Genomic DNA, 57,671 nt, shown 5'->3' with positions numbered 1-57,671 from the left:
CGCTTCGATGCTCACCAGGCCCTTCAAACCGCGTTCGACGGCCACCGACTCTCGGGCCAGCACCATAGCCGCTCCTCCGTCGTTGATACCCGAAGCGTTGCCCGCGGTAACGGACCCGCCCTCTTGGAAGGCGGGGCGCAAGCGGGCGAGTCCCTCCAATGTTGTGCCGGGTTTCAGGTGTTCATCCACGCTGACCGTGTACGGCTTGCGTCCGGTGACGTCGAAGGCGACGATTTCCTCGGCAAATGCCGCCTGGGCGGCCGCGCCGGCGGCACGCTGCTGGGACTGAAGTGCGAACTCATCTTGTTCGGTGCGAGAGACGCCGTATTTCTTCGCCACGTTCTCCCCGGTCACGCCCATGGGAACGCCGGTGAATGGATCGGTGAGGATCGCCAAGGTGCCATCGACCAGGGATCGATCGCCAAGCTGGTATCCGTTGCGGGCGCCAAAATCGTAGAACGGCATGCGGGTCATGGATTCGTTGCCGCCGGCCAGCGCAAAATCGACACCGCCCCAACGCATTTGCATGGCTGCGGACCAGATGGCTTGGAGCCCGCTGCCACACAGACGGTTCACCGTGTAGGCGGGCACCGATTCGGGCAACCCGGCGGCAATGCCGACGCGCCTGGCGTTGTAGGCGTCGGCGCCGACTTGTCCGATGCAGCCCATTACCACTTCGTCGATGTCCGACGCCGCCACGCCTGAGCGCAGGAGCGCCTCGCGGGAGGCCGCTGCGCCAAGCTCAAAGCCCGGAACGTCCTTGAAGGCACCTCCAAAGCTGCCAATGGGAGTGCGTGCACCGTCCAGGATGACGATTTTTTCCTGCTGTTGCGTGCTCATGATTCACCTATCTTGTCGAAATCTGCGGGATGTCCCGACTCTGTCTGTTGGGAAGTTGATTCTGAATTGGAGGAGTGCGTTGGCACATGGTCCGCTGGATCCACGCTGCGCCCGTCCTTGAAAAGGTACCCAACGACGAAGACCAAGAGGGAAACGCCGAGCATGAAGAGCAGGGCAACGGTCCAACCGTCGGTCCACTGGTGCAGCAGTCCCACCAGCAGTGGACCAATACCGCCGAGCAGGTATCCGATGGTTTGGGAGTATCCGCTGGTACTCGCAGTGGTCGAGGGTGAGTTCGTGCGCTGAATCAAGAACACCTGATAGACCACGAACAAGCCGGTGCCCACGCTCATGAAAACAACCCAGACCCAGGGCGCCGTCGTTGGTACCAGGAGTAGGCCGCCCCACCCTGCAACGAGGCATGCTGCAAAGGAATAGATCAATCGGTGTTGTCTGTTGACCCTGCGAATCAACCAGGGTATGGCAAAAGCGAGCGGGACGGTAATGGTGGAGAACAAGCCAAGCATCCAGCCGGAGTCTCGCACACTCATGCCGGACCGTTCTGCCAGGAGGGTCGGAAGCCATGCAAAGACGGTGAATGTAAAGAATGTGTTGAGCGCATGCAGTAGCGCCAGCGCCCAGAAGGTGCGCGAACGCAAGACGTTGGTGAGCGGCGGCGATTGCGCCCCAAGTTCGGTGGAGGCAGTGGGTCCTTTTGCACGAGCGGGGAGTCGGGATCGGAACCACGCCACAAACCAAGGGACCAGGGCGACTGCTGCTAGCAGCGTCCAGACGTTGAGGCTTGCCCTCCAGCCCAAGGCGTTGGCGACAGGGACAGCAAGGACCGGGGGCAGAGCAGTGCTGGCGGAAATTGCGCAGAGGTAGAGCGAGCTGATCGCCACGGCACGCGGACCAAACATGAGTTTGATGTAGGGAGGCAGGAGAATTCCGCCGACGCCGGCGGCCAAGAGGATGATGATGGTTGATACAAGAAAGGTGCCGAAGTTGTTGCTCATTGATCTTGCGAAGTGGGCACCAACCATGATTGCAAGGGAAGAAAGCAGCGCTAATTCAAGCCCTGTGCGCCGCGATACCGCGGCACTGAAAAGGCCTGACACAGCAAAAGCAACGGCTGGAGCCATGCCAAGTACTCCAAGCTGAACGCTATCGAGCGAAACGTCCCTCCCAACCATCACTGCAATGGGCGATACTGATGCCAGAGCCGTGCGCAAGTTCAGGGTCAGCAGGAGTATTGCGGTCAGCGCCAGGGTATGTGTGCCGGTCCATGTCAGCGCGGTTGCGCGCAGGGGTTGCGCCATGGCCGTCCTTTCGCGGAACACCGCAGTGGTGGTTTATCTGTCACTGAAAGCCCAGCATAGCGGTCTTAAAGAGAAATTGTTAGACCAAACTCTCAGTGCCCCAACCTCCCTGTTGCGTCATGTCAGTACCTCCGGGAAGGTTGATGCATTGCCTCTTGTATACCGAACTTTTGCGTAGTATGTTTTGGTACTAGACTTAAAATGGACTGACCAAATTTGGGGTTGAGATGACGACAGAGCCTAAAGTGAGTGATCGCTATACCGAGCAGGAAGTTGAGCAGTACTACCGGGACGGCGAATGGTTGCAGGAAAGCTTTTACCAGCAATTGCTGCAGCAGGAACAGGCCCGCCCCGACAAAGTCTTTGTCTTTGATAGCACAACGTCATTGACCTTTGCCCAGTTTCGGGAGCAGGCGCTGAGACTGGCAGTAGGGTTCAAGCGACTCGGTGTTTCCGCGGGGGACAGGGTCGTGGCCCAGCTTCCGAATTGGACAGAATTCCCGTTGGTTGCTGCCGCCACCTCCCGCATCGGCGCGGTTGTCGTGCCCGGCATGCCGATATATCGTGCCGGAGATGTGGGCTACGTCCTGGAAAACTCCGGCGCAGTCGTTGCCGTGACGGCTTCGGAATTCAACGGATTCAACTACGTTGAAATGTTCCATTCATTGCGTGACCGGGCGCCGGGGCTCCGGCATATTGTGTCGGCCCGCCCGACGACAGAGCGGGACGCGGCCTTGGCCACGCCGTTTTCGGCACTCTTGGCTGAGGGGTCGCTCGAGGATCTTGAAATCGAAGCCGGACCGGACAGCTCACCGGACGACCCATTCCAGATCGTCTACACTTCCGGTACCACTTCGAGGCCCAAGGGTTGCTACCACACGTTGAACACGGTTCGCTCGAGTGCGGTGAGGATGGCCAGGGAACTCGACTACACCGAGGATGACATCCAATTTGGTCCCTCTCCGATCACACACAGCACGGGACTGGTGACCAGCGTTCTGATCCCGCTGGTCACGGGTGCCTCCTCGCATTTTATGGAGGTGTGGAACCCGGTCGAGGCAATCGAACGAATTCGTGAGCACAAGCTCACCGCAGCGGTCACAGCCACGCCGTTCCTGCAGATGCTTATGGGCGCTCTCGGGACCGATTCGGATGCAGTGTCCTCGCTTCGTATTTGGGTATGCGCAGGGGCGCCCATCCCAGCCTCAATCGTTCGCAAGTCAGCTATTCTTCTTCCCGGGTGCAAGACCCTGAGCCTGTATGGGCGATCGGAAAATCTTGCTACGACCATGTGCTCCGCGACGGACGACGCGGGGCATTCCCTGGACTCGGACGGACGGGCAGTCGGCCTGCACAGCGTGAAGATTGTTGATGCGCTGGGCGAAGAGGTACCGCGCGGTGAAGAAGGCGACATTGCTTATCACGGTCCGAGTCACATGCTCGGTTACTGGGCCAATGAAGCTGAAACCGGGGCACTGTTCACTCCGGACGGATACTCCTTGTCCGGGGACCTGGGCAGGATGGACGACCAGGGTTATGTCCGAGTGACCGGCCGGATGAAGGACATTATTATCCGAGGCGGCATGAATATCAGTGCCCGTGAAATTGAAGACGAATTGCTCGAAAATCCCGGCATTGCCAACGTTGCGGTGGTATCGATGCCAGATGAGCGGCTGGGTGAAAAAGTTTGTGCCTTCATCGTGCCCAGCGATGGGGAAATAGGGCTGGGACAGATCTCCGCGTACTTGCAGGAACGTGGATTGCCCTTGCAAAAGGTGCCGGAGCGGGTCGAGATCGTATCTGAGCTGCCAACGACTGCAACCGGAAAAATCCAGAAGCACCTGTTGCGTGCCGAAGTCGCTGCCAAGTTGGCTGCTTCCCAAGTGCGCTCGTAGCGCGCAGGCACGTTTTTGGGGGAGGGCGCCAACCGTCGCCCTCCCCCAAAAGTCGTGGACCTACTTGACGTCGACGACGACCTTGCCCAGAGCCGTCCGGTTCTCCAATGAAGTCAGTGCCTGGGCTGCTTCCTCCAAGGGAAACCGGAGTTCCACGGCAGGGCGGATCTTTCCGTGGTCCAACAGGGATTGCACGCCCTCACGTACACGTGCCAATGTGCCGGGGTGCTCGCGCTCCATGACGTCCATCGCGATCCCGGTCAACGTGAGGTTGCGCAGCAACAAGCGGTTGATTTTGATCTCGGGAATGCTGCCGCCGGCAAAGCCAACGATGACCCCGTGGCCTCCAATGGCCAAGGCGCGCACGGTGTCCAGGAATCGGTCCCCGCCGACCATGTCGATAAAGGCTTGCACGCCGCGCCCGCCGGTGATCTCCTTGGTTTCCTCGAGCCAGTTGCCATCGCTGCGCAGCACATGATCCGCGCCGCAAGAGGTTGCGAGCTCGGCCTTCTCGTCGGATGAGACCACCGCGATGCTCTTAAGCCCGAATGCCGGTGCCAGATCGAGCACGGCGGTACCCACTCCGCCGGCCGCGCCCTGGACGAGGATGGTGTCCCCGGGCTTTGCCTTCGAGCTTTCCAGCGCATACCAGGCCGTGGAATAGTTCATGCAGATGCCCGCTCCCTCGGCAAAGCCGACATGATCGGGCAGCTTGACCAGATAGTCGTCGATTGCAAGGGCGCGGTCCGCCATGGCACCCTGCCAGACGATGCCAGCAACCCGATCACCCGCGGAAATCCACGAGTCTTCCGGTGCTTCCAAGACAACGCCCGACAATTCGCTGCCGGCGATGTAGGGTGCAGCAACCCCCGATTGGTAGGCGCCACGGGTCTGCAAGGGATCAATGAATGAAAGGCCGACCGCGTGGACATCGACCAGTACCCGTCGGCCGTTGGCCCGGGGGTGCGCACCGGTGGGCTCCGGTACTTCCCGGACGCTTGCGGCATCCGGGCCCGTGAGTTCTTCTATGACAACTGCGCGCATTTAGGCTCTCCTGAGTTAATGGTGGTGACCGACCCCCAGTGAGGCGAGTGGGTCAGGTGACGGCTATGTTCTTGATCGGTTCTAGTGCTTGGTGCCCGTGGGCCAGTAATGCCAGTGTTTGTTCGAGGATTGTTGCGGAATTGCGCATGCGTCCGGGCCAATGTGGGATGGAGAATATTGTCCCCAGGGTTGACTGCGTGGCAATTGCCGCGGTGGCCGCATCCAAGTGAGGATAGCGCCGGAGAAAAAGTTCCTCCCAACGATCCGAATAGAGCTGGCGGCGATGGTAAAAAGCCCGCTTCCACGGATCAACCAAGGAACGGACCTCCCGCTGATAGATGCCCACCATCGGTCCCTGTCTCAGAGCGAAATCCACATGGTGACGGATCGCCCGCTCGAGGTCCTTGGCGGGATCGTCGTGTACGGGAATCGTCGCGCTCATTAGTTCATCCAGGGCCTCGTTGAGCAGGGTCGAGAGAATCTCATCCTTGCCCGAGAAACTTCGGTACAACGCCGGACCGCTGAGCCCTGCGCGTTTGCCCAATTCGTCCACGCTCACGCCATGGAAGCCCTTTTCGTAAAAGGTGTCCGCGGCTGCCCGCAAAATATCTCGTTCTCTACCCATCTTGCCGAGATTAGCACGAGGATAACGATCGTTACCTCGAAGTCATGGTTAAATCAACCCCATCGCCGCCTCTCGCTCGATTTGCAACATTGCGATAATGTCTAATGGTAAGACCAAAAATGCTTGATGTGAAGAGGTATCCATGAGAGCCGTTGTGATGCAGAAATATGGCGGGCCGGAGATGCTGCGACTGGAAACGATCGTTGCGCCGCCGGTGCCAGAGGGCTGGGTTGAGGTCGATCTTAAGGCGAGCGGTTTGAACTGGCACGACGTGCTGGTCCGACGCGGCACCTATGCCTCTCCGCTGCCCCATGTGCCCGGTGCGGATGGTGTCGGGACTCGCCGGGACACCGGTGAGGAGGTCATCATCCTGCCCTCCATGTTCTGGGGAACGCGTCAGGCGGCCCCGGCGCCGGGCTTCACCATCGTGGGGGATAACAACTTCGGGACATACGCAGAACGTATTGCGGTTCCTGCCGAATGTGTGGTGCCGCGACCCAGGGGATTGTCCGTGGCGGAGGCCGCAACCTTCGGCCTGGTCGGCGTGACGGTCTTCCGGGCCCTCTTCGTCCGCGGCAGGCTGCAAGCCGGAGAATCGGTACTGATTTTGGGAGCCAGCGGAGGGGTGGCCACCACTGCCATTGCCTTGGCCGCGGCCGCAGGCGCGCGTGTGATCGTGACATCAAACTCGCCCGGGAAAATCAATGCCGCCCGGGATCTAGGGGCGGTCGGAGGGGTGAACCACTCTGCGGACGGCTGGGTCGATGAGGCTCGCTCGCTGACGCCCGAGGGCAGGGGGTTTGACCTGGTGCTGGACTCGGTTGGGCGCTGGGAAGAATCCGTTCGAGCGCTCCGCCCCGGCGGGCGATGCGTTGTGCTCGGGGCCTCCGTGGCGGATCAGGCAACCTTGGCAGTGCGACCGTACTACTTCGGTCAGTACGAGCTGATCGGCACCACGCTGGGAAGCCCCGCAGACATGATGGGATTGCTTGACTTCGTGGCGGAACATCGGGTGCCACCGCCAATCATCGACAAGGTCTTCGGGCTGGAGGACGCGGCCTTGGCCCACACGCGCATGGAGTCGGGCGAGGGATTCGGAAGTATCGCACTGTTGCATTAGTGGGACAGGTTTTATGGCGCGATGCTTGGCGTGGCAACCATGGTTTGTGTCGGCAGTGACGGATCAATAGTGAGGAAGAGGAAATGGCAAGCCCCAAAGTGAAGTACACGGTGGATGGACGCGGCGTCGCTACGCTGCTGTTGGACGACCCGAGCACTCGCAACGCCCTGAGTGATGAGCTTCTTGATGAATTGCTCGAAGCCCTGGGGGGCGCCCGTGACGATGCCGGTGTGAGGGTGGTGGTTCTACGCTCCGCAGATACCAAGGTGTTTTCCAGTGGCGGTAATCTCAAGGCTTTTGCCAACGAGGCACCACTTACCGAAAAGTACGACGGTCTGGATCGGTTCCCGAGGTTGTATGAATTGCTCGGCGAGCTCGGCAAGCCCGTGGTCTGCGCGGCCGAGGGCGATGTCTTGGCCGGGGCGTTTGGACTGGCGTTGGCGTGTGACCTGATCATTGCGAAGGAGGGGGTCCGCTTTGGCTGCCCAGAGATCAATGTGGGGGTTTTCCCGTTCATGATCTCGGCGTTGATCTACCGCAGCGTCCCGCGTGCCAAGGCCAATGAATTGATGATGCTTGGAGAGCTGATTTCCGCCGACGAGGCCAAGCGGATGGACATCGTGAACTCCGTGGTGCCGGCCGAGGACTATGAACAGGAACTGCAACGCGTGGTGGATCGCCTTGCTTCACGCTCGCCGTTGTTGATGCGGCTCGGGAAGGATGCCTTGACTGCGACCCGGGATATGCCGCAGGGGGACGCGCTGGGATATCTGCGAGGGCAGCTCGCTCTGGCGTTTGCGACCAAAGACATCAAGGAAGGGGTTCTAGCATTTTCGGAGAAACGCGAGCCTCGCTGGTCGGGACAGTAAGGGACCGTGCTCGAACCATTGCATTAATGGTCCGACAAATATAATCTTATACATAAGATGCGGATCGCCTTCTGCAGCACAATGACTGAAATAGGAGAGATCATGGCGTTTGCCACGGTTCTTGATCGCTATACCCAGCGGGACATTGATGGCTTCTACCGCGATGGGTTATGGGATCGACTGACGATGTTCGGTGAGCTGGAGAAGCAGAACCGGATCCGGCCCGAAAAGGTCTTCATCAGCGATTCGACGAAGACCTTCACTTTTGCCGAGGTCCACGAAATTGCGGTGCGCCTTGCCGCTGGACTGCACCGACAGGGCATCGGCGCCGGGGACTCCGTGGCTGTGCAGATCCCGAGCTGGGCGGAGTTCGCGGCCATCAGCATGGCCATCAACCGCCTTGGCGCAATCATTGTCCCCGTCCAACCCATCTATCGCACCGGTGAGGTCTCCCATATCCTGCGTACTGCCGAAGTCAAGGCGGTATTCACGGTAGAGGAATACCGCAAATTCAACCATGTGGAGATGTTCCTGGCTCAGCGTGGCGAAAGTGAAACCCTGGAAACGGTGATCACGGTCCGGGCCGAGAAGCCCCATGCCGGGGCACTGTCGTACGACGAACTTCTGGTCCCCGGACCTTTGGCCAATCTGGAGGCCGAGATCGGCTCCGGACTGGGCCCGGACGATGCCTTTGCAATAGTTTTTAGTTCCGGAACGACTTCCAAGGCCAAGGGCTGCCTGCATAGTTTCAACACCTTGGCCTGCAGCGCCCGAATTCAGGGAGAGGAGTACAACTACAGCGATGCCGATGTGCAGTTTGGCCCAAGTCCGGTCACACATACCACCGGCTTGGTCACCAGCCTGATCCTCCCACTCATCTTTGGTGCCGCAACGCATATCATGGAGCGCTGGGACCCCGAAGAGGGACTACGTGCCATTGAGAAATACAAGTGCACCGGAACAATTAATGCCTCGACGTTCTTGCAGACCGTGCTCGGCGCCTTCGACCCCCTGCGCCACGATGCCAGCAGTATGCGCTTCTGGACTCTGGCAGGGGCTCCCATCCCCGCCCCGCTGGTTGAGGCCGCGCGGGAGGCATTCCCGCAGATGAAAATCATCAGCCTCTACGGTCGAACAGAGAACGTCACCACGACGATGTGCCACATCGATGACGATCCGCTCCGGGCAGTGACCAGCGATGGCAAGGCCCTGCGTGGCCAAGAGGTGCGCATCATCGACTTTGAGGGGCACGAGGTTCCCCTTGGCGAAGAGGGCGATATTGCGTACAACGGGTCCATGCACCTCTTCGAGTACATTGGCATGCCCGAAGAAGAGCGCGCAATGTTCACCGAAGATGGTTTCTCCCGCTCGGGGGACCTGGGGCGCATGGACGAAGATGGGTACGTCCGGGTCACGGGCCGACTCAAGGACATCGTGATCCGCGGTGGAATGAACATCAGTGTCCGCGAGGTCGAAGACCTGTTGGCGGGGCACCCGGGTGTGGACCAAGTGGCAGTGGTCGCCATGCCGGATCCCACCATGGGTGAGCGTGCCTGCTGTTACCTGACTTTGCAAGACGAAGGTAACCGCCTGAGCTTGGAAGAGATCAAGGGATATCTCTTGGACAAGGGGCTAGCCATCCAGAAGGTCCCGGAGCGCCTCGAGATTCTGGACGAGATGCCCTCGACGCCGACCGGGAAGATCCAGAAGAACGTCCTGCGTGAGCGCATTGCCGAACGGTTGCTCGCATCGGCTGAGAAATAACGACCAAGGAAAATAGTCAGTAAAGTGCGGGTGCGATGAAATCGCACCCGCACTTTACTGTTGCAATCTAGTGTTCGGTCAGTTCGATTTCCGTGCGGTCCTCGACTTCGACCACGGCCTTCGCATAGGAATGCACATGGCGGGTCATACGCCGCACTGCCGCTTCCTGGTCGCGATCACGGATTGCCTTGGTGATAGAGCGGTGGGCCCGTGCAGTCGTTTCCCTGACCGTGGAATCGATAAAGCCTTGGTTGTTGGTGGCGTCAAAAATGGAGTGGGACAGTGCCAGCATCATTCCAGACAGCAGCTCATTGTGACTCGCTGCGGCAACGGCAGTGTGCCAATCGACGTTGGCCTGAAGGAATTCAGCGAGTGAGCCGGATTCGTTGGCAATGTCATCGTTGAGTCGATCCAGAATTTCAAGATCCTCGTCGGTGCGGTGTTTCGCCGCTAATTTTGCGCAAGCAGGCTCGATAGCTTCGCGGGTCTCCAAGAGGTCAGCGAGGAGAACATGGCGACCCCGGATTAACAGGTTTACCGAGTTGGCCACCGATTCCTTGCCCGGCCGGCAAACAAAAGCGCCGCCGGAGCGGCCAGTGCGAATCTGGACGAGTCCTTGGACCTCAAGAATTCTTAGGGCTTCGCGCACCGTAGTCCGGCTCATGGCAGTTTGCGCCACAAGTTCACGCTCCGGGGGGAGCGAAGTGCCTTCGGGAAATTCGCCGCGAAGGATCCGTTCACGCATGTCGTCTGCAAGAACGTCGGATGCCTTCGGAACCTGCAGTGGAGTCAGAGTCGCTCGGACGCCGGTCGTTGTCACGGCCTTATTGGTGAGACTCATGGTTGTCCTCGTACCTTCTGATCTGGCCTCGCTGGCAGGTTGTCCGCGAGGGTACTATGCCCGGGTGGGCCGTCGGAATGCGCGTAATGGTCTGATAAATAACCTTACCCGAGAGTAGACGAAGCCGCAGGCGATGAAACTTCTTTCTATTCGGTCTGACCTTTGATACGATTAAGCCAAATAAGGGTGGCGGACGTTACCCAAGAGGACTTTCCGGATAAGCGAGGCAGACCCATGGACTTTGCATTGACTGAGGACCAGCAGACCATCAAGGAAGCGGTCGCAAAGCTGGCATCCAAATTTGATGACCAATATTGGATGGAAAAAGACCTCAACCACGAATTCCCCTCGGAGTTCTACAAAGCATTCGCGGACGGCGGCTGGTTGGGAATCACCACTCCCGAGGAATATGGTGGGCACGGCTTTGGTATCACTGAGGCCTCAATCTTGTTGGAAGAGGTTGCAGCTTCGGGCGGCGGCATGAACGCCGCAAGCTCGATGCACCTATCGATCTTCGGAATGCACCCTGTGATTGTGCACGGCTCGGAAGAGATGAAACGCGAGACCCTCCCACGCATCGTGAATGGCGACCTGCATGTGTGCTTCGGGGTTACCGAACCCGAGGCAGGGCTCGACACGACCCGCATCACTACGTTTGCCAAACGGGACGGGGATGACTACATCGTCAGCGGACGCAAGGTCTGGATCTCCAAGGCCATGGAATCCGAGAAGATCCTGCTGCTCACCCGAACCTCCAAGTTTGAGGACTCGGACAAGAAGACCGATGGGTTGACGCTTTTCCTCACTGACCTTGACCGTGACCACGTGGATATTCGCCCCATTAAGAAAATGGGACGCAACGCGATCACGTCGAATGAATTGTTCATTGACAATCTCCGGGTTCCGGCGGCACACCGCATTGGCGAGGAAGGGAAAGGCTTCAAATATATCCTCGATGGCCTGAATCCCGAACGCATGCTGGTTGCCGCCGAGGCCCTGGGCATCGGCCGTGCCTCACTGCGCGCAGGAGTGCAATACGCCAACGAACGTGAGGTCTTCGGACGACCCATTGGCAAAAACCAGGGGATCCAATTCCCGCTGGCCGATTCGCTGGCCCGGCTTGATGCTGCAGAACTCATGTTGCGCAAGGCAACCTGGCTTTACGACAACGGGCTGCCCTGTGCCAGGGAAGCCAACACCGCCAAGTACCTCTGCGCAGACGCGGGCTTCGATGCCGCTGACCGCGCACTACAGACCCACGGCGGCATGGGATACTCCGAGGAATACAATGTCGCACGCTACTTCCGCGAGGCCCGACTCACCCGTATTGCACCAATTAGCCAGGAAATGATCCTCAACTACCTCGGATCCCACGTCTTAAAGATGCCAAGGAGCTACTAAGTGTTTAGTCTCAAAGGAAGATCTGCCCTCGTGACGGGTGCCGGAAACGGGATCGGTGCCAGCGTGGCCCGCGCCCTTGCAAAGGCCGGTGCCGCGGTCGTGGTTACCGACATCGATGAAGCTTCCGCAAAGAACATTGCCGACGGAATCAACGCAGAAGGCGGATTGGCGGAGCACGCGGTCCTTGATGTACGAAACAAGCTGCAGGCGCAAGCCGCTGCCGCCCAGGCTGCCGCGCTCACCGGTGGGGTGCTTCACATTGTGGTGAACAATGCCGGTGCCATTGCTCCGGCCATGTTCCCGAAGATGACCAGCGAAAACTTCGACTTTGTGCTCAATGTCCATGTTGGTGGAACGTTCACCGTCTCACAAGCCGCGCTGGAGCATCTTGCCCAGGACGGCACGGGACGCATCATCAACGTCACCTCGGCCGCCGGTCTGGTCGGTACCATCGGCCAAGTCAACTACGGCGCAGCCAAGGCGGGTGTGATTGGCTTGACCAAGTCGCTGGCCCGTGAATTGGCACGCAAGCAGATCACGGTCAACGCCCTTGCACCTCTGGCGGCCACCAACATGACCCAGACCGTGCGCACCAACGAGAAACTAGCCGAAAAGCAACTGGCCAGGATCGCTCTTGGGCGCTGGGCCGAGGCCGATGAAATTGCGCCAAGCTTCGTGTTCTTCGCTTCCGATGCAGCCTCATACATTACCGGGCAAGTACTGCCCGTCGACGGTGGAACGGTGATTTGATGTCCAACCCATTTACCACGCACGGCCGTGAAGCCCTTATCGTGGAGGCTTTGCGCACTCCGATGGGCAAGTCGAACGCAGATCGCGGCTGGTACCGCGATACCCATCCCAACGAAATGCTCGGATCGGTCTACACTGCTCTGCTTGAACGCACCGGGCTGCCGGCATCGGCGGTCGAAGACCTCATTATTGGGTGCACGGCACCCTTCGGTGAACAATCCCGCAATATCGGACGCAACGCCTGGCTGCAGGCCGGATACCCCGTGGAAGTCCCGGCAACCGTGCTGGACCGGCGTTGCGGATCGGCACAGACCGCCGTGGAAATGGCTGCAGCCCTCATCGCCTCAGGAACGCACGATATCGCCATTGCCGGCGGAGTGGAACACATGGACCACGTGCCAATGAATTCCCCGGCCAAGATTTCCGAGCTCTATGGCGAGCCCTGGCCACCGGCCCTGCGCGAGCGTTTTGCCTTTGTCAATCAGGGCGAGAGTGCCGAGTTGATTGCCGACCAATGGGGCATCACCCGCCAACACATGGATGACTTTGCTGTTCTTTCGCACCAACGCGCAGCGGATGCTGTGGCGCAGGGACGCTTTGAACGGGAAATGATCCCGCTTCACCTGGCCGGTGAAACACGCTCCAGCGACCAGACGATCCGCCCCGGAACCACCGCCGAGACACTAGGGGGACTCAAGACCGTTTTCCGACAGGACAACGGCAGGGTCACCGCCGGAAGCGCCTCACCGATCAGTGACGGGGCAGCGGGACTCCTGCTCGCCTCCCGCGACGCCACCGAACGTCACGGATTGGTTCCACGGGCCCGGATCCTGGACCAGACCACGGTGGGAGTTGATCCCATTATGATGCTCACCGGGCCGATTCCCGCCACCCACAAGTTGCTCGAACGAAATGCGATGACCATCAACGACATCGACCTGATTGAGATTAACGAGGCCTTCAGCTCCGTGGTGCTCGCTTGGGAACAGGAACTGAAGCCGGACATGGACAGGGTCAACGTCAACGGCGGAGCCATCGCATTGGGACACCCCGTCGGTGCCACCGGGTCGCGTCTCTTTGCCACGCTGCTGGCTGAAATGGAACGCCGCGACGTAGAAATAGGTCTTGTCACCATGTGCTGTGGCGGCGGACTGGGAACCGCGACCCTTATCCAAAGGGTTTAGCGACCATGATCGACTTCTCACGCCATCTATCCCGCGGTGACGGCATCTGGTGGGGCCAAGGTCCCGCCGAACCAGAATCGCTGGTTAACGCATTGCTGGACCAGGCTGACTCGATTGGCGACCTGACCGCCTTCTGCGGGCTCACGCTCAATCCACGCCTCGGTGTGGATGTTCCCGAGTCCTTGACGGTCCAGTCCTATGGCGGCTTGGGTGAGTTGCGAAGGCTCAGCCAGCGTGGCCGCTTGGAAGTCATTCCCTGTCACTATTCAGCGCTCCCTCGACTCTTTGCCGAGGGCAGGCTGCCCAATGATGTAGGGCTTTTGCAGGTCTCGGAACCCAACGCCGCTGGCGAGGTTTCACTGGGCATCGGAGTTGAGTACATTGCCGATGCCCTGAAACACACCCGCACGTTGATTGCCGAAATCAACCCGCGCATGCCGGCCGTTTCCGGCGCGCCGCGACTTCCACTGTCCGCATTTGCGGAGGTCGTGCACGTGGACCGACCAATAAGGACGACCAGCAACCGCACCCCTGACGCCGTGGATCGTTCCATAGCCGGTCGGGTTGCGGGGATCATCCAGGACGGTGACACCATACAGATCGGCGTCGGGACCCTCCCCAGCGCCGTGCTGGCGCTCCTTGGCGGGCACTCCAACCTGGGCCTGCACAGCGGCATGGTGACCGACGGGGTAGCGGAACTCATTACCCAAGGCGTATTGACCGGCTCCCGCAAGGAAATCGACACGGGACTGGCCATCACCGGTGCAGCCATGGGCAGTGAGCCCTTCTACAACCAACTGGATACGCTGCCCGTCGAGTTCCGTCCGGCCAGCTATACGCACCATCCGGCCACACTGGCCCAACTGCGTTCACTGGTGTCGATCAACTCGGCGCTTGAAGTCGATCTCTTTGGCCAAGTGGGATCCGAACACACCGGCACCGTGCATTTGGGGGCCATTGGCGGCCAGGCGGATTTCAGCCGTGCCGCTGCATTGACCGGGGCGCAGTCGATCATTGCCCTGAGGTCGGAGAATCGGGGGGAATCCACGATCCGGCCCACGCTGCGCGGTGGATTGGTATCCACCGTTCGCGCCGATGTGGGCGTGATCGTCACCGAACACGGTGCAGCCGTATTGACCGGTTGCACCATGGAAGAACGCACACGCAAACTTATTGAGATTGCAGCGCCACAACACCGTGACGAACTTCGTCGATCATTAGGAAAGCAAGGGGTAGCCGCATGAGCCGGGACAATAGGACCGCGGGGGAAACCCGCACCGTAACCATCAGGGAAGTCGGTCCCCGAGACGGCTTCCAAAACGAGCCTGAAACCATTTCCACGGCCGATAAAATCAGCCTGATCAATGAGCTGGGTCAGGCTGGATTCAAGAGCATCGAGGTCGCAAGCTTTGTGCGCCCGGATGTGATCCCGCAACTCTCCGACGGGGTCGAGGTGCTGCGCGGCATCGACCTGCCCAACAACGTGGAACGCATGGTGCTGATTCCCAACACTCGTGGGCTGGAGAACGCCTTGAAGATCCGCGAGCTCTTTGATGCTGCCACATTGTTTGTCAGTTCCTCACAGTCTCACAACAAGGCCAACATCAACCGCACGGTCGAGGAAACCATGGAAGACGTCAAATCCATGGGTGGGAAGCTTGTTTCAGAAGGACTGAAATTCTCGGCCGTGATCGCCACTTCCTTCGGCTGCCCCTACGAGGGCCAGATCCCCATGGAGCGTGTTCTGGACCTCGCCGAGGAGTTCGCCGAGGCCGGTGCCACCGAGCTCGGCTTTGGCGATACCACGGGGATGGCGAACCCTGCCTATGTTTCGCGATTCTTCACCGCCGCAGCGCAGCGACTTCCCGGCGTGGAAATCACGGCACATTTCCACAACACCCGTGGCCAGGGTCTGGCCAATGCCTACGCCGCTTTCGAAGCAGGCTGCCGTAGCTTTGAATCCAGCTTCGGTGAACTCGGTGGCTGCCCGGTACCGGCAGGATCCACCGGAAACATCGCTACGGAGGACCTGGTGAGCATGTTCCAGGAAATGGGCGTCGACACAGGTGTGGATCTCAAGAAGGTCATAACCGCGGCTGGGCGGGTACAGAATATCCTGGGCCGTAAGCTCACCAGCCACTCTCTCGTTGCCGGGCCCATCCACTGGGCTTCCGCACTCGTATAGCCACCCCCCCCAGAAACGAATTTAGGAGCAACAAATGAGCAATCGCGTAGCACTCGTCACAGGCGGCGCCCAGGGTATCGGCCGGGGCATCGTGACCACCATGGGAGCCGCCGGATTCCGCGTTGCCATCGCGGACCTGAACCTTGAGGCGGCTGAAAAAACAGCGCAAGAGATTAAGAACAACGGCGGAGAAGCCATGGCGGTGCGCATTGACGTGACTGACACAGCTGCCGTAGCGGCAGCTGTCGCCGAGGTTGAGGCGCATTTCGGTCCGATTGAAGTTGTGGTCAACAATGCGGGCTGGGACGACTTCATGCCGTTCGTTGATACCACCGAAGACTTCTGGGAGAAGATCCTAGACTTGAATTTCAAGGGTGCGTTACGCGTGATCCAGGCAGTGGTTCCCGGAATGATAGAACGTGGCAACGGCCGCATCGTGAATATCGGTTCAGATGCGGGGCGCGTCGGTTCGTCCCTCGAGGCCGTGTATTCCGGTGCCAAGGGCGGGATCATTGCGTTCAGCAAGACCCTGGCCCGTGAGGTTGCAACCAAGGGTGTAACCGTCAATGTGGTCTGCCCGGGTCCCACCGATACCCCCGCGCTGCGCAAGTTCGCCGATGGCGCCGGCGACAACGCAGACAAGGTGATATCCGGTATGACGCGTGCTGTGCCCATGAAACGACTGGGAACCCCGGAGGACATCGGCCCGGCAGTGGCCTTCTTCGCCTCGGATGCAGCAGGATTCATTACTGGCCAGACGCTGTCCGTCAGCGGCGGCCTGACGATGGCCTAAGCGAACAAAAGAAGATGGCAAAGGAAGTGGAATCGGCATTGACAACGCATATTGAATGGCAGCAATCGGGTAGTTACGAGGACATCCGCTACGAGACAACCTCGGACGGAATCGCCAAGATCACGATCTGCCGACCCGAGGTGCATAATGCCTTCCGGCCTCAGACCCTGGTGGAGGTATCCGAAGCGCTCGTTGTCGCCCGCGAGGACGAATCGGTCGGCGTCATCATCCTCACCGGCGAGGGAGACAAGGCATTCTGTTCCGGTGGCGACCAACGCGTGCGCGGAGACAGTGGCTACAAAACAGATGCGGGCGCGACGGGACGTTTCCACGTCACCGACCTGCACGTGCAGATGCGCCGGACACCGAAGCCGATTGTGGCGATGGTGGCAGGGTATGCCATCGGCGGCGGCCACGTGCTGCAAATGGTCTGTGACCTCGCGGTCGCTGCGGACAACGCCACTTTTGGCCAGGTGGGTCCCCGCGTAGGGTCCTTCGACGGTGGTTTCGGCGCCTCGCTGCTCACCGAGCTGGTGGGGGCACGGAAGGCCAAAGAAATCTGGTTCCTTTGCCGGCAATATGGCGCCGCAGAGGCGCTGGAGATGGGGCTGGTCAACACCGTCGTCCCGTTGGCCGAGCTTGAGGCAGAAACCGTGAAGTGGTGCAGGGAAATCCTGGCACTCTCACCCTTTGCCCTGCGTCTGATGAAGGCCAGTTTTCACGCAGCGGAGGACGGTTTTGCCGGGATCCAGCAACTGGCGCACGATGCCAATTTGCTGTTCTACGGCACCGATGAAGCGGCAGAAGGTCGAGAAGCCTTTAAGGCCAAACGCGAACCGGATTTCAGCCAGTTCCCCCGTCGCGCCTAAAAGAATTTCCGTAGGCCCTTCCGGAACGATCGTTTTCATTATATGGTCATACCAAATAGCGAGAGGTTACATGCGTCATGAGTGTGCAAGAACAGAAGGTAAAGCCAGTCTCCTGGAGCATGGCTGAGAAGGGCATCATGGTCGTAACCATGGCCCACGGCCCGGCAAATCCCCTGAGCCCAGTGTTGCTTGATGGTCTGCACGCGGCCTGTGACGCCGCCGAGCAGGCCGGTGATGTCAAGGTCATGATCATTGACTCGGCGATCGAGGGCTTCTTTGCCGCTGGTGCCGACATCAAGCATCTGACCACCATTGATGCCGCGTCATTTACCGAGTATGGAAATCTGATGCGAAGCGCCAACGATCGGCTCGAAGCCTCCGGCTGGCTTTCGATTGCCGCGGTGGACGGTGTCGCCCTTGGCGGTGGGTTGGAGCTGGCCATGGCCTGCACCTTCCGCGTCTCGGGTCCAACCGCAAGATTTGGATTACCCGAGGTCAAGATCGGATTGATCCCCGGAGCGGGAGGCACGCAGCGATTGCCGCGGCTCGTGGGGCGCGGCAGAGCTCTGGACATCGTGGTGACCGGCCGGCAGGTATCGGCCACCGAAGCCCATGCCGTGGGCCTCGTGGACAGGTTGTCGGAGGGAACAGCGCTTGACGCTGCCCTGGAATTGGCACGCCAGCTGACCAAGTCCTCATTGCCGGCGCAATTGGCTGGCGTGCGTGCCGTCAATGCGGCATTTGAGCTTTCCTTCGAGGAAGGCGGCAAGTACGAGTTGGCCCAGGAGCAAACACTCTTTGAAGACGGCGAAGCCGCCGAGGGCCTGCGGGCTTTCGTGGAGAAGCGCAAACCGAACTTTGCCTAGCGGCTTGCCGGACCGGATCCACCAAGTCGCGACAGACCAAGCGATGCGCATTCCCGGATCATGATTGAAGGAGAAACGTCAAGCTATGGAACGATCGTTTACAGGACCGCTACAGGGATTGCGTGTAGTGGAAATCGGAAGCATGGGCCCCGGCCCGTTCTGTGCGATGCTACTTGCGGATCTAGGTGCCGACGTCATTCGCATCGACAGAGCCCACGGAGCTTCCTTGCCGGGCCCTAATACCGACTTTCGTCTCGAAGTAATGAACCGCGGACGCCGTTCGATCGCAGTTGACCTCAAAAACCCCGAGGGCCGCGAAGTGGTCTTGAATCTCATCGAGAAGGCTGATGCCCTCATCGAGGGATTCCGTCCCGGCGTCACCGAACGCTTGGGCATTGGGCCCGACGATTGCTTGGCTCGCAACCCGAAGTTGGTCTACGGGCGAATGACCGGGTTTGGACAGGAAGGGCCGCTGTCGCAAGATGTCGGGCACGACATCAACTATGTGGCACAAAGCGGCATGCTTTCACTGATTGGGCGGCGGGACCAACCGCCAACACCGCCGCTTAGCCTCATCGGGGACTTCGGTGGCGGTGGGATGCTGCTGGCACTCGGGATTCTGTCCGCACTCTGGGAAACGCGTGCCTCCGGCAAAGGCCAGATCATAGACGCGGCGATGGTGGACGGTGCTGCCACCTTGGGAACTGCATTCTTTGGTTTTTCCCAGACCGGACACTGGAGTCCAGAACGGGGCGCCAATCTGGTGGACAGCGGAGCGCCGTTCTACGACGCTTATGCGACTTCAGACGGCCAATATGTGGCAGTCGGAGCCATCGAACCCGATTTCTATGCAGATCTACTGGGTGTTCTTGGCTTGGATCCCGAGGGATTGCCGGACCAATACGACCGAGCACGCTGGCCCGAACTTAAAGAAATCATGGCGCGCTCCTTCGCCACCCGTACACGTGATCAATGGGTTCGCGACGCAGCCGGGACAAACGCCTGCCTCACTCCTGTGCTGAGCGTTTCAGAGACCATGACGGACAAGCATTCCATGGCTCGTGATTCCTTTGTTGAGATCAATGGACTTCGCCAGCCCGCTCCAGCCCCGCGCTTCAGCAGGACACCTGCCATGATCGATGGCCCGCCACCGGTTCCGGGCGAGCACACCAGAGAAGCCCTGACCGACTGGGGCGTATCCGAAGAACGAATCAATTATTGGCTCAGCACTGGCGCCACCGTCGTTGCTGCTGCCGACCGCATTGAAGCTATCTGAGAGTTCCATTGAGTATTCGGCCACATGGTCGCCCAACTTAGGAGAAAGACATGAAGTGCACGCGGACCACCTACGAAACCCTGTTGATTGAGGAAGCCCTCCCCGGGGTCGCATTGGTGAATTTGAATCGTCCCGATCGCTACAATGCCATGACCAACACCATGTTCAGTGAACTCGAACAACTGGCCATCGAACTCAACGACGATGACGAACTGCGCGTCGTCGTCTTGACCGGGGCAGGCAAGGCGTTCTGCGCCGGGTTCGATCTGGCCGACGCCGATGCTCTGCCAAGCCTCGGTGCGCTGGGCATGCTCGACCAGCAAGAGCTGGCGGCTCGGGCCCTACTGGCGTTGCGTTCCATTCGTGTGCCACTCATCGGCGCAATCAATGGACCGGCCGCCGGTGGTGGACTTTCGCTGGCCCTTGCCGCCGATCTGCGACTGGCAGCCGATACCGCAAAGTTCAATGCCGCTTTCGTAAAGATCGGCTTGTCCGCCGGAGACCTTGGCACGTCTTGGTTGCTGACGCGCCTGATCGGCCCGGCCGCCACCAGTGAAATCTGCTTCACCGGCCGACTTGTTGGTGCTGCGGAGGCTGCCCAGTTGGGCCTTGTTAACAGTGTGAGTGAGCCTGGTGAGTTACTCAACGACGCGCTGGCTCTGGCCCAGTCGATCACCACTAATTCCCCCGGTGGTGTGCAGTTGTCGAAGCGGGCGCTGCAAGCCAACATGGAGATTTCTTCCTATGCGGCGGCACTGGAACTCGAAAACCGTGGTCAGGCCCTGCTCACGCGCACTAGCGACATGACCGAGGCGCTTGCAGCCTTCAAGGAAAAACGCTCTCCGGTTTTCACTGGCGCCTGAGACGCCCCCTAAGCAAAGGAATTAGCTCATGAAAATTGATATCCCCGTTATGGAAACCCTGACTCTGGAAGTGCTTCCGGGCGATATTGCGGTACTGCGCATGAACCGGCCAGACCGCATGAATTCACAGACCGTGAAGATGTTCACCGAATACAACACTGCGGCAATGGCGCTGCGCGACAGCGGCGCGCGGGCGTTGATCCTTACGGCCTCCGGAAAACGAGCCTTCTGCGCTGGTTTCGATCTGGACGAAATCGACGTGATTACCACCCTGAGCGTGCGTGAATTCCTCAAGTTCCAGGAGACTGCCACCGGTGGAATTCAGGCGTTGCGTCATCTGCCCTTCCCGGTTATCGCAGCGATTCATGGCCCAGCAACCGGTGGGGGACTGGCCCTGGCGTTATCGGCCGATATCAGGTTGGCCGCACCAACAGCCAAGTTCAGCGCAGCCTTCATCAAGGTGGGACTATCGGTCGGTGAACTCGGCACTTCCTACAACCTGACCCGCATTATCGGTCCGGCTATGGCGGCCGAGATTGGATACACCGGACGAATCGTCGAAGCCGAGGAAGCCGCCCGGATCGGATTGGTCAATCTCGTGGTGCCCACCGAGGATCTGTTCGAGGAGGCCCTCGCCATGGCCAAAACCATTGCTTCGAATTCCCCCGGTGGGGTGCGGATGTCAAAGCGGGCGATCCAGCGTAACCAGGAAGTCACCTCCTATGCCGCGGCCCTAGAGCTGGAAAACCGGGGGCAGGCCTTGATGTCGCGAACCGAAGACATGCCCGAAGCCTTGGCGGCTTTCAAGGAAAAGCGCGCACCGCAGTTCGTGGGACGGTGAATCGGCCATGGCATGGGATTGGACCACTGAAACACTCGCCTCCCTGGGCGAATTCCTCGAAGTCCGAGGTGTCATGGGGCGCACCGTTACGGCACGGCGCATTGGTGACGGGCACTCGAACCTGACTTATCTGGTCACCGACGGTCAAGAGCATGCAGTGGTGCGCCGGCCGCCGCCACCGCCCACCCCTCCTGGCGCGAACGACATGTTGCGCGAGGCACGCATACTTTCGGCGCTGGCAAACACCGGTGTTCCAGTTCCTCCGGTGCTCGCGACGGCGGATGCCGGGGAAGTGCTGGACGTGGCTTTCTACGTGATGGGGTTCGCCTCTGGACATGTCATCACCAGTTCCACGCCGGAACCGCTTGACACCCCTCAAGGCCGTCGTGAAATTGCCGAGTCAATGCTCGATACGCTCGTGAAACTCCATGCGATCGATCCGGCAGGTATCGGCCTCGATGATATTGGCAGGTCTGAGGGATTCAACGCCCGACACCTGCGCCGCATGGGCCAGTTGGTGGCGGACCCCGAGGGCAACCCGCCACCGCAATTCGCCGTCATCTATCAGTGGCTTGCCGCGAATGTTCCCGCCGAATCGGGAGCCGCCCTGATCCACAACGACTTTCGGATTGGCAACGTTGTGGTGGCCCAGAATGCTCCGGGCCGTATCGAAGCTGTCCTTGACTGGGAATTGGCCACGCTGGGGGACCCGCTTTTCGACCTAGGCTACTTCCTCTCTTCCATTCCGGAGCAGGGACAACAGCACACGCCTACGGAGGAACTGGGTGTTGCAATGCTCGAGGAAGGCTACCCCAGCAGGGCTGAGCTTGCCGAGAGATACGCACAAAAAACCGGCCAGGACCTTTCGGCGCTGCCTTGGTACACCGCCATGGCGTTGTGGAAGCTCGCGGTTCTCTACGAGTACTCACGACGCCGGGTAATTGAAGGTATCGGAGACCCCTATTATGCCGACCCCGCGCTGGTAACTGCCTTTCTTGAAGAAGCACACCGCACCGCGGGCTTGTCGGCCCCCAACTTCATCTAGACCCAACACGAGTAAGGGAGACGAAACAGTGCCACAGGAAAATGCCGTCCGCCAGGAATTCCATGATGAATTGGTAGCTCCGGATATCACCGGTGTACCCGATCGCTTCTTTGACCGTTTCATGTTCAATGGACATCCCACCGACGCAACTGCACCTTCGTTCATCTTGGGTTTGGGCATTTACCCGCCCAAGGACGTGGTGGATGGATTCTTTGTCTTCGTCGACGGCACCGAACAACGGAACCTGCGCTTCTCCACCGAGCTCAGCGACACGGATGGAAGCAATGCCGGGCCGTTGGCCTGGCAGACCATTGAACCGAACAAAACCTGGCGTCTGGTTTTGGGCGAGAATCCCAGCGGGGTGGAATGCGATCTCACATGGAACGCACGCACTCCCGCGTGGTTTGGTGATGTGGGAGTCAAAGAGGGGGATGTCGTCACTGCCTCCTTCGAGCATCTCTTCCAATCGGGGTACTACGAGGGCCATCTGACCGTTGACGGGGTGCGCCACTCGGTTGACGGCTGGTACGGCCAGCGCGACAGATCCCGAGGCGTGCGCACCATGAAGGGCGGGCAGGGGTTGCACATTTGGTATCAGGCACAGTTCCCGGACCGTTCGGTGGGTTTCCTGCTGGTGGAGGACCGCCAAGGAGGACGCATCCTGCTTGAAGGTGCGGTAATGCATGAGGACGGGACACTCGACACCGTGACAGATGTTCAGCACGATTTGGTATTCAACGAGGATCTGGACCTGGTCTCCGGAAAGGTAAAGGTGGATACCGAGAACGGTGCAAGCTACCTGATCGACGCCGATGCCACGGCCGGTGGAGGTTTTATGGCAGGTGCCGGTTATGGAGACCACCATGGCAAGAATCTTGGCCGTAACCATATGGAATCCGATGTCTTTCCTTTGGACGGTTCGGTCACACCAAAGACCGTGGACTCGGCCCTGACCGACCGCGTGGCGGCCTTCAACTGGAACGGCGTGGCAGGCACAGGCGTCTTCGAGTTCGCCCACACCCGTAGCAGTACCTATACCTACCGTCCCAGCCTGAAAGCCTGATTCATGGGGACAGGGGAAGGCCCCCCGCGCCTTGAAGCTCGGGAGGCCCGGAATTTCGAGACCCTTGATGAATTCCGGGCGGCCGTTGGTCAGTGTCTCGGAACGAGCTCATGGCACCACATTTCCCAGTCAATTATTAACGGGTTCGCGGCGGCAACAGATGATGACGAAAGGATTCACTTGGATCCCTTGGTTGCCGCCGCGACCCCGCTGGGTACCACAGTTGCGCACGGACTCTACACTTTGTCGCTTGGCCCCAAATTTCTGCACGAAGTCTATTCAGTGCGTGGTTATTCGCTGGCCCTCAATTACGGTTTCGACAAAGTTCGCTTTCTTGCCCCGGTTCCCGAGGGATCTCGTGTGCGCATGCACGCAGAGCTGACCGCTGTATCGCCACTTCGCGGCGGAAGCAGATTTTCGATTCTCCAGACATTCGAAGTCGACGGCTTCTCGGAACCGGTATGCGTTGCAGAGGGCATCGTCGCCTACTTCGACTAGAGGCAAAGGTAACGAAAAGGTCTTACCATTGCATTAGGTACAACCTAATGCTAGTTTTATGTGACTCGGATCATACTCGCGACTAGTTCGCCTCAGCTTTAGGCAGGAACCTTGAAGAACAAAGCGATCTACTCAGTATTTGCCCTGGCCATGGCAGTCTCACTTGCGGCCTGCGGAGGCGACTCGGGGGCTGCCGCTGGCGAAGACGGTCCTATCAGGGTGGCTATCGTCCCACCGGCCAGTGGTGCTCTTGCAGAGTTTGGAACTGGAGCCAAAGATGGCTGGCGCTATGCGGTGGAGGAAGTAAACGCTAACGGCGGAATCGACGGACGCCAGGTTGAACTGGTCATCAAGGACACGGACGGTACGGCTGCAAACACCTTGCAATCCGTACGTGAAGCAGTGACGCAGGACGGCATCAATTTCATTGGTGGCATCATGACATCCACCGAGCACGGCGCGGTCAATCAGCAGCTCGAGGGCCTCAACGCGTTGTCATTCAACTCGAACGGCAAGGATGATGCCTTGACCGCGGCAGACTGCAAGCCGAATGCTTTCCGTACGCTGGCGTCCAACGCCATGGACATCCGAGCCTTGGGTGACGCACTCACGGAACTTCCGGGCGAAAAGTGGGCCATTCAGGCGGTGGACTATTCTACTGGCCACGATGCCGCGAAAATCTTCCGCGAAGCAGCGAAAGCCGCGGGCAAGGAAGTAGTCCTTGAACAGTTCGCACCGTTGAACACCACGGAGTTCGGCACCTACATCACCAAATTGAAGGACAGCGGCGCCGACGCGCTCTTCTCCGTGGAATACGGTGCCGACGGAGTCGCCTTCATTAATCAAGCAGACCAGTTCAAGCTCATGGACCAATTCAAGACGGTCCTTGGGTTCAATATGGTCAGCGAGCCGCTCTTCGAGACTTTGGGCAATCGCGTACTGGGCTTCTACAACAACGTCGGGTACGACGTCAAGAGCGACAATCCCTTGAATCAGGAGTTCGTCAAGGGCTTCGAAGAGTTCCTCGGATCCAAGCCATACTATGTTCAGGCTGATGCGTACATCGCTGCGCAGACGCTGTTTGCTGGCATTGATGCCGCGAACAGCACTGAAACGGAAGCCGTGCGCGATGCCCTAAATGATCACAGCTTCGAGACGATCGTCGGGAACGTCACCATGCGTGGAGCGGATCATCAGCTACTGCGTCCGTCGTACCTGGGCAAGGTTGTCGAAGGTACGGATGGTCTGGAATTTGAAATTGCACGTTCCGCTGAAGGGTCTGTAACGTCGCCGGCACCGAGCGACTCATGCAAGATGTAAACGCGTTTCCCCCGCGCACGTTAGGAGCGGAATCATACCGATGATTGCACAACTGCTAAACGGCCTTGCATTAGGGTCCCTATACATGGTCCTGAGTTCCGGTCTTGCCATGATTTACGGACTGCGAGGTGTTACCAACTTTGCCCATGGTGCCTTGTATATGGCAGGGGCCTACATAGCCTTCAGTGTCAGCGCCAATGTGTCATTCTGGGCAGCTCTCATCGTGGCACCACTTTGTCTGGCGGTTATTGGCGTCGTCCTTGAGCTGGTCTTCTTCCGCAGGTTGCAGAAGCGAAACCATATCGAAGTTGGTCTCGTGACATTTGGCTTGGCGATGATTATTGAACGTGTAGTCGTTATCATCTGGGGCGAACAGACACATACCGTTGCGGCTCCAGATACCCTATCGGGATCGGTATCCGTGTTGGGCGTTGACTATCCCGCTTATCGGATTTTCGTGATCCTGGCGGCGATGGCATTGGCCGCAGCTTTGGTATTCTGGATTCGCTTCACGAAAACCGGCCTCTATATCCGGGCCGCAAGTCATGACGTTGAGACGGCTGCCGTTTTGGGGATCAACGTTGATCGCGTGAGCCTGATCGTGGTCAGTGTCGGGGCTGCACTGGCAGGACTCGCGGGGGCGCTGGCTGCCCCCTATGTGTCGGTGAACCCCGTCATGGGCGGAGGCATTCTCATTATTGTCCTGATTGTCGTCGTCATCGGCGGTGCCGGATCGATTGCCGGGGCGATGATCGCCGGACTGTCTCTTGGAATCCTGCAGACGCTCGGTGCCTCATGGCTGCCCGCAGTTGCAGTTCTCGTCCCATATGCGGCGCTAGTCGCAGTCCTACTGTGGAGGCCTGCTGGGCTGGCTGGAAAGAGGGTCTGACATGACCACCGAACAGACAACAAAACCTGGGAAGAACTCCGATGGAGTGAAAAAAGAGGTGTCCGCTCTGGGACTGACACGCCGCTCGGCTAGCAGAGCCGGGGTGATCGCGATAGCCGTTCTCTTGGTTGGACTCGCGGTTCCGCTGGTGCTGGTCAACCGCTATTACATGAGTCTGCTTCTCTCAGCGGTCATCTTGGCCCTGTTGGCGATCAGTATAGGCTTCCTTGCCCGACACCTCGGATTGGTCAGCCTAGGGCACACCGCGTTCTTCGGCGGGGCCGCCTACGCCACGGGAATCGCTGCAAGTCACTGGGGCTGGTCCCCACTCGTCGCGGCGGGGTTTGGTTTCATTTGCGGAGTCGCCATCGCCGTACTTATGGGTTCCCTCGTGGTCAGGGCCACCGGCATGGGATTTCTGATGTTGACTCTGGCACTGGCCCAAGCGCTCTATCAGTTCTCCATTCAGCCCGTGGCTCGTGATGTTACCGGAGCCTATGACGGGCTCCAGCTGCAGTTCGACCGAGAAGCCAACTTTTTGGGGATCACTACTTCACAACTCATGGTCCCAGGAGCCTTCTGGCCCATAGCATGGATTGTCCTTGTACTTGTTGTATACGGGTTGTGGGCGATTTCGAAGTCAAGGTTTGGTTCGTTGCTGGAGGGGATCAGGGAAAATGAGGAGCGGATGCGTTTCTCCGGCTTCTCCACCTACTTGCCACGACTCATGGCATTCACGATTTCCGGGACCGTCGCTTCGCTAAGTGGTGTGCTTTTCGTCCTCAATTCGCAGTACGTTTCACCAGAAAGCCTGGGATTCCTTCAAGCTGGCGATGCCTTGGTCGCCGCGATCATCGGTGGACTAGGCACTCTCCTTGGGCCAGTCATTGGTGCGCTGCTCTTCACCTTTGGAGAATCGTTCCTAAACACCGGCGGAAACCTACAACTCTACATGGGGGCGGTGCTTGTATTGGTGTTGGTTTTCATGCCTGGAGGCATTACTGGGTTGGTTAAGTCCTTGCGTGGACGCTTCGGACGAACGGGATCAAAGAAGGGAAAAGACCATGAAACTCTTTGAGGCAAAGGACGTGACTGTCCGCTACGGGGCTGTACGGGCGCTTGAAGAGGTGGCAATCGAAATCGAGCCAGGGGTCGTGCATGGTGTTATCGGGCCTAATGGGGCAGGAAAATCAACTTTCATCGATGCGCTCTCGGGTCGCCGTAAACTGACGCATGGAAAAGTACTCTATCGCGGTGATGATATTAGTACCCGACCAGTCGTGTGGCGTCGACGCCACGGAATCTCCAGATCATTCCAAAAGACCAGCGTATTTCCTTCGATGACCGTTCGAGAGCAACTCGACATGGTCGCTTGGCGGAATGACGAGGACAATCTGGATGAAATTGTTGAAGTACTGGGCCTTGGCAGCATTCTGGACATGGTCTGTTCCGAAATCGCGTATGGCACCCAGAGGTCCGTTGATTTGGCGATGGCGCTGATTGGCCGGCCCAGCGTGGTCCTATTGGATGAACCCTGCGCCGGCCTCGTAGCGGCGGAATCGATTCAGACGCTCAACCACATTCGGCATCTTTGCAAGATTCGTGACGTCGGTGCCATCGTTGTCGACCACAACGTCGAGGGAATTTTTGGTACCTGTGATGTTGTCACGGTGCTCAATCTCGGACAGGTCTTGACTACCGGGGATCCAGTATCTGTTCGGAAGAATCCTGACGTTGTCAGGGCATACTTGGGGAGCGCAGCATGAGCGCATTATTGGAATTTGAGAACGTGTATGCCTCTTATGCCGGTGCAATGGTCCTGCAGGACGTCTCCTTTCATATCGACGAAGGCGAATTTGTTGGTCTGGTTGGACGGAACGGAGCTGGAAAAAGCACCGCGCTGCAGTCGGTCTACGGCATCCCCCAAGTGAGGGGCACTATCCGTATCGATGGAAAGCCGGTGACCCGTAAACGGTATGCCCCCGCTGGGCTCGGGGTGAGTTTGGTGCCGCAGGACAAGGGGATCTTCCCAAATCTCTCGGTTGAAGAGAATCTTCTGTTGGGCCGGGCCGCAGGTCGAAGAAATGACTGGACTTTGGAGGGGGTTTACGAGCTTTTCCCAAACTTGGGGCGAGGTTCGAAACGACCAGGCACCGCGCTCAGCGGAGGAGAGCAGCAAATGCTTGCAATTGGCCGCGCGCTGATGGCTGGACCGCGCATGCTCCTGCTTGATGAGCCGACCGAAGGCTTAGCTCCCGTCATCGTGGACCAGCTGACGGATGCATTACGCGAAATTCATGGCCGTGGTGTGGCGATCCTGCTTGTGGAGCAGCATATTGGGATGATCCAGAAATTGACCAGTCGGTTTCTGGCGCTCCGCACAGGTGAATTGGCCGCAGAGGGAACTGTAGACATGCTGCATGATCGTGAAGTCCAGGAGATCATCGCGCTATAGGACGGAAAATGGGCTTGCCAGCCAATTGCGTGAATTGAAGGCAAATAGCGTGGACTTCGTGCAAAGTTGACCAGAACCGTGATCCACAGTCGGCTGGGAAGCTGATGAAAACTGTGCGGACATGGATTCCACTGTTTTGAATCCGAATTAGCTCACTTTGATCAGAGCTTCCAGTACATGCAGTCGAAATCTCATTGAGGTTATTCCTCAAAACAGATTTTTTATTGGAGCTTCGATAACCGATCGAGAATTAAAGGTCGAATAAAAATAACCAGATTTATAGACAGGTCTTTGTTGGTTCCCGAATTAACTTTAACTTATCTAAAATTGATTCTATTGAGATGTAACGCGCCGGTCGGATTGTCTTAGATGAGGGTTCCGCTAGCACGAACCGCTATTCGGCAACTGGCCAGAGGACCAGCTTCTGTGCGAATGCGAAGCCCTGAACGCAACCTTATGGAGGATTGATGAGCTGGACAACAATTGATAGGCAAATTGAAGTAATCTCGACTTGGATGGCAAGAGCTTCTGGTTTCTTTACTCTAGTTTTAATGGCCATAATGCTCGTCGATGTTGCAACGCGGCTCAGCACAGGAAGTTCACTGGCCGGAGCATTTGAGCTCTCAGAAACACTCGTGGTTCTAATCGTTTTCTTCGGTATCGCGTTCGTAGAACGCAGTGGTAACAACGTGCGTGTCACGGTTGTGACGGAACGACTTCCTGCTCGTGTCGCGAACCTGTTGCGAGCCGTCGGGACATTGGTAACCATGCTCGTAATTGTCTGGTTCGCCTATGCCACTTTCACCGAAGCAATCTCCTCTTACCAAATTCGAGAGTTTCATGTAGGCCTAGTGAACTTCCCTCTATGGCCGGCACGTGTGGTTGTCGTCTTGGGCTTCATTGCTCTGTTCTTCGAGTTCTTGGCGACGCTTGTCCGTCAAATTAGGGAGCTTTCACCAGACAAATATAAAAAAGTTAAGAAAATGGATTTGGAATCGAAAATTAAAATTGAGGTGGCGCAGTGAGTGCGGACGCGATTCTGATCATTGTTGGCATAGTGTTCTTGGTTTTGATGCTTATTGAGACACCTATCGCCTATACCCTCGCCGGCTCCGGTGCACTTGGTATCGTGCTGTTGAAAACTACCGGGGTTGCGACGGGAGCCATGGCTACAGTGCCATTCTCTGCCGTCAACAACTACAGCCTCTCAGTTATTCCGATGTACGTCCTCTTGGGCATGTTGGCTCTACATGGCCATCTGGCAACGCGGTTGTATGCCTTGGCGAGTCGCATGCTCGGCTGGCTGCCGGGCGGTTTGGGTGTAGCAACCGTAGCTGCCTGCGCTGGCTTTGCCGCAATCTCCGGTTCGAGCATCGCCACGGCTGCAACGATTGGTAAGTTGGCTACCGCAGAAATGCACAAGTATGGATACCCTAAGGCACTTGCGGGTGGCATTGTCGCTGCAGCCGGGACATTGGGTGTCTTGATTCCGCCGAGTGTGATCTTGGTCATGTATTCGATCATGGCCCAAGAGTCCATTGGACAGATGCTTGTCGCTGGAATTGTGCCTGGTGTTATCCTCGCCGTGGCATTTGCAGTGTACGTAGTGGTGCGCTTCCGGAGTGGAGCGCTCACTGAACAGCGTCCATTGATCGATGAATTGGCTGTGCTGGCGCATTCCGCAGGATCTGTAGCCACGCTGGAGTATCCGAACAATGTAAAACGTATCAACGTCGAGTCCGGACGTGTGCCGATCGGGAGTGTCGGCGGTGGGGTGAATACGACGCCTGATGACAGGCAGACAGCCAGTCCGGACACAACGTCTTGGCAGCAGGTGCGTGCTGTTCTGTGGATCGTTGTTATTTTTTCCGTAATCCTGGGTGGGATATTTACCGGTCTCTTTACAGTCATCGAATCTGCTGCGATTGGTGCTGCAGTGGCCATGGTCATGGTGTTTCTGGAAATCGGAATCCGGCGTGGTAGCGGGGTGTTCGAGAAAATCCAGCAAGCTTCTCTCGAATCAGTTGCTGTTGTCGGAATGGCATTCGCAATGCTTATCGGGGCCACGCTCTTGACCCGCTTCCTCGTGATGGCTCAGGTACCCGTTAGGTTAACCAACTGGATTTCCGATCTACCGGTTTCGCCACTACTTGTGGTCGCTTTGATTCTCCTGAGCTTGATTCCACTGGGGATGTTCCTTGAATCGCTGTCCATCATTCTTGTAGTCGTTCCATTGGTTGCACCGATTGTTGTATCACTCGGGTTCGATCCCATCTGGTTCGGAATTCTCTTTGTCATGATGGTCGAACTCGGACTTATCACGCCTCCTGTCGGCATGAATGTATTCGTTACTTCAACGACGTCAAAAATCCCGATCGAAACAGTTTTCCGTGGCACGATCCCATTCTTCTTTGTCGCTCTCCTTGTCGTAGCATTCTTCTTCTTTGTGCCCGATGTTGTCCTCTGGCTACCAGAACTACTCACTGAGTAGCAACGTTCAATTCCAAGACCCAACCAATTTAGTTTGATCAATTCTCACGAAAGGTACGATGATGAATCATTCGGGAAAAATGGCAGGTTTAGCCGTCGCGGCAGTCGCTCTGACCCTGACGGGATGCTCAGCCGATGCGAATGTGACAAAGACCGTTCAACTTAGCTACGCGAGCTTTGTCGATGAGCGGAACCCACACAGCCGAGCATTCCAAGCTTGGGCCGATGAGGTGACCGCCAGAACCAGTGGCGCAGTAAGCTTCGAAGCGCACTACAGCGGCGCACTTTGTGCAGCAGGAGAGATCGTCAGTTGCGTGGCGAACGGCACCGCTGATATGGGATTCAGCCCTGCCGGCTACGAACCTGCGCTCCTCCCGATCAGCACGTTCACATCCATCGGCTTTGTTACTCGTGATCTCCAGGCCCAGGCGGATGCTGCCACCGTCCTTTTTGAAGAATCTACGGATCTGAATGAAGAATGGGAAAGGGCAGGAATCCAACCAATTTTCCACACTCCCAGCAACCCATACGTCGTTGCAACTTCGAAGGAATTGTCTTCGCTGAGTGAGTTTTCAGACCTTAGCCTGCGTGCTTCCGGTGATGGTGCCATTGCACTCAATGAACTCGGGGCTAATCCAGTTGCAATGAGTATTGCTGAATCCTATGAATCGATTGAGCGTGGTGTTATATCCGGTATCAATACATCGATTGACGGTCTCGCGACGAGCCGAATTTATGAGGTCGCACCAAAAATTTATGACGTGGGTGAATTCTGGGGCAACGGAATGATCTTGCACACCATGATCAACAAGTCTGTATGGGACGGACTCGATCCAGAGACACAGGAAATCATGGAGGAGACCGCAAAATCAGTTAGCGGCCAGTTTGTACAGGATTTTTCTGTTCCGGGTGCGGAAGCTGACTGCCAGGTACTAATCGATGCAGGCGCGCGAGTCTACTCGATTGGTCCGGAAGATAAGGGAGCTTCTTGGGCAGCGAGTGCCCAAGAAGCCCAAATTGGAGACTGGATGAAGAACGGTGGGAGTGCGCTGCAAGACGCTGGCTCCCTGATCAACGAATTTAAGAAACTTGTCGCTGAACGTGCAAATGAGACTGAATCATTTTCGCCTGCAGGCACTTGCAAGAAGTTGCAGGACCAGTAGTTAAATCTCAACAAAAATTCTTCATTGAAGGGAACGAAACAGATGGAACACGATGTTAGGACCTTGCGCGGACGCAGAGCAGATCAGCGCTGGAACAGGGTGTCCGTGGGAGATCTCTTGGAGCGTGTCACGTGGAGCACCCCCGATAAAGTTGCCCTAGTTGGTTGCGAAGGAGCCTATTCCGATGCCCGCTTCCATCGTGTCACTTATAGCGAAGGAGATCAGATCGCGAATCAGATTGCGCACGCACTTTTAGCCGAAGGGCTAGAACCTGGTTCGCGAATCTTGCTCTATTGCGATAATTCGGTCGAGGCCATGTTGACAATGATTGGCATTGCCAAGGCCGGCATGGTTGCGGTGCCAGTCAACCCGCTACTGGCCCCCGATGTATTGAAGTGGGCCATGGGTCACGCAGAGATCTCGCTGGCCATCGTGGATGCAGGACTTTTCCCTAGGGTCGCTGAAACGTTTAGGGAATTTGGCCTGCATCCGCGGGTGTCGATTGCCCTCGACGCCGGACCCGTCAAAGATACTTCTTCATTTGGCGACTGGATTGACGGACAGCCCAAGACTGAGGTTGGAGTATCTGTGCATGGTGATGATGTTTGGGCTTTGGTCTTTACGTCAGGAACGACCTCCATGCCGAAAGCATCAATGATGACCCACACGTATTCCTATATGTCATCATTTGCCTATGCAATGTCACTGACTCGGGGCCTAAAGCACGAGACTGATTTGGTGGCCTGTACCTTCATGCCAATCATTTATCACTGTGGACATAACTCCACGCCGCTGCCGGCATTCATCTCCGGTGGAACCATCGTCTTGGGGCGGCGACCGGACGCCGTCAAGCTTGCGGCCGCGGTGACACAAGAACGAGTGACCGCAGCGTGGCTGGGTTCTCCGATGTGGGTTGAAAAATTGATCGAGGTGGCGGAACAAGACTCCAGGGGGGTCGACCTCTCCAGCCTTTGTGTCGCGATGTTTGCTTGGGGTGCCATGCGCCCCGATATTTCTGAGAGACTCGATAGAATCTGTGGCGAACAGGTTCAAATGCTTGAGGTTTTCGGACAAACTGAAGCAATGTCTTGCTTCAGATTCTGGCCTGGACGGTCACCTGAGAAACACCAAGAGTCCATTCGAGGGGTTAACCACGTTGGCGTCCCAAACCCACTTCTTGCCGCAGATATTCACGATGCAGAAGGAAATAGTCTTCGGGGAAAACCAGGAATCCCCGGAGAAGCTGTTTATCGAAGCCCGGTAATCACTGCAGGTTACTACAAAGATGAGCAGGCTACAGCAGAAGCCTTCCGCGATGGTTGGTTTCACTCCGGTGATAGCTGCGTCTTCACGGAAGACGGGACGCAGATTATGGTTGATCGCTTCAAAGACATCGTGAAGTCAGGGGGTGAAAACGTCTCGAGTATGCGCGTTGAGGGCGTCTTGTCAGGACATCCCGCCGTTGAGCGGGTGGCTGTTATCGGCCTTGAAGATGAAAAATGGGGCGAAGTTGTCACTGCTGTTGTTGTTGCGCGAAAGAACACGAAAGTGGACGAGTCCGAACTTATTGCCTACTCGCGCGAACATCTGGCTGGGTTCGAAGCTCCGAAACGTGTGATTGTAATCGACGATATGCCGGCCACCGTAGGCGGAAAGATTATGAAGTTTCGCTTGCGAGAAATGATTAATGCAGCAGTGAATCCAACCTGAGGCAACGAGGCGACTCCAAAATAATGACGCATCATGGTTCTCGGTCCCAGTAACTGGTGAATCCAAGAACCATGATGCGTTGGAATTTTCCTGACTGGACAGCCCCAGAAATCATCTTGGTGCCCTCATGTTCTTAAACTGAAGTCATGTTAGAGAATTGCCCCGGTTTCGATTCGGATGGTGTCGTGGATGATCCGGCCCATGATAGGGTCTGCCTGGACGCCAGACCCGAGCCGCAGGTGCCAGTTCTTCTGCGGACACTACGTGCAGATAACCTTCGAGGTCGAGCCGTAACAGAGTTCCTTGGGCTCGAGCCGCTTGGGGAGACGCTTCCCGGTGGTGCGCTCCGACGACAGCTCGTCGGTCGTCGGCAAGATTGAGTCCGCCGTGCTCTTACAGAGTTTTGCGGTGCCCAGTAGCCCATCCGGAGCAGTCAGAGCTATCTATCTAGGTTGGGCCGGCTCACGTCGTGGGTCGGCCACCCCAGCGGCGGCAAAGTGGCTCCCAGCAATGCCACCGGTGGCTCCCATAGAGAGTATTCGCGTTTTCCGGGGATGGTCCCCACGCGCAATATTGCTGGTACCCAAAGTAGCAATACCCAATCCGCCTTGCTAATGTCAATATGCTCGCTGCTAAATAGCGTCTCTTGGTATGTGATCTCTCAGAACATCGTTTACAACATCACTCAGGACATCGCTTACAGGATCTCTCAAGACATCGCTGACAGGTAGCAACTGCATGGCAGACCCGGATCTGACCTCAGGTTATTCGATAATAATGGGTGTCAAATACATTATCGGCGTCGGTACGCCGTCAAATCATTGAGTTCGATCCGGGTCTGCCAGACTCCCTCAGTATCTCGCAATTATGCGATCAACTGGGCATCAGCCGACCGTCCTATTACAAAGTCAAGAAACGCTATATCGCCGAAGGCAACAAGGCGCTGAACCCGCATTCCAGGGCTCCGAAGAGCCCGGCGAGGACTTACGGGGAGCCAACCAAGGAATTGGTGTTGCGGATCCGTCAACGCATGGCCAAAGCCGGTTGGGACCACGGCCCGCAATCAATCTGGTTCGAAGGTGTGGACTCCGGAGAATTTGGGGACCAGGTCCCGTCGGTGGCAACCATTGGACGAATCCTCGCCGAATCGGGCGTCACCAAAACCAACCCCCGAAAGCGACCGCGCAGTGCGTGGATGAGGTTCTCTCGGTCATATCCGATGGAGATGTGGCAGCTCGATGGGTTGGAATATCGGCTCTTCGACCAAGACGGCACCAAGGCAACGATCTACCAGCTCTTGGATGATGGAACCCGTTTTGATGTTGGGTCACTTTGCTTTGAACGACCCGAAAACAGCGAAGACGCGATCTCCACGTTGCGTGCAGCCTTCGACGAATACGGGGTTCCGCAGGAGCTTTTGACTGACAACGGACTCTCTTTCAACCAGGCCCGTCGTGGAAAGATTAGTAGCACAGAGATCTTCCTAGCCGAGCGTGGTTGTCGGGGCATCACGGGCCGTATTTGGCATCCAGAAACCCAAGGATTATCCCGGGCATTTCGTTATCCCGAGCTTGCCGCGAAATCCCCTTGCTGCATTGGATTTCTTGAGGCCTTCCTCGGGATAACACAGCGGGACTACGCTGACTCACCCTGTTCACATTCACAAGAGGTGAGGAAGAAATGATTACCCCCATTGCCGAGCTGGTCTCGAAGGCCGATACCGAGATCCTCAGGCTCAATCATGCAGCTTCGACGCTGATGCAGTACCGGTGGGCTTGGCACAGGTTTGAGGTGTTCTGCTCCGAGAATGGAATCAGCGAGCTCACTGACGAAGCCCTGGTGTCGTACCTGCGGTTCCTGACAACCGAACGAGCCGAGGGCCGGTTCAAGGAATGGAAATACAAGCTCCTGCGCAAGACTGCCCTGGTGTTGGCGGAGGTCAATCAAACCGGAACCTACCGGTGGAAGATCTCCAAGCACGCCACCCCGAACGATCGGCTCAACAACGTGTTTCGCCCGGTCCAGGAGCACTTCGAAGCGTGGCTGACCCACCAGTCCCTGGCCCAAGCCACCCAAGACCTGCATGCAACGGTTGCTCGCCGAACGCTGGCATCGTGGCAAGGCCAGGGAACCACGGACCTGGGCGCGTTGGCCGGTGCCGACGTGGCCTCGGCTTTGGTTTCACTGGCGGAAAGTTACCAGCTTGGCAGCATGAGGACGGTGCTCTCCGCGATGCGGGTGCTGTGTCGCTTTCTTGAAGAATCCGCGGGATGCTCAGGGCTCGTACGGGCAGTGCCGAGGAGTGGTGCACGGCGCGTGAGACATGTGTCTGCGCTTCCCGCCGAGAAAATTGGGTTGATCGCAAACTCTCCTGATCCAGGCACTGTCAGCGGAAGACGCGACCGGGCCATGCTGCTGCTGGGCGCCCGCACCGGGTTACGCCCCGTCGACATCGTCGCCCTGCGCCTGCAGGACATCGACTGGAGACACGGACACATCACCTTGGCGCAACACAAGACGGGGACGCTGCTGATCCTGCCGCTGCTGGCCGACGTCGGGGAGGCCATCGCCGACTACCTGCTCCACAACAGGCCCACCGGGGTCAACGATGAGCACGTGTTCCTGAGGACCCAGGCCCCTTACGTTGCCTTGGCGCCTTCGAATGGCCTGCACCACATGGCTGCCGGTGCCTTTTCCCGGACGGGCCTCGATTCCCAGCCCGAGATGGGGCACGGTTTCCGTGTGCTGCGGGCATCCCTTGCCACCAGGATGCTCGAAGCCGGCACGCCGCTGCCGGTGATCTCCGGGGCGCTGGGCCACCGGGGCATTTCCTCGGCGAAGCACTACTTGGCCGCCGACGAGGAACGCATGCGCGAATGCTGCCTGGACTTCGTGGGGATCGAGCCGAAAGAGGCACGGCCATGAATGGGTTTGCCAGCGGCTTGGCCCCCCAGATCCAGGGATTGCTGGAGCTCAAGCACGCGATGGGGTTGCCGTATGACACCTCGGAACGGCATTTGTTGGCCTTCGACACCATGTGTTCCCAGCGCTATCCAACCCAAGCCACCCTCTCGAAGGACATGGCCATGGAATGGGTGGTGAAACGTCCCGATGAGCACGTCAACGGCCAGATGCGACGGATCAGCCCGGTCAGGCAGCTCGCCAAATACATGGCCTCGGTGGGAGCCGAAGCCTATGTCATCCCGAAAGGCATTCCCGGGCGGCAAGTCCATTACCGCCCGCACATCTTCTCCCACCGGGAGCTGCGGGCACTTTTCGATGCCGCCGACACGATTCAGCCGACGCCGTATGGCGGCCGGCGCGAGCTGATCATTCCGGTGATGTTCCGGATGCTTTACTGCCTGGGCCTACGCCCGGGCGAAGCAAGGAAACTCCACCGCAACGATGTCGACCTGGCCCACGGCTCGGTGATGATCCGCGAGTCCAAGGGACACAAGGACCGGATGGTGTTCCTGTCACCGGACCTGCAGGAGTATTGCCGCCAATACGACGCAGCAATCAGCTCCCACCACCCGGACCGGATCCCTTTCTTCCCCAACCACCAGGGAAACTTCTACAGCAATGCAACCCCGGAATGCTGGTTCCACGAGCTGCTGTCCGCCGCCGACCCGCTCATCACGGCGAGCCCCGGTTCCCCTCCGCGCCCCTACGACCTGCGCCACGCGCACGTCATCGAAGTGATCAACAGGGGCGTGCTCGCCGGGAAGAGCCCGGAGGCGTTGGTCGCCTATCTGAGCCTACATTTGGGGCATAGCAACACGGAAGATACCTGGTATTACTTCCATCTGGCCGCCGACTTCCACCCCGAACTGCGCGGCATCGCCAACACCAGCATCGAATCCATGTTCCCGGAGGCACACCATGAAATCCGATGATTTCTTCACCCTGGTCCGAAGCTGGTTGACGATCTATCTGCCCCGGTCGCGCCGGCTCAGCCCACACACCATCCGCTCCTACAAAACGGCACTGAACACCCTCCTGGAGTTTCTTGGCGAAACCCGGTCCCTGAAGCTGGAACAGGTCGGCTTCGACGCGATCACCTACAGCAGCATGTCCGAGTTCATCGCGTGGATCACGGATGCCCGGCACCTGAGTGCCGCCTCGGCGAACCAACGGCTGGCCGCTATCAAGTCCTTCCTGTCGTACTGCGCCGGAGAAGAACCGGCACTCGTAGCGACCTGGTTGGACGTCAAAAGGGTCCGCCCCGCACGGGCACCGGAGCGGGCACCGGATGCACTGGGTATGGAAGCGGTGGAGGCGTTGATCCGGGCGCCGGGGCAACAAACCGCCCACGGGCTGCGGGACACCCTGCTGATCTTGCTGATGTTCGACGCCGCGGCACGCATCCAGGAAGTTCTGGACCTCACCCCTGCCGACATCGTCACCACGGCGGGACACGGCGCGGTGACACTGACCGGCAAGGGGTGCAAGACACGAACGGTGCCGATCATGGACAAGACTGGGCGCCACCTGGAGCAATACCTGAAGATGTTCCACCCGGCCCCGGTCGGCCCGGGTGCGTGGTTGTTCTATACGGTTTGGGCCGCAGAGCGGCATCAGATGAGCCAGGACAACGTCGCCTACATGCTCAACAAGTATGCGACCATCGCCCGGGAGCAATGCCCCGAGGTCCCCAAGCAGGTCCATGCCCACCAGCTGAGGCACGCGCGTGCCATGCAGATGCTGCGTGCCGGGGTGCCCCTGCCGCATATCAAGGAATTCCTGGGCCACGCAAATATTTCCACCACCGAAATCTATGCCTCGGCAGATAACCAGATGGTGCGCGAGGCCATCCAAAGGGCTGCCGGCACAGCTCCCGACCTCGCCCCGATCTGGAAAGGACCCGATGATTTGATTCTCCGGCTCGCTGGACTCAAGTAGTTATCCCGAGGAAGGCCTCAAGAAATCCAATGCAGCAAGGGGATTTCGCGGCAAGCTCGGGATAACGGAATGCCCGGGATAATCACGGGGCCGATTCGATCTGGCCGGCACGATCGCCGTTTGGTAATGCTCAGCGAGCTGGCGGTAGGACTTGGTCACCACCACCTCGTTGTCCGCCCGGGTGCGCTTATGGGTCGCGGTGCGAGCATTATCCGGGACGATCAGCTGCGGAACCCCGCCGATGAACGCCAGCGCGTTCACGTGCGCCTGATTCCAGGCTTCCTGCTTCATGTTGCTGAACGCCTGGCAAAACACCAACCCGGAATACGGCAGCGAAGCGACGAAGAAGTACGCCTTGCTGACTTCCCCGGTCACGGCGTCCACGACCGGCAGGGTCGGACCGACCCAGTCCACAAACATTGCCTTGCCCGGTTCATGTTGCAGTGTGGCCACGACGTCGGTGACGGCGGCGAACCGGTTGAATAGTTCGCAGTATTGCGAGTAACTGTATTTCTTCCGCTCGCTGGTTGAGCCGAGGTATTTCACCCAACCCTGCTGCAAGGTGAAAAACCGGTTGTGCTTCATCTCTTCGACGATCGATGCGAAATGCGGGTCCGCATAGTCCTGGGAAACGGTCTTGCGCCCGTCTGGGAAGAGCTGCCCAATATCCGCTGCTGTCATTGACGCAAAACGGTCGGCAGTAATGCCGGCAGCCTTGATGGCTTTATTTACGGTCGAGACATCACGATGCGAGCAACCTGCCGACGCGGTGATTTCTTGATAGGTCCGGCCCTTGAAAACCAAGGACATGATGGCTTGATAATCCACCAAGGTATTTCTCCTCTGATCTGGTCGCCGCACCGTGTTGTGTGGCGACCAGTTCAGACGATCACGAAAACCCCCAAGGCACTACCATGTATCCGGAACGAAACTACCAAGTCGCCAGAACAGCATACCCTCTGGCGCTATTCAGCACTCGCGAAATAATCCTGCATACGTCAACTAATTTGCTCGGCACGGCAAATAAGGCATCCTCGGGCTTGCACGCATCTTGGCCCGGTTGATGAGCTGGTTCTGGTTGGCATTGATGCGGCGGGTGAAGACCGTCGGATTCAACCCCTGGACGTCCGCGAGGGCCTCGGCATGCTCCGGGTCCATGGCCTCCAGATCCACGATGTGTTGGTCCGCGGTCCGCGGCTTGTCGTAGGTGCGTTTCCTGCGACCTGAACGCGCCGCGCCGTAGCCACTGGCCTTGACCATCGGCAGCAGGTGGTTCTTGCGCAGGTTCACCAGCTCCCACAACTCGTTCTGCAGGGCCATTTTCCCGGGCCCCTCGTAGCGGAACCTGAAGACGTGGCGGCGGACCCAGTCCCGGTTGCGCTGCTCGACATGCACATTGTCTTTAACTTATATGCTCGTGCCCTAGTCAGGTCAATGTTTCGATCCTGCGCCCACTCGATGAGCTGGGTATTGATGAACTCACCACCATTGTCTACACTGAGCCGAATCGGATTTGCTTCGATTATTCAGGAAGCTTTTCGGCGGCAGTGGACCGCTATGGGAGTTGTACCTTGCGAATTTCGACTTGTTTGGAAGCCGCTCTTCGGCACTGCACGTCTTTGTTAGGAGATCCGGGCTGGCTAGGTCAGCGCAAGATTTCTCGGCGTCGATATGTTGCGGTGGAGACCGCACAGCTACGTCTAGTGGCATCAGCAATGGCTACCTCGAGCACACTCAATGTTCGACCTCGGTGAGTGTCGCGCACTTCCACAGTTAGTTCGCCGTGGGCTGGACGCAGAAAGGTCGTGTTGAGGGCGGACAAATGCATGCCTTCGGTATCCTGATGCCTGGTAGCGGCGTGCTCTGCCACGGCCACAACGACCCCGCCATGTAGCGTTCCGTGCGCATTGAGGAGATTAGGATTCGCTGGAACTCTCAGTCCTGGATGGTCTGTTCTGGCGGTTGCGCCGAGTAGCTCCTGCATGGACCACGGAAGCAGTCGTAGCGCGGGAGGAGTTCGTCGCTCCCGTTCAGCGTCCGGCATCCGAGGGGTGAACTGGATCCACGTGGTTCCCTGCACCAGAAGATTTCCGTCGGCATCGTTTGCGATACCAGTAGCCATGCCACCCATGTCATCGGCGTTCACGCACGAAGCCGATGCATCCACGACTGAACCATCCGATGGCAGGTCTCTGACAAAGTTCAGGTCCAAACGTGTGGTGACCGCCCACGAACCCGTTGGTCGGTACCGCATGGCGGCACCGCCCAACACCACGTCCATCAACACTCCAATGGCACCGGAGCTGGACGCCCCCGTTGCCCCTTCAACCCAAGCCCCGGTTCGCATGCTGCCATGCACTGAACCGTTCTCGGCGACGATATTTTCGATCCTGAAAAGTTGATCGACAGTACCGCCTGGCACCGGGAGCAACGGATTATTAGGTCGGTCAATTCCGCGATGGGTCGCTTGGATGGAAGTTTCTGGCATTGCTGTCCCTTTGGATATGAATGTCGCAACCGCGCCTGCGAGCTGCGCAACGGTGCGGAAGGCGGGCGACAATGCGCAATTGCCGCACTGTCCGAGGTTTCTATTTCATTGTTGCGTGAGCAGCAGTATCAGGGTCCTTCGTCGACACGTCCTTAACCGGATAACTGAACCTTAGTGGCTGATGGTTGCGCGTTCCTCGAGTTTGTCGTACTTGATCGAGTATTTGTAGGGACCCATTGCCAGTATGGAGAAAATTGCGATAACCACCATACCGAGGATTAGCCATGTCGCGGACTCATACGTCCCGGTGCTGGCATAGCTGTTACCGAGGACAAAGATTCCAAAGGCTCCTCCCTGTGCGTACAAGAAGTAGACGAACCCTAGAACTCGACCGTATGAGTGCTTTGGAAAGTAGCGGCTAGTCATGTAGGCGGCGATGTCTCCCTCTGCGCCGAGGCCCAGCCCCATAAATACTGCACCAACGAAAATGAATGGCACAGAATCCGACTGGATCATGAGGTAAACGCCCACGCCGCAGAGGGCAAAGATGACCGCTGCAATCAAGGGTGCATAAATTCGGTCCAGCAAGAAGCCGACCAAGAAACGTGTTGCGACCGAACTGAGACTAAAGACCGAGAGCACGGTGACAGCCACGGAGGATGCGATGCCCTTGTCCGTGGTGATCGGAACGACTTGGGAAAGCATCCCGAAGGTGGCTGAAGAGATCAAGAAGATGGCCGCGGCCAGCAACCAAAATTGACGTGAGGATTTCGCGATTTTCCAAAGACCAGAACCGGCCGAGGAACCTTCGGCACGGGCCTCCAACCGTTCGCGTTCGTGCTCGGGTGGCATACGGGTGACAAAGAAATACACAGAGGCCGGGATGAGCGTGCAAAGCAGCCCTATGCCTAGGAAAGCCCCGCGCCAGCCAAACCAGTTGAGGAAGGCCATCCCGAGGTAGGGCATCATCACACCACAGGCCCCAAGTCCGGTCATCAGGATGCCCAGTGCCAGGCCGCGGCGTTTGGTAAACCAAGCGGTGATGACGGTGGAGTGAGCCACGGGGTTCACCGCACCTGCTCCGGCACCGATCAGTACACAGATCAGGTAGAACACTATTTCGCTTGACGGCATGGTTGCAAGCAACATCAGACCGAGACCGAATATGAGGGCCATGGGCACGGCCGGGCGCTTGGGTCCATATCGATCTACAAGAAAACCCAGGACAAGGATACTCACACCCGTCAGGATGGTCACGATGGACAGGCCGTTACTGAGAATTCGGCGCTCCCAACCGAGTTCGGTGGTCACAGATTCGCCGAGGACGTTGAACAAGACGTTCACCGTACTGGTACCAAAAAGGAAGGTCAGGAATCCGGTGACAACGAACCACCACGGGTTTAGCTGTCGTCCGGGTGTTGTACTGGATGTAGTTCTTTGCTCCGACATAGCGCTCACGATTGCCTCCATGGTTTATGAATACTTCGGCTGATCGCAGACATGGGTCACGTCAGTTTGAAGGGAATAAAAGTCAAATACGCCGTCGACGAGTGTAAACGGCGAGGTCAGATTGCAGGACTTGTGGCGGAAGCAAATCTCGTAACCAATCTACGAGGAAGATCGGTTTTTACCGGGACGTGACTGAGCACTTGAGCACGGACGCGATTGCCACCGGTAGCTTGAAAGAAACTCACTCGCGGAGTTAAACCGCCCGGACGGGCAAGGGCGCGCACCTCATTTTCAGAATGCTCGCGAAACGTCTGGGTGCGGCTCTACGTCGCCTGTGCAACTGTGAAATCACGAAATCCTAGGACTACGTACCTGCGATAAAGGGTAAGTGGCCATTTCTCTGGGCAACTGCCCATGAGGGACCGGAAGATCTTGAATCAACCGCCGCGGCGGAAAGGGAGGACACGGCGGTTTGCGCAGTACCCTCCCTCAACGATACCTAAACCGAGCGTTGAGCCTTGGTGACCGCGGTGGCGGCCTTGCTCTTTTCCCGGGCCTCAGTCCAGTCTGTGTCCGTCATCGAGTTCAATCCGGCAAAGGTACCGGGCCCCGCGAGCATCTGGCCGCCATCCATGGCGATTGTCTGCCCTGTCAGGTAGTCGCATGCATCCGACATCATGAAGATTGTCAGGTGGGCAAGTTCCTCGATGGTGCCCATGCGTCCAGCGGGCACCTGGTCCTGCTGCGTCGCACCTGCCGCGCTGTTTTCTGTTGGATTCAACATTTCCCAGGCATAGTCGGTGGGGATGGGGCCGGGGGCTAGCGCATTGAGCCTGATCCCGTATTTGGCCCATTCGACAGCCAATGACATGGTCATGGAATGTACTGCGGCCTTGGCCATCGCGGAGGGGACCACATAGGCGGAACCAGTCCAGATCCAGGTGGTCAGCGTTGAAAGTACGCTGCCCGGCAACCCCCCGTCGATCCAACGTTTACCTGCAGCATGTGTGGTGTTGAATGAACCGTTCATGACCGTTCCAGCAACGGCGTCGAATGCGCGTGGGCTCAAATCCTTGGTTTGGGCAATGAAGTTGGCTGCCGCATTGTTGATGACCCCTGTGAGCGGACCATAGTTTGCCCATATCTCTTCCATTGCGGCGTCAACCTGCTCGTAATCCTTGACGTCCACCGTCTGGTAATAGGCACGGCCCGGATTGTCGGTCGAGGCCTCGTTTGCGGCCTCCTGCAAAACGGCTTCGCGACGGCCCCATAGATGGACCTCCGCGCCGTGATTAATGAGGTGGCGGGCCACGCCACGGCCTAGTCCGGTGCCGCCGCCGGTGATAAGAATGCGCTTGCCGGCAAGGGCATTCGGGGAGAATGGGGTGGGAGCTGGTAGTGACATGATTCCCTCTATTCAGGATGGTAGTGGTGACCCGTTGAGTTAGATCAGGGCCTTGGCAATGATTTCTCGTTGGATTTCGTTGCTTCCCCCGTAGATGGGCGGGGCAATGGCTGCCCGTAGCTGGGCCTCCATCCCGTACTCGACGGTGAAGCCATTGCCTCCCAGGATCTGGATGCCTTCAAGGGCTGCACGCTTGGCCAGTTCGGTGCAGCGCATTTTGGCCATGGCGCTTTCTTTGCCAAGTCCGTCTTCCAGACCGTCGTCGATCTTTGACGCAATGTCATAGACAAATGAGCGGGCCATTTCAATGTCGGTGGCTAAATCGGCGATGCGATGGCGCAGGACTTGGAAGGTGGAGATCTTGACGCCAAATGCCTCACGCTCGCGCATGTAGGAAACCGCATCGTCCAGCGAGCGCTGGGCCGCGCCTAGGCTCATGGCGGCGATGATGACACGCTCGACACTCAGTCCACGCATCAACTGCTTCCAACCGTTTTTGGCCTCGCCGACCACTGCACTGACCGGAACCCGAACGTCGGTGAGAAATACGTCGTTGACCGTGTGTGGTTCCATGGTCCGGATCTCACGAAGTTCAATGCCAGGGGTGCTGGTGGGAACCATTAACAAGGTCATGCCCGAGTGGCGCCCCCCGGTGTTGTCTTCGCGGACCAGCAGCAGCAGGTGCTCGGCGAGATGGGCGGCGGTGCACCAGGTCTTCTGTCCGTTGATGACATACTCGTCGCCGTCGCGAACACCCTTGCAGATGATGCCGGCCAGGTCCGAACCTGTTCCCGGCTCGGAGAGTGAGATGGCTTCCAACTTGCCTGCGGCAAGGTTGGAGCAAATCGTCTTCTTCTGCAGATCATTGCCCCATTTGAGGTAAGTCTGGGCGGCGGTGAGCCCGGTTGAATATGCATGGGCTGGTGCCAGTCCTCGCGAAGCAGCCTCAAGGAAAACCACCTCATCGGTAAACGACCCGCCCTGACCACCATATTCCTCAGGTAGAGAGATGCCAAGCCAACCGTATTCGGCAAAATCTGCCAAAGTCTGCCGGCTGGTGGTTTCGGTTCCGTCGTTGGTGAGTTCGAAGCGCTGGGCTACGGTCGCGGTGTTCTGCGAGCAGTAGTCTCGAACTGCTTCCGCGAACGTGGTTTGTTCTTCGGAGAGTCGCATGGTTAGTTGCCCCGGTATGAGGAGAAGTCGGGCTGGCGCTTTTCGTTGAAGGCCACAATGCCTTCCTGCGCTTCGTCGGACTCGCCAAACATTTTCAACGTCGAGTATGCCATCTGCCCGATGCCTGCAAAGTGCTCGGTGTCGGAGTTGAAGGACTGTTTCAGCACCTTCAGGGAGGTGGGGGAGAGGTGCAGGATCTCGTCGGCCCAGGCGCGCACCTCGGCATGCAGCTGCTCGGACGGCACCACCTTGTTTGCCAAGCCCCATTCGACTGCCTGTTGGGCGCTGTACCGGCGACACAGGAACCAGATCTCACGGGCGCGCTTCTCGCCGATGGCTCGGGCCATCAGCCCCGTGCCGAAGCCTGCATCGAAAGAGCCGACGCGCGGCCCGTTTTGGCCGAAGATGGCGTTCTCCGAAGCGATGGTCAGGTCCGCCAGCAGGTGCAGGACGTGACCGCCGCCGATTGCGAAACCGTTGACTGCGGCAATGACAGGCTTCGGTGTGTCGCGGATGACGCGGTGCAGCGAGTCGACCTCGAAGAGGCCGCTCTCGGACGGGCCGTAATCGCCGGTCTCCATGCGCTGCTTCTGGTCTCCGCCTGTGCAGAATGCCTTGTCGCCGGCGCCGGTGAGCGCAATGACCCCTACCTCGTCGCTGCCCCATGCCTTCTTGAAGGCGAGGACCAACTCGTCAACGGTGCGCGCCCGGAACGAATTGTATCGTTCCGGACGGTTGATGGTGATCCAGGCAAGTCCATTGTCAACGGTGTAGGTGATGTCGGTGAAGTCTTCGACAGATACCACGAGGTTCCTCCTGTTGTATGGGTACTGGTGGACCACTGCAAGGGAAATTTTTCCACCCCCGCTAAATGGTCCTACTATTGACAAACAGTACTGTTGTAAACGATCGTTATCAATACCTTGGTGCAAAGTCTTAAGAAAACTTGCGGAAACGGGCCACTACGGAACTCGCGGAAGCACGGAAGCTAGTCATCGGCATGGCCGGACCACGGACCAGACTATTGGGTCCGCAGTCCCGTCGTACAGGATCCACACTTCTCCTTCCTTATTCGGAGGTCCATAGAAATGCTCGAAAATCAAACGCTTTGTTCGCTCTTCCTACGCAGTGTTGACGCGGGTGGGGAACAAATTGCACTCCGGGACAAGGACTCGGAGTGCAGTTGGAAAGATTATGGGGAACGGGTGCGGAGACTGGCCCGAGGCTGGCAAACCGTCGGGGTAAAGCCACATGAACCAGTCGCACTGATGATGAAAAATGCCCCGGAATTCAACGTCGTGGATACATCCCTGCTGCACGCCGGAGCCGTTCCCTTCTCGGTGGCAGTCACCGATCCCGCCGAGCGCATAGCAAATCTGATGGAAGTATCGGGAAGCCGTTTTATCGTAGTGGATGCGGCTGCCATCGAGCGGGCGATTGCAGTGGCGAAGACGAGTAATTTTGACGTAAGCATCGTTATAGCGGGTGAAAATGATACTTACCAAGGCCTATCCTTGGAAACCGTTGCCGCCGCCGGCGCAAACCTGTCCCAGGAACCATGGCGACACGTCAACCCAGAAGATGACGCAACTCTGATCTTTACCTCTGGGAGCACCGGAACGCCGAAAGCAGTGAAACTCTCACATCGGGCCATCGTACTGAGCCTGCGTAATACAAATCGAATCGCTCCCGTCAGCTCGGGTGGACACGTCCTCTCATATCTACCCTTAAGCCATATTGCCGAGCGGTTCATGAGCCATTACCTTTCGCTGGCATTCGGAGTTACTGTCACGTCGGTGCCCACCCCCGGCGAACTCTACGACACGTTGAGAGCTGTAGAACCAAGCCGGTTCTTTAGCGTCCCACGGGTCTACGAAAAGCTTGTGGCCCAAATTCGGGCAACGGCCGCAGGGAACCAGCTCCTTGCTGATGCGCTGGCTCGTTCCGGCCGGTGGGTGCGCGCCGAACAAGAAGGCAAAACGCTCACCTCCGATGAACAAGTCCAATGGAATTCCGACCTGGAAACGTTGGCTCCCATACGGGTAGCGTTAGGACTTCATCGGACCGAATACCGCGGTGTTGCCACTGCGCCCTCTTCGCCGGACATCCTTGAATCCATGTCAGCTGTGGGATTGCCGGTCGGCAATATTTGGGGGATGTCGGAAGCCATCATGTGCACCATGAATCCGCCCGAGCGCCTCAAATTGAACACGGTCGGGGTTTTTCTTGATGACGTGGAGCATCGTGTGGCCGAAGACGGTGAGCTGTTAATCCGTGGCGTCAATCTCTTCTCCGGATATATGGGTGACACCCAAGGGCTCGCGGGTGCACTTGATGGAGAAGGCTGGTTCCATACTGGTGACCTTGGTTCAATTGATTCCGACGGCTACCTCAGTATTGTCGGCCGCAAGAAGGAAATCATGATTACTGCAACCGGAAAGAATGTTGCCCCTGCGGCAATTGAGGCCGCGCTGCGTGAGGCTTCCCCGTTGGTTAGCTATGCCATGGTGGTCGCCGAGGGGCGCCGCTATGTGACTGCGCTGATAGCCCTTGACGAAGATGCTGTGAGTGAATTTGCCATAGCACAGGGTTTGGCCGGACCGTTCTCCAGCCTGATACGCAGCCCCGAGGTGGTCCAAGAAGTTGAGAAGACCGTTGAAAGGGTGAACAGAACACTCCAAAAGGCAGAAAGCGTACGCAATTGGCACCTTCCCGACACGCCATGGATTCCGGGAAGCGACGAAATTACCCCGACGATGAAATTGCGGAGAAATTCCATCATGTCCTCTTACGAAGACGTCATCGACGCCTTGTATGCCTAACAACGAAGAGCTGAGAGAAAACACCATGACGCCGAACCTCGCAACTGTATCCGTTGGCCCGACCCCGACCCCGACCCGCGCCAAAGGCCTTGACCTGGGAGCGTTGCGCGTCCCGGTGATGGTGGCACCAATGTTCCTCGTTTCCGGCCCCGAATTGGTCATCGAGTCCTGTCGGGCGGGTCTGGCCGGATCGTTTCCCACCCAAAATGCACGAACCTATGAGGATCTAGTGACTTGGTTGGACACTATTCGCGAGGGCATCAGCGAATTGGAGAAGCCCCAATGGGCGGTAAGCCAGATCGCGCACCGGACCTATGACCGGTTTGCTGCCGAGCTGGAGCTGATGACTGAATATCAGCCCGATGTGGTGATCACGGCGCTCGGTTCCCCATCTCGCGTGCTTGATCAGATCCACGGCTATGGCGGACAGGTGTTTGCCGATGTCATGTCCGTGGAACATGCCCGCAAGGCCGCCGACGCAGGTGCGGACGGTCTGGTGTTGGTCTGCCACGGCGCCGGAGGGCACACCGGACGACTTTCGCCCTTTGCCTTTGTCGATGAGGTCCGTGAATTCTTTGACGGCACGCTGGTGGTCGGTGGCGCCATTTCCACCGGGCGGGGTGTTCGCGCCGTCCAGGCACTGGGCGCCGACATGGCCTACATGGGTACGCGCTTCATTGGGGCCGAGGAATCGCTGGCCAATGAGAAATACCGCAATATGCTGGTGAACGCGGGAATCTCCGGTGTGACCGCGACGGCCGCGGTCACGGGCGTGCTGTGCAGCTGGCTGAACGAAAGCCTTGACGAGGTGGGCTTTGCCCCCGAACAACTTGCCGAGAGGGGCAAGATCGATTTCTCGAATCCGCACGGTGAAAACAAGCCATGGAAGAACATCTTCGGGGCGGGTCAGGGCGTCGGCCAGATAGACCGGATCGCACCAGTGGCAGAGATCGCGGCAAGCATAGCGGCCGAATATCAGGCGACTGGATGATATGAACTACCGGGCTTGTGGAACCCGCCAGAAGGCTGGTGGAAACCCGATGCCCTAAGGAGCGCAAGCGGGCAGACTGACCCTCACTTCGACTGTGCAGCATTGGTTGGCTGCGTCCCCTGGAATGGTGGCGTTTCCTCAACACCGTGCGGGCCAGTTGTTTGATTATGCAGCGGTGAGTTCGGGTAGCAAAGTCTTTTCTCCAATTATGTCATTGACCTGCTGGTCCATGCTCCTCAGCTCGGTTATGGAGCCCTCCGAGAGGTCGCGGCGGTCCCCGGCCCCCCATTCGTCATGCTGCTCCATCAGCACGGCGCCGGTCAGCCGGAGCAGGGCCTCGGGGTTCGGGAAGATGCCCACGATATCGGTTCGTCTTTTGATTTCTTTGTTGGCCGGCTCCGTGGAATTTGTGGACCAAATTTTGCGCCAATGGCGGCCTGGAACCCGGCAAAGGCCAAGACGTCCTCGCGGGCGTCCCGGAGCATCGCCACGACTTTGGGATGCGAGGAGGCGAGCATCTTGATGATCTCCGAGTACTGACCATCGCACGATGGCGCCTTACTTTGTATAATTAATGCAAATGGTAAGACCGAATCGTCCGAATTTGGTTAAAATCGGGTCGCTGGGAGCGTTGTAGGGGATAGGACTATCATGTGACCATCGTCGTGACTACACTCCTAGCGAGGTCACGTCGAACAGGCGACATTCTGGCCGAGACCTTGAAAGCCTGGAAATCGCATCAGTGACCTTGGAGACGATGCCGGTACAAGGGATATTTTCTATCTTACGGATGTGAATAAGGAGCCGCGGATGTCGGAATCGGGCGAGGAAATGCTGTCACAGGCCCATGCCATTCTTGATGTTGTTGCAGGACTTGAAAACCGGAGGCATTCACCGGCAGGACTTGGGCGAGGTTGGGAAAGTGTCAACCGGGCATTGGAGCATGCCGACTCCACATTGCGCCGGTTGGTTGCGCGCGGTCAGCCCGAGCCACATCCTGATGGTTGGGTGGAGAATCTGAAATTGCTTACCGGTGAAGTTGCGTTGCTCCGCAATCGAATCCTGACACACAACTTGGCCATGCGCGGCGACATGATGCATAAGGCGGACCGGGCCCTTCAGCTGCTTCGCGCGGCGGAAAGCGAACGGGAGTTTTCCGAGCTGCTCCCAACTGAGCTCGTCAAGCTGGGCTTCGTCCGGGCAATGTATTCAACCGTCAACGACATGCGGTGGGTCACGAGATCCGTCCATACTGTCAACGGCGAGAACGAAAGAGAGCTCCTCTTGCGGGCTGGTCAGCAGCCTCCGTTTCGGGAATTGCGCGGGCTTTTTGAGTACGAGATGATCCAGCAGGGCAAGGCGATGCTCCAACAAGGCATCAGGAAAAGCCCTAGGGTGCATCCCGAGCTTATCGAAATCACGGAATCGGAGTCTTATGTTTCAGCCCCGTTGCTGGCGGGCCAAATTGTGACGGGATTCGTCAGCTTGGACGTCAATGCCGCAACCGGGAGCGTTGATGCGTTCGACCGCGACCTTGTTGGGTTGATCTGCGGCGGCGCGGGTATTGCCTTGGAGCGCATTCGTGCGCTGGAAGGGATCACGCAGCTCCACGCGGGGATCGAGCAAAGTATGGAATCCATGCGGGCGATAATGCGCGGAAACGGAGTGGACACTTTGACAGTGAAAGGAACCGACAGGGTCCGCGACGCGGACTTCGATGGCGTCGATGATTCGGAAGTGCTGACTCGTCGCGAAAACCAGGTTCTGAGACTGCTTGCGCGAGGGCAGACCAACAGTGAGATCGGTCAACGGCTTTTCGTCAGCGAGGGAACGGCCAAGACCCATGTGCGTAATATCCTAAGAAAATTGGGCGCATCAAATCGAACCCAAGCCGCGGAAATATTTCGGCAGCAACCTTGACCTCGGTCAAATCCCTCGTGAATTGCGGTGTGCCTGGGACCTGCTGTTGTGGAAGCAGTGGGTTGAGGTAGAAAGATACCCACTTCGGCAGATGTGATCGTCATCACTTATTCCTAGGCTGGGGGCACACCCATCACAAGGAGTCACAATGACCGTTGATCAGCAAGAGGCGACAACCACTGTTCCTGACAAGGTTGCGCGCCAAGTAGTCCTACCCGAAGGACACCGCGACGACGAAGCCCTCTTCGCTGCCTACCAGTGGTTACGCGAAAACGCGCCGTTGGCAAAAGTAAAGGTCGAAGGATACGATCCAATCTGGCTGGTGACAAAACACGCAGACATCATGGAAATCGAGCGCCAACCTCAAATCTTTTCCAGCGGCGGAGCCACCCCGGGTGAGCACAACCCCATTCTTGCTACCCAAGCCGATGACGAATTCACCAAGAGCCTCACCGGGGGCAGCCTCCGGATCCTGGAAACACTGACATACCTTGATCCGCCGGAGCACACGATGGTCCGGGATATTGCCACCGAATGGTTCCGCCCAGCCTCGCTGAAGCAGTGGGAAGGACGCATCCGCGAACTCGCGCGGGAGGCCATCGATCTCAGGCTCAAGCCCGGAACAAATGAACTGGACGCCGTCCAGGACTTCACCGTGTACTACCCGCTGCACGTCATCATGACGTTGTTCGGGGTGCCGGCCGAGGACGAGCCGCGCATGATGGCCCTGACCCAGGACTTCTTCGGTACAGCGGATCCCGACGCGCAGCGCGAGAACGTCGAACCAACCTCGCCAGATGCGGCTGCCCAGCAGTGGGCCGCAACAATTCAGGACTTCTACAATTACTTTGACGCCTTGGTCGAAGCTCGTCGGGCGGAGCCCACGGACGACTTGGCCTCGATTGTGGCCAACGCGCGTAACGATGATGGAGAATATTTCGCCAAGGAAGTCGCCTATGGCTGGTTCATCGCCATTGCCACCGCAGGCCACGACACCACCTCCTCCACGATGGCCAGTTGCTTTGAGGCATTGGCTCAGCACCCGGACCAGCTTGCTGCGGTGCAATCAAATCCGGCGGGCATTCCCGATCTGATCAACGAGGCCTTGCGGTGGGGCTCGCCGGTTAAGCAATTCACTCGCCAAGCGCTGACGAGCTACGAACTTCGCGGCCAACGGATCGAACCCGGGGACCGCTTCATGCTGCTGTACCAGTCGGGAAACCGCGATGCGGACGTTTTCGTTGCTCCCGACGAATTCCGCTATGACCGCAAGCCAAACCGACACATCTCCTTCGGTTACGGACCGCACATGTGTATCGGCCAGCACCTCGCCAAGATGGAACTCCGCATCATGCTCGAAGAGCTGCTGCCGAAGATCAAGTCAATGGAGCTGACCGGCGTACGCAAGGTGGTTCAAACCAACTTCGTGGGAGGTCTCAAGAACCGGCCGATGAAGATTGAAATCCAATGACCGGCAAGCACGTCGTCGTTGTAGGGGCGGGACACGCCGGCGGAACGCTCGCGGCGCTATTGCGCCGGGACGGCTTCGACGGTCCGATCACCGTTATCGGGGCGGAGATCGACCCCCCGTACCACCGTCCTCCATTGTCCAAGTCCTTCGCGGACGACTCCGTGAAGTGGCTGTACGGTGCTAACTTCTACGCCGAACAAGACATCACGTTGCAGCTTGGGCAAATGGTGCTGGATGTGGACGCGGCAGCCAAGCAGGTTCAACTAGGCACGGGCGCGGTCATCGACTACGACATCCTTGTGTTGGCGACCGGCGCTGAACCCCGCCGGCTACCGCTTCCCGGAGACACCTTGGCGGGAATCCATACGCTGCGTGAACGGGGAGACGCTTCCGTCTTACGGGAGGCCTTCAACATCGGAAGGCCATTGGTCATCATCGGTGGCGGCTACATCGGACTTGAAGTTGCAGCGGCGGCTCGCGCACTGGGAGTTGAGGTGACGATTCTTGAGCGTGAAGAACGGATTCTTGGTCGGGTCGCAAGTCCAGCTCTTTCGGAACTGCTATCCGCCTACCACCGTGAGCAGGGCACAGAGATTCGCACCGGTGTGGAGATTGCCGGCTTCCGGTGCGATCGTGGCTTCGCTGGTGGGGTTGAGCTTGCCAACGGACAATCCATTGAGTGCGGAACGGTCCTTGTGGGGGCCGGCGCCACGCCGCGTGTCGATCTGGCCAAGCGGATCGGTCTGGAGTTGCAGAACGGAATCACCGTCGATGACTCGGGGAGGACCAATGATCCTTCCATTTACGCCATCGGCGATGTCTCAAACCGCCCGGTCGACACGCAGTTCTCAATCGTCGGACGCATGCGCCTGGAAAGCATTCCCTCTGCTGTCGAGCAGGCACGACATGTCGCTGAGGCCATCATGGGGAAACCGCGGACCCCCGACGATGTGCCATGGTTCTGGTCTGATCAATTCGATCTGAAACTCAAGATCGCAGGGATCGTTTACGGAGAGTACGAGACGGCTGTGCGCGGGGATCCGGGCAGCGGCAGCTACTCCCTCTTTCACCACGCCAATGGCCGGCTCGTGGCCGCTGAAACAGTCAACGCTTCCCGTGAATTCATGGTGGCAAAGCGAATTCTTGCAACCCGGGGATCGGATGGCTCACCAGCGAACTTCGATCCGACCGCGGATCTGCTTCAACTAGTGCGCAACTGATCCGCTACGTCTTTAATTATCCAAGTCAGGAGCAAAAATGACGAATATTATTTACATCCTTCCCGATGGGTCCGAACGCGTCATCGACGTCGACAACGGCCGATCGGTCATGGAGGGATCGGTGCGCAACAACCTGCCGGGAATCGTCGCGGAGTGCGGCGGGAGTTGCTCTTGCGCGACCTGTCACGTCTACCTCGATGAAGCGGCGCGGGAGCATTTCGAAGAATCAACCAGGGATGAAGACGACTTGATTGAGTTTCTCGACGACGCGCAACCCACCTCACGGCTCTCGTGCCAACTCATCGTTTCTGAGGCTGCCTGCGGCGCCCGGATCCGGGTCGCCTGCTCCAACTAGCTGGCAGACGGCCATGTAGGACGGTTCCAGAGGTCATTCCCTGAAGGGGCTGGCCCCCGGAACTGGACCAAGAAAGTTCTTGACGAGACGAACCAGAAGCACACCCGAGTGCATGTGTCAACCACCAGCGGGGCCCCCGCGGGCCCGCTGGTGGTCCGACGTATTGCTTCGAAAGTCCAACGAGATATCTAGGGGAAAAATGAAGATTTCAGCAGCAACACTTGAAGGCGTCAACCAGAAATTCGCGATCAAGGAAATGGATATTTCCGATCCGGTGGCTGACGAGGTATTGGTCGAGATTGCCGGTGTTGGCCTGTGCCACACCGATCTGGCCGTACAGCACGGACAGCTGCCGTTTGCATTCCCGGGCGTAGTGGGCCACGAGGGATCGGGCACCGTTGTTGCCGTCGGTCCGGACGTTACCGGTATTGCTGTGGGCGACCGGGTCGGGGCAACCTTTAACAGCTGTGGCGAGTGCACGCAATGCAACTTGGGCATGCCGTCGTACTGCGTGGAATTCATGGCCCGAAATTTCACCGGCAGCCGCCCCGATGGGTCTAGCCCGTTGAGTCTTGATGGCGGACCGGTAGGAAGCTACTTCTTTGGGCAGTCTTCTTTTGCCACCCATGCCATTGCCCGGGAACGAAATGTTGTAAAACTTGTGGAGGGGATTGCGCTTGAGCTGGCCGGGCCGCTGGGCTGCGGCGTCCAGACCGGTGCCGGCGCCGTCCTGCGTTCGCTGCCGTGTGCGAAGGGCGAATCCCTGTTGGTCGTCGGTGGCGGTTCGGTTGGACTTTCGGCGGTACTTGGTGCGGTGGTGCGCGAGATGGGCACGATCATCGTTGCCGAGCCGGTCGCCGCACGTCGAGAGCTCGCCCTGAGCCTGGGCGCGACGCACGTTATCGACCCAAACGACGGACTGGTCTCTGAGCAGGTACGTGCCGTCTTGCCGGAGGGAGTTAACTACGCGATTGATACGACCGCCTCAGTTAAGGTGCTTACCGACGTCATTGCCGCAATGTCCCAGCGGGGCACCGTGGGCATGCTCGGCGTGCCGTCGGATCCGACGGCGGAACTGGCCCTTGGCCTGCTGGAGATCCAGGCCCGTGGCCTCTCGTTCAAGGGAATTGTGGAGGGGGACAGTGATCCGGAGGCCTTCATCCCGGAATTGGTGCAGTACCACCTCGAAGGACGTTTTCCCTTCGACAAATTGATCACCAAGATGCCGCTGTCGCAGATCAATGAGGCCATCGAGGCCCAAGGCCGCGGTGAAGTCCTCAAAGTTGTCCTCATTCCATAAGCATCTTCGTGCCGGGCATGGGTCCGCGGCACCGGTTCCAACACACTCAGGGAAAGGCTTGAATCATGACCATCACCAATGTGCAGGACCAGATCACCTACGATTCCTTCTATGTGGGAGGAGAGTGGCGCAAACCATCGAATCCCGAGATCCATTCGGTTTTTTCGGCGAGCACCGAGCAACAAATCGGCGCCGTCCCGGTCGGTAGTAAAGGTGATATCGATGCGGCAGTGGCCGCTGCCCGTCGAGCCTTCGACGATCCGCAGGGTTGGTCGAATTGGACGGCGGAACAGCGTGGCGAGGTGTTGCAACGTTTCGCCCAGGAACTTGACGCCCGCGGTGAGGAAATTGCCCGTCGGGTAACTGGCCAAAATGGCATGCCGTGGGCTACGTCGTCGTCGATTGAGGCCGTCTTCCCCGGTCTGCTGGTGCGCTACTACTCCGAACTGGCCCTGACGGGGACGGAAGAGTATCGCCCGGGAATGCTCGGTGGCGTCACCTTGATTCGCCGCGACCCGGTGGGCGTGGTCGGCGCAATTGTGCCGTGGAACGTGCCGATGGCCCTGACATTCATGAAGCTTGCCCCGTCACTGGCCGCCGGGTGTACTGTGGTCCTCAAGCCGGCTCCGGAAACCGTGTTGGAGCAATACCTGGTGGCCGAGGCCGCGATCGCAGCCGGGTTGCCGGCAGGCGTCCTGAACATCGTCCATGGCGATCGCGAGGTTGGCGCACACTTGGTCTCTCACCCGGACGTGAATAAGATCGCCTTTACCGGGTCAACGGCCGCAGGTCGGATCATTGCTGCCGAATGCGGCCGCCTGCTTCGTCCAGTCTCATTGGAACTCGGGGGCAAGTCCGCGGCGATTGTCCTGGATGATGCCAAGCTCGAAGATAACTTGGAGCAATTGTTCGGGGCGACGATGTTCAACAGCGGACAAACATGCTGGCTGAACAGCAGGATCCTCGCTCCGCGATCGCGCTACGATGAGGTTCTTGAAATCTTCGAATCCTTTGTCGGCAACCTGGTAGTGGGCGATCCTTTCGATCCCGCAACCCAGATTGGTCCCATGACCAGCGAACGCCAGCGGGAACGGGTTGAGGGCTACATCGCGAAGGGGCGCAGCGAAGGCGCAAAATTGGTGGCAGGCGGCGGGCGCCCCTCGGGTTTTGAGCGGGGCTTCTACGTCCAACCGACGGTGTTTGGCCATGTCGACCCGCACTCCACGATTGCGCGTGAAGAGATCTTCGGCCCAGTGCTCTCGGTGATTCCCTACGGGGATGTGGAAGAGGCCATCGCGATCTCCAACTCAAGCGAGTTTGGACTCGGGGGGTCGGTTTGGACCACTGACCAGGAACGCGGCAAGGCTGTTGCCCGTCGCATCGAAAGTGGAACCATCGGCATCAACCACTACGTGAACGAACCCAACGCCCCTTTCGGTGGAATCAAGGCCAGCGGGTTGGGTCGTGAACTCGGTCCCGAGGCCATGGCCAGCTATCAGCAGGTGAAATCCATCTACCTGGATCCAAAGATGCTCTAGCCAGACAAAAAGTCTTAAGCATCCCGCGTACGCCGGGTGGGCATGGAACCACGATCAGGAGTCCATCCCACCCGGCACAGGGGGTCCAAGGACAGGCTGTACTACCGGGATTACGGAACCCTGATGGGGAATCGTTACTGTGGAGCCTCGAGAACGAGCGCCGTGACCACTGAGCGCTCTAAACACCAGGGGGGTGTCATCGCGGTTTACGCGATGACACCCCCCTGGTTCGGGGCGATTGTCTGCCATGTCAGGTAGTCGCAGGCGTCGGACATCATGAGGATTTTCAGGTGTGCAAGTTCATAGTTTGCCCATAGAGCCCGGGCTCAACTGTTACACCAGCTCTTGTCGCCCCGCCGACGTTGAAGTCATAGCTCGACCTGTTCGTTCCCCGAGGAACGCGCCCGCTGCACCATCGCGGCCGGTTGCGCACATGCCACCAGATGCTACTTCGCGGAGGGTTTCATCCGGTGAATTACCAATTTGGCTAGCGGCGGATCCCAATGGCACCAGAAGTCGGTGCCTCCCAGCCCAGGAAATTCGAAGCGGCAATCTGCTTATCAAAAAGCGCTGCCACGTCGTCGGGGAACGGCGTAGGGCGGCGGGTGGCCATGTCCATGTGGACTAGGAGCGTTTCGAAGATGTTTGAGATCTTGTTC

Annotated in this window: 51 protein-coding genes and 2 pseudogenes (2 of these 53 running past the window's edge); 39 read left to right on the top strand and 14 right to left on the bottom strand. The window is 58.2% G+C overall.

Annotated features, from left to right (window positions below; genetic code table 11):
- Positions 1 to 840, bottom strand: the 5' portion of a protein-coding gene (locus BLJ79_RS08640; protein WP_071214294.1) for a thiolase family protein. It extends 348 nt beyond the left edge of the window; 840 of the gene's 1,188 nt are visible here — the first part of the coding sequence; the start codon lies at positions 838 to 840; its stop codon lies off the left edge, out of view.
- Positions 837 to 2,159 (bottom strand): MFS transporter, encoded by a 1,323-nt coding sequence (locus BLJ79_RS08635; RefSeq protein WP_071214293.1) that lies wholly within the window; start codon positions 2,157 to 2,159, stop codon positions 837 to 839. Before BLJ79_RS08635 ends, BLJ79_RS08640 begins: the two co-directional genes overlap by 4 nt.
- A 227-nt stretch (positions 2,160 to 2,386) precedes the next feature.
- Between BLJ79_RS08635 and BLJ79_RS08630 the strand changes: the two genes are divergently transcribed.
- Entirely contained in the window at positions 2,387 to 4,054 is a 1,668-nt protein-coding gene (locus BLJ79_RS08630; RefSeq protein ID WP_071214292.1) for an AMP-binding protein, read from the top strand.
- Between the two features lie 60 nt (positions 4,055 to 4,114).
- On the opposite strand, the gene BLJ79_RS08625 is transcribed toward BLJ79_RS08630, so the two are convergent.
- Positions 4,115 to 5,098: an NADPH:quinone oxidoreductase family protein gene (locus BLJ79_RS08625; protein ID WP_071214291.1), complete on the bottom strand. Its 984-nt coding sequence runs from the start codon at positions 5,096 to 5,098 to the stop codon at positions 4,115 to 4,117.
- 52 nt (positions 5,099 to 5,150) lie between these two features.
- Positions 5,151 to 5,723: a TetR/AcrR family transcriptional regulator gene (locus BLJ79_RS08620; RefSeq protein ID WP_071214290.1), complete on the bottom strand. Its 573-nt coding sequence runs from the start codon at positions 5,721 to 5,723 to the stop codon at positions 5,151 to 5,153.
- Between the two features lie 142 nt (positions 5,724 to 5,865).
- Here BLJ79_RS08620 and BLJ79_RS08615 point away from each other — a divergent pair, with 142 nt between their 5' ends.
- The 3 genes from BLJ79_RS08615 (at position 5,866) to BLJ79_RS08605 (ending at position 9,476) form a co-directional block, all read left to right on the top strand.
- Complete coding sequence (locus BLJ79_RS08615; RefSeq protein ID WP_071214289.1) at positions 5,866 to 6,843, top strand: quinone oxidoreductase family protein; 978 nt, start codon at positions 5,866 to 5,868, stop codon at positions 6,841 to 6,843.
- Between the two features lie 83 nt (positions 6,844 to 6,926).
- The gene (locus BLJ79_RS08610; RefSeq protein WP_071214288.1) at positions 6,927 to 7,712 is read left to right on the top strand and encodes an enoyl-CoA hydratase/isomerase family protein; all 786 of its coding nucleotides are present in this window, start codon (positions 6,927 to 6,929) and stop codon (positions 7,710 to 7,712) included.
- 102 nt (positions 7,713 to 7,814) lie between these two features.
- Positions 7,815 to 9,476: an AMP-binding protein gene (locus BLJ79_RS08605; RefSeq protein WP_071214522.1), complete on the top strand. Its 1,662-nt coding sequence runs from the start codon at positions 7,815 to 7,817 to the stop codon at positions 9,474 to 9,476.
- Between the two features lie 67 nt (positions 9,477 to 9,543).
- Here the strand turns inward: BLJ79_RS08605 and BLJ79_RS08600 are convergent, their stop codons facing one another.
- Positions 9,544 to 10,317: a FadR/GntR family transcriptional regulator gene (locus BLJ79_RS08600; protein WP_071214287.1), complete on the bottom strand. Its 774-nt coding sequence runs from the start codon at positions 10,315 to 10,317 to the stop codon at positions 9,544 to 9,546.
- Between the two features lie 234 nt (positions 10,318 to 10,551).
- Between BLJ79_RS08600 and BLJ79_RS08595 the strand changes: the two genes are divergently transcribed.
- From BLJ79_RS08595 to BLJ79_RS08465, 27 genes and pseudogenes are all read left to right on the top strand, one after another.
- On the top strand, positions 10,552 to 11,718 hold the full coding sequence (locus tag BLJ79_RS08595) for an acyl-CoA dehydrogenase family protein (RefSeq protein ID WP_071214286.1): 1,167 nt from the start codon (positions 10,552 to 10,554) through the stop codon (positions 11,716 to 11,718).
- Entirely contained in the window at positions 11,719 to 12,468 is a 750-nt protein-coding gene (locus BLJ79_RS08590) for an SDR family NAD(P)-dependent oxidoreductase (protein WP_071214285.1), read from the top strand.
- Positions 12,468 to 13,652, top strand: a complete 1,185-nt coding sequence (locus BLJ79_RS08585) for a thiolase family protein (protein WP_071214284.1) — start codon at positions 12,468 to 12,470, stop codon at positions 13,650 to 13,652. The genes BLJ79_RS08590 and BLJ79_RS08585 overlap by 1 nt, the downstream gene beginning before the upstream one ends.
- A 5-nt stretch (positions 13,653 to 13,657) precedes the next feature.
- A complete protein-coding gene (locus tag BLJ79_RS08580) occupies positions 13,658 to 14,896 on the top strand; it encodes an acetyl-CoA hydrolase/transferase family protein (RefSeq protein ID WP_071214283.1) in 1,239 nt (412 codons plus the stop codon).
- On the top strand, positions 14,893 to 15,837 hold the full coding sequence (locus BLJ79_RS08575) for a hydroxymethylglutaryl-CoA lyase (protein WP_071214282.1): 945 nt from the start codon (positions 14,893 to 14,895) through the stop codon (positions 15,835 to 15,837). The genes BLJ79_RS08580 and BLJ79_RS08575 overlap by 4 nt, the downstream gene beginning before the upstream one ends.
- Before the next feature lie 34 nt (positions 15,838 to 15,871).
- Positions 15,872 to 16,630 carry an SDR family NAD(P)-dependent oxidoreductase gene (locus tag BLJ79_RS08570; RefSeq protein ID WP_071214281.1) on the top strand — a complete coding sequence of 253 codons (759 nt, stop codon included), beginning with the start codon at positions 15,872 to 15,874 and terminating at the stop codon, positions 16,628 to 16,630.
- 14 nt (positions 16,631 to 16,644) lie between these two features.
- Positions 16,645 to 17,499 (top strand): 1,4-dihydroxy-2-naphthoyl-CoA synthase, encoded by an 855-nt coding sequence (gene menB, locus BLJ79_RS08565; RefSeq protein WP_071214280.1) that lies wholly within the window; start codon positions 16,645 to 16,647, stop codon positions 17,497 to 17,499.
- A 77-nt stretch (positions 17,500 to 17,576) separates the two neighbouring features.
- Positions 17,577 to 18,365, top strand: a complete 789-nt coding sequence (locus BLJ79_RS08560) for an enoyl-CoA hydratase/isomerase family protein (RefSeq protein ID WP_071214279.1) — start codon at positions 17,577 to 17,579, stop codon at positions 18,363 to 18,365.
- An 85-nt stretch (positions 18,366 to 18,450) separates the two neighbouring features.
- Positions 18,451 to 19,641 (top strand): CaiB/BaiF CoA transferase family protein, encoded by a 1,191-nt coding sequence (locus tag BLJ79_RS08555; RefSeq protein WP_071214278.1) that lies wholly within the window; start codon positions 18,451 to 18,453, stop codon positions 19,639 to 19,641.
- Positions 19,642 to 19,691: 50 nt separating this feature from the next.
- Complete coding sequence (locus BLJ79_RS08550) at positions 19,692 to 20,504, top strand: enoyl-CoA hydratase/isomerase family protein (RefSeq protein ID WP_071214277.1); 813 nt, start codon at positions 19,692 to 19,694, stop codon at positions 20,502 to 20,504.
- Between the two features lie 28 nt (positions 20,505 to 20,532).
- The gene (locus BLJ79_RS08545; RefSeq protein WP_071214276.1) at positions 20,533 to 21,345 is read left to right on the top strand and encodes an enoyl-CoA hydratase/isomerase family protein; all 813 of its coding nucleotides are present in this window, start codon (positions 20,533 to 20,535) and stop codon (positions 21,343 to 21,345) included.
- Positions 21,346 to 21,352: 7 nt separating this feature from the next.
- Complete coding sequence (locus BLJ79_RS08540; protein ID WP_071214275.1) at positions 21,353 to 22,390, top strand: phosphotransferase family protein; 1,038 nt, start codon at positions 21,353 to 21,355, stop codon at positions 22,388 to 22,390.
- Between the two features lie 28 nt (positions 22,391 to 22,418).
- A complete protein-coding gene (locus tag BLJ79_RS08535; protein ID WP_071214274.1) occupies positions 22,419 to 23,453 on the top strand; it encodes an Rv3169 family protein in 1,035 nt (344 codons plus the stop codon).
- Between the two features lie 3 nt (positions 23,454 to 23,456).
- Entirely contained in the window at positions 23,457 to 23,951 is a 495-nt protein-coding gene (locus tag BLJ79_RS08530) for a MaoC family dehydratase (RefSeq protein WP_071214273.1), read from the top strand.
- A 111-nt stretch (positions 23,952 to 24,062) separates the two neighbouring features.
- Positions 24,063 to 25,271, top strand: a complete 1,209-nt coding sequence (locus tag BLJ79_RS08525; protein ID WP_083411124.1) for an ABC transporter substrate-binding protein — start codon at positions 24,063 to 24,065, stop codon at positions 25,269 to 25,271.
- Between the two features lie 40 nt (positions 25,272 to 25,311).
- Entirely contained in the window at positions 25,312 to 26,160 is an 849-nt protein-coding gene (locus tag BLJ79_RS08520; RefSeq protein ID WP_071214271.1) for a branched-chain amino acid ABC transporter permease, read from the top strand.
- Between the two features lies 1 nt (position 26,161).
- Positions 26,162 to 27,238 (top strand): branched-chain amino acid ABC transporter permease, encoded by a 1,077-nt coding sequence (locus tag BLJ79_RS08515; protein WP_071214270.1) that lies wholly within the window; start codon positions 26,162 to 26,164, stop codon positions 27,236 to 27,238.
- Positions 27,225 to 27,926 (top strand): ABC transporter ATP-binding protein, encoded by a 702-nt coding sequence (locus BLJ79_RS08510; RefSeq protein WP_071214269.1) that lies wholly within the window; start codon positions 27,225 to 27,227, stop codon positions 27,924 to 27,926. Before BLJ79_RS08515 ends, BLJ79_RS08510 begins: the two co-directional genes overlap by 14 nt.
- Positions 27,923 to 28,615: an ABC transporter ATP-binding protein gene (locus tag BLJ79_RS08505; RefSeq protein ID WP_071214268.1), complete on the top strand. Its 693-nt coding sequence runs from the start codon at positions 27,923 to 27,925 to the stop codon at positions 28,613 to 28,615. The genes BLJ79_RS08510 and BLJ79_RS08505 overlap by 4 nt, the downstream gene beginning before the upstream one ends.
- A gap of 467 nt (positions 28,616 to 29,082) precedes the next feature.
- Complete coding sequence (locus tag BLJ79_RS08500) at positions 29,083 to 29,640, top strand: TRAP transporter small permease subunit (protein WP_083411123.1); 558 nt, start codon at positions 29,083 to 29,085, stop codon at positions 29,638 to 29,640.
- A complete protein-coding gene (locus BLJ79_RS08495) occupies positions 29,637 to 31,106 on the top strand; it encodes a TRAP transporter large permease (protein ID WP_083411122.1) in 1,470 nt (489 codons plus the stop codon). Before BLJ79_RS08500 ends, BLJ79_RS08495 begins: the two co-directional genes overlap by 4 nt.
- A gap of 58 nt (positions 31,107 to 31,164) precedes the next feature.
- Entirely contained in the window at positions 31,165 to 32,268 is a 1,104-nt protein-coding gene (dctP, locus tag BLJ79_RS22350) for a TRAP transporter substrate-binding protein DctP (protein WP_083411121.1), read from the top strand.
- Positions 32,269 to 32,310: 42 nt separating this feature from the next.
- The gene (locus tag BLJ79_RS08485; protein WP_071214265.1) at positions 32,311 to 33,978 is read left to right on the top strand and encodes an AMP-binding protein; all 1,668 of its coding nucleotides are present in this window, start codon (positions 32,311 to 32,313) and stop codon (positions 33,976 to 33,978) included.
- A gap of 781 nt (positions 33,979 to 34,759) precedes the next feature.
- A pseudogene (locus tag BLJ79_RS08480) lies at positions 34,760 to 35,521 on the top strand (helix-turn-helix domain-containing protein); the annotation flags it as partial.
- A gap of 137 nt (positions 35,522 to 35,658) precedes the next feature.
- A complete protein-coding gene (locus tag BLJ79_RS08475; protein WP_071214263.1) occupies positions 35,659 to 36,903 on the top strand; it encodes a tyrosine-type recombinase/integrase in 1,245 nt (414 codons plus the stop codon).
- Positions 36,900 to 37,874 carry a tyrosine-type recombinase/integrase gene (locus tag BLJ79_RS08470; protein ID WP_071214262.1) on the top strand — a complete coding sequence of 325 codons (975 nt, stop codon included), beginning with the start codon at positions 36,900 to 36,902 and terminating at the stop codon, positions 37,872 to 37,874. Before BLJ79_RS08475 ends, BLJ79_RS08470 begins: the two co-directional genes overlap by 4 nt.
- Complete coding sequence (locus BLJ79_RS08465) at positions 37,861 to 38,880, top strand: tyrosine-type recombinase/integrase (RefSeq protein ID WP_071214261.1); 1,020 nt, start codon at positions 37,861 to 37,863, stop codon at positions 38,878 to 38,880. Before BLJ79_RS08470 ends, BLJ79_RS08465 begins: the two co-directional genes overlap by 14 nt.
- On the opposite strand, the gene BLJ79_RS08460 is transcribed toward BLJ79_RS08465, so the two are convergent.
- From BLJ79_RS08460 to BLJ79_RS08435, 7 genes are all read right to left on the bottom strand, one after another.
- On the bottom strand, positions 38,881 to 39,708 hold the full coding sequence (locus tag BLJ79_RS08460) for a DDE-type integrase/transposase/recombinase (protein ID WP_139194781.1): 828 nt from the start codon (positions 39,706 to 39,708) through the stop codon (positions 38,881 to 38,883).
- Between the two features lie 174 nt (positions 39,709 to 39,882).
- Entirely contained in the window at positions 39,883 to 40,275 is a 393-nt protein-coding gene (locus tag BLJ79_RS08455) for a hypothetical protein (RefSeq protein WP_071214259.1), read from the bottom strand.
- Between the two features lie 250 nt (positions 40,276 to 40,525).
- Positions 40,526 to 40,864, bottom strand: coding sequence for a PaaI family thioesterase (locus BLJ79_RS23915; RefSeq protein ID WP_353615470.1), 339 nt, complete (start codon positions 40,862 to 40,864; stop codon positions 40,526 to 40,528).
- A gap of 675 nt (positions 40,865 to 41,539) precedes the next feature.
- Positions 41,540 to 42,817: an MFS transporter gene (locus BLJ79_RS08450; protein ID WP_071214258.1), complete on the bottom strand. Its 1,278-nt coding sequence runs from the start codon at positions 42,815 to 42,817 to the stop codon at positions 41,540 to 41,542.
- A gap of 499 nt (positions 42,818 to 43,316) precedes the next feature.
- Positions 43,317 to 44,222: an SDR family oxidoreductase gene (locus tag BLJ79_RS08445; RefSeq protein WP_071214257.1), complete on the bottom strand. Its 906-nt coding sequence runs from the start codon at positions 44,220 to 44,222 to the stop codon at positions 43,317 to 43,319.
- A 39-nt stretch (positions 44,223 to 44,261) separates the two neighbouring features.
- On the bottom strand, positions 44,262 to 45,395 hold the full coding sequence (locus BLJ79_RS08440) for an acyl-CoA dehydrogenase family protein (RefSeq protein ID WP_071214256.1): 1,134 nt from the start codon (positions 45,393 to 45,395) through the stop codon (positions 44,262 to 44,264).
- A 2-nt stretch (positions 45,396 to 45,397) separates the two neighbouring features.
- Complete coding sequence (locus BLJ79_RS08435) at positions 45,398 to 46,201, bottom strand: enoyl-CoA hydratase-related protein (RefSeq protein WP_071214255.1); 804 nt, start codon at positions 46,199 to 46,201, stop codon at positions 45,398 to 45,400.
- Between the two features lie 282 nt (positions 46,202 to 46,483).
- On the opposite strand from BLJ79_RS08435, the gene BLJ79_RS22335 reads away from it, so the two are divergent.
- Both BLJ79_RS22335 and BLJ79_RS08420 read left to right on the top strand, forming a co-directional pair.
- The gene (locus BLJ79_RS22335) at positions 46,484 to 48,217 is read left to right on the top strand and encodes an AMP-dependent synthetase/ligase (RefSeq protein ID WP_083411118.1); all 1,734 of its coding nucleotides are present in this window, start codon (positions 46,484 to 46,486) and stop codon (positions 48,215 to 48,217) included.
- Positions 48,210 to 49,208, top strand: a complete 999-nt coding sequence (locus BLJ79_RS08420) for an NAD(P)H-dependent flavin oxidoreductase (protein WP_217641843.1) — start codon at positions 48,210 to 48,212, stop codon at positions 49,206 to 49,208. The genes BLJ79_RS22335 and BLJ79_RS08420 overlap by 8 nt, the downstream gene beginning before the upstream one ends.
- Before the next feature lie 165 nt (positions 49,209 to 49,373).
- Here the strand turns inward: BLJ79_RS08420 and BLJ79_RS22330 are convergent.
- Positions 49,374 to 49,735: pseudogene (locus BLJ79_RS22330) on the bottom strand (transposase); the annotation flags it as partial.
- Between the two features lie 283 nt (positions 49,736 to 50,018).
- Here BLJ79_RS22330 and BLJ79_RS23700 point away from each other — a divergent pair.
- From BLJ79_RS23700 to BLJ79_RS08385, 6 genes are all read left to right on the top strand, one after another.
- Positions 50,019 to 51,128, top strand: coding sequence for a helix-turn-helix transcriptional regulator (locus BLJ79_RS23700; protein WP_083411116.1), 1,110 nt, complete (start codon positions 50,019 to 50,021; stop codon positions 51,126 to 51,128).
- A 148-nt stretch (positions 51,129 to 51,276) separates the two neighbouring features.
- Complete coding sequence (locus BLJ79_RS08405) at positions 51,277 to 52,599, top strand: cytochrome P450 (RefSeq protein WP_071214249.1); 1,323 nt, start codon at positions 51,277 to 51,279, stop codon at positions 52,597 to 52,599.
- The gene (locus tag BLJ79_RS08400) at positions 52,596 to 53,819 is read left to right on the top strand and encodes an NAD(P)/FAD-dependent oxidoreductase (RefSeq protein ID WP_071214248.1); all 1,224 of its coding nucleotides are present in this window, start codon (positions 52,596 to 52,598) and stop codon (positions 53,817 to 53,819) included. The genes BLJ79_RS08405 and BLJ79_RS08400 overlap by 4 nt, the downstream gene beginning before the upstream one ends.
- Positions 53,820 to 53,856: 37 nt before the next feature.
- Entirely contained in the window at positions 53,857 to 54,174 is a 318-nt protein-coding gene (locus BLJ79_RS08395; RefSeq protein ID WP_071214247.1) for a 2Fe-2S iron-sulfur cluster-binding protein, read from the top strand.
- Between the two features lie 199 nt (positions 54,175 to 54,373).
- Positions 54,374 to 55,474, top strand: a complete 1,101-nt coding sequence (locus BLJ79_RS08390; RefSeq protein WP_071214246.1) for an NAD(P)-dependent alcohol dehydrogenase — start codon at positions 54,374 to 54,376, stop codon at positions 55,472 to 55,474.
- 65 nt (positions 55,475 to 55,539) lie between these two features.
- The gene (locus tag BLJ79_RS08385; RefSeq protein WP_071214245.1) at positions 55,540 to 57,012 is read left to right on the top strand and encodes an aldehyde dehydrogenase; all 1,473 of its coding nucleotides are present in this window, start codon (positions 55,540 to 55,542) and stop codon (positions 57,010 to 57,012) included.
- 487 nt (positions 57,013 to 57,499) lie between these two features.
- On the opposite strand, the gene BLJ79_RS08380 is transcribed toward BLJ79_RS08385, so the two are convergent.
- Positions 57,500 to 57,671: the 3' portion of a thioesterase family protein gene (locus tag BLJ79_RS08380; RefSeq protein ID WP_071214244.1), read on the bottom strand. Its footprint extends 329 nt past the window's final position; the window shows 172 of its 501 coding nt (coding positions 330–501); its start codon lies off the right edge, out of view; the stop codon is at positions 57,500 to 57,502.

The organism is Arthrobacter sp. UCD-GKA, assembly GCF_001863355.1.
Lineage (GTDB): Bacteria > Actinomycetota > Actinomycetes > Actinomycetales > Micrococcaceae > Paeniglutamicibacter.
Note: the sequence above shows the minus strand (reverse complement) of the source record. Positions and strands in the feature narration are given on the sequence as shown.

Excerpts from the sequence above, each read along its gene's own strand:
- BLJ79_RS08635 (WP_071214293.1), bottom strand. The coding sequence starts at position 2,159 with ATGGCGCAACCCCTGCGCGCAACCGCGCTGACATGGACCGGCACACAT.
- BLJ79_RS08630 (WP_071214292.1), top strand. The coding sequence starts at position 2,387 with ATGACGACAGAGCCTAAAGTGAGTGATCGCTATACCGAGCAGGAAGTT.
- BLJ79_RS08625 (WP_071214291.1), bottom strand. The coding sequence starts at position 5,098 with ATGCGCGCAGTTGTCATAGAAGAACTCACGGGCCCGGATGCCGCAAGC.
- BLJ79_RS08620 (WP_071214290.1), bottom strand. The coding sequence starts at position 5,723 with ATGGGTAGAGAACGAGATATTTTGCGGGCAGCCGCGGACACCTTTTAC.
- BLJ79_RS08615 (WP_071214289.1), top strand. The coding sequence starts at position 5,866 with ATGAGAGCCGTTGTGATGCAGAAATATGGCGGGCCGGAGATGCTGCGA.
- BLJ79_RS08610 (WP_071214288.1), top strand. The coding sequence starts at position 6,927 with ATGGCAAGCCCCAAAGTGAAGTACACGGTGGATGGACGCGGCGTCGCT.
- BLJ79_RS08605 (WP_071214522.1), top strand. The coding sequence starts at position 7,815 with ATGGCGTTTGCCACGGTTCTTGATCGCTATACCCAGCGGGACATTGAT.
- BLJ79_RS08600 (WP_071214287.1), bottom strand. The coding sequence starts at position 10,317 with ATGAGTCTCACCAATAAGGCCGTGACAACGACCGGCGTCCGAGCGACT.
- BLJ79_RS08595 (WP_071214286.1), top strand. The coding sequence starts at position 10,552 with ATGGACTTTGCATTGACTGAGGACCAGCAGACCATCAAGGAAGCGGTC.
- BLJ79_RS08585 (WP_071214284.1), top strand. The coding sequence starts at position 12,468 with ATGTCCAACCCATTTACCACGCACGGCCGTGAAGCCCTTATCGTGGAG.
- BLJ79_RS08580 (WP_071214283.1), top strand. The coding sequence starts at position 13,658 with ATGATCGACTTCTCACGCCATCTATCCCGCGGTGACGGCATCTGGTGG.
- BLJ79_RS08575 (WP_071214282.1), top strand. The coding sequence starts at position 14,893 with ATGAGCCGGGACAATAGGACCGCGGGGGAAACCCGCACCGTAACCATC.
- BLJ79_RS08570 (WP_071214281.1), top strand. The coding sequence starts at position 15,872 with ATGAGCAATCGCGTAGCACTCGTCACAGGCGGCGCCCAGGGTATCGGC.
- menB (WP_071214280.1), top strand. The coding sequence starts at position 16,645 with ATGGCAAAGGAAGTGGAATCGGCATTGACAACGCATATTGAATGGCAG.
- BLJ79_RS08560 (WP_071214279.1), top strand. The coding sequence starts at position 17,577 with ATGAGTGTGCAAGAACAGAAGGTAAAGCCAGTCTCCTGGAGCATGGCT.
- BLJ79_RS08555 (WP_071214278.1), top strand. The coding sequence starts at position 18,451 with ATGGAACGATCGTTTACAGGACCGCTACAGGGATTGCGTGTAGTGGAA.
- BLJ79_RS08550 (WP_071214277.1), top strand. The coding sequence starts at position 19,692 with ATGAAGTGCACGCGGACCACCTACGAAACCCTGTTGATTGAGGAAGCC.
- BLJ79_RS08545 (WP_071214276.1), top strand. The coding sequence starts at position 20,533 with ATGAAAATTGATATCCCCGTTATGGAAACCCTGACTCTGGAAGTGCTT.
- BLJ79_RS08540 (WP_071214275.1), top strand. The coding sequence starts at position 21,353 with ATGGCATGGGATTGGACCACTGAAACACTCGCCTCCCTGGGCGAATTC.
- BLJ79_RS08530 (WP_071214273.1), top strand. The coding sequence starts at position 23,457 with ATGGGGACAGGGGAAGGCCCCCCGCGCCTTGAAGCTCGGGAGGCCCGG.
- BLJ79_RS08520 (WP_071214271.1), top strand. The coding sequence starts at position 25,312 with ATGATTGCACAACTGCTAAACGGCCTTGCATTAGGGTCCCTATACATG.
- BLJ79_RS08515 (WP_071214270.1), top strand. The coding sequence starts at position 26,162 with ATGACCACCGAACAGACAACAAAACCTGGGAAGAACTCCGATGGAGTG.
- BLJ79_RS08510 (WP_071214269.1), top strand. The coding sequence starts at position 27,225 with ATGAAACTCTTTGAGGCAAAGGACGTGACTGTCCGCTACGGGGCTGTA.
- BLJ79_RS08505 (WP_071214268.1), top strand. The coding sequence starts at position 27,923 with ATGAGCGCATTATTGGAATTTGAGAACGTGTATGCCTCTTATGCCGGT.
- BLJ79_RS08500 (WP_083411123.1), top strand. The coding sequence starts at position 29,083 with ATGAGCTGGACAACAATTGATAGGCAAATTGAAGTAATCTCGACTTGG.
- dctP (WP_083411121.1), top strand. The coding sequence starts at position 31,165 with ATGATGAATCATTCGGGAAAAATGGCAGGTTTAGCCGTCGCGGCAGTC.
- BLJ79_RS08485 (WP_071214265.1), top strand. The coding sequence starts at position 32,311 with ATGGAACACGATGTTAGGACCTTGCGCGGACGCAGAGCAGATCAGCGC.
- BLJ79_RS08475 (WP_071214263.1), top strand. The coding sequence starts at position 35,659 with ATGATTACCCCCATTGCCGAGCTGGTCTCGAAGGCCGATACCGAGATC.
- BLJ79_RS08470 (WP_071214262.1), top strand. The coding sequence starts at position 36,900 with ATGAATGGGTTTGCCAGCGGCTTGGCCCCCCAGATCCAGGGATTGCTG.
- BLJ79_RS08465 (WP_071214261.1), top strand. The coding sequence starts at position 37,861 with ATGAAATCCGATGATTTCTTCACCCTGGTCCGAAGCTGGTTGACGATC.
- BLJ79_RS23915 (WP_353615470.1), bottom strand. The coding sequence starts at position 40,864 with ATGCAGGAGCTACTCGGCGCAACCGCCAGAACAGACCATCCAGGACTG.
- BLJ79_RS08450 (WP_071214258.1), bottom strand. The coding sequence starts at position 42,817 with ATGTCGGAGCAAAGAACTACATCCAGTACAACACCCGGACGACAGCTA.
- BLJ79_RS08445 (WP_071214257.1), bottom strand. The coding sequence starts at position 44,222 with ATGTCACTACCAGCTCCCACCCCATTCTCCCCGAATGCCCTTGCCGGC.
- BLJ79_RS08440 (WP_071214256.1), bottom strand. The coding sequence starts at position 45,395 with ATGCGACTCTCCGAAGAACAAACCACGTTCGCGGAAGCAGTTCGAGAC.
- BLJ79_RS22335 (WP_083411118.1), top strand. The coding sequence starts at position 46,484 with ATGCTCGAAAATCAAACGCTTTGTTCGCTCTTCCTACGCAGTGTTGAC.
- BLJ79_RS08420 (WP_217641843.1), top strand. The coding sequence starts at position 48,210 with ATGCCTAACAACGAAGAGCTGAGAGAAAACACCATGACGCCGAACCTC.
- BLJ79_RS23700 (WP_083411116.1), top strand. The coding sequence starts at position 50,019 with ATGTCGGAATCGGGCGAGGAAATGCTGTCACAGGCCCATGCCATTCTT.
- BLJ79_RS08405 (WP_071214249.1), top strand. The coding sequence starts at position 51,277 with ATGACCGTTGATCAGCAAGAGGCGACAACCACTGTTCCTGACAAGGTT.
- BLJ79_RS08400 (WP_071214248.1), top strand. The coding sequence starts at position 52,596 with ATGACCGGCAAGCACGTCGTCGTTGTAGGGGCGGGACACGCCGGCGGA.
- BLJ79_RS08395 (WP_071214247.1), top strand. The coding sequence starts at position 53,857 with ATGACGAATATTATTTACATCCTTCCCGATGGGTCCGAACGCGTCATC.
- BLJ79_RS08390 (WP_071214246.1), top strand. The coding sequence starts at position 54,374 with ATGAAGATTTCAGCAGCAACACTTGAAGGCGTCAACCAGAAATTCGCG.
- BLJ79_RS08385 (WP_071214245.1), top strand. The coding sequence starts at position 55,540 with ATGACCATCACCAATGTGCAGGACCAGATCACCTACGATTCCTTCTAT.